This is a genomic window from Calidithermus timidus DSM 17022 (genome assembly GCF_000373205.1).
GTDB classification, from domain to species: Bacteria; Deinococcota; Deinococci; order Deinococcales; family Thermaceae; genus Calidithermus; species Calidithermus timidus.
Map to the genome: position 1 here is coordinate 54444 of NZ_KB890697.1, position 56858 is coordinate 111301.

51 protein-coding genes, 2 tRNA genes and 1 riboswitch (2 of these 54 cut by a window edge) are annotated in these 56858 nt (G+C 65.1%); of the genes, 26 read left to right on the forward strand and 27 right to left on the reverse strand.

Annotated features, from left to right (window positions below; genetic code table 11):
* The 6 genes from B047_RS0109375 to B047_RS0109400 all read right to left on the reverse strand — a co-directional run.
* A protein-coding gene (locus tag B047_RS0109375) for an ROK family protein (RefSeq protein WP_018466700.1) crosses the window boundary here: on the reverse strand, positions 1-576 show its 5' portion. Its footprint begins 327 nt before the window's first position; 576 of the gene's 903 nt are visible here — the first part of the coding sequence; it begins with the start codon at positions 574-576; its stop codon lies off the left edge, out of view.
* The gene (locus tag B047_RS0109380) at positions 573-848 is read right to left on the reverse strand and encodes a hypothetical protein (protein WP_018466701.1); all 276 of its coding nucleotides are present in this window, start codon (positions 846-848) and stop codon (positions 573-575) included. Before B047_RS0109380 ends, B047_RS0109375 begins: the two co-directional genes overlap by 4 nt.
* A gap of 31 nt (positions 849-879) precedes the next feature.
* Positions 880-1968, reverse strand: a complete 1089-nt coding sequence (locus B047_RS0109385; protein ID WP_018466702.1) for a M20 family metallopeptidase — start codon at positions 1966-1968, stop codon at positions 880-882.
* 103 nt (positions 1969-2071) lie between these two features.
* Positions 2072-2782 carry a 23S rRNA (guanosine(2251)-2'-O)-methyltransferase RlmB gene (rlmB, locus tag B047_RS0109390; protein ID WP_018466703.1) on the reverse strand — a complete coding sequence of 237 codons (711 nt, stop codon included), beginning with the start codon at positions 2780-2782 and terminating at the stop codon, positions 2072-2074.
* A gap of 355 nt (positions 2783-3137) precedes the next feature.
* Positions 3138-3212: transfer RNA gene (locus B047_RS0109395), tRNA-Glu, on the reverse strand.
* 33 nt (positions 3213-3245) lie between these two features.
* Positions 3246-3319, reverse strand: a tRNA-Gln gene (locus tag B047_RS0109400).
* 122 nt (positions 3320-3441) lie between these two features.
* Here B047_RS0109400 and B047_RS0109405 point away from each other — a divergent pair.
* The 12 genes from B047_RS0109405 to B047_RS0109460 all read left to right on the forward strand — a co-directional run bounded on the left by B047_RS0109405 (position 3442) and on the right by B047_RS0109460 (position 22420).
* Complete coding sequence (locus tag B047_RS0109405; protein ID WP_018466704.1) at positions 3442-4092, forward strand: hypothetical protein; 651 nt, start codon at positions 3442-3444, stop codon at positions 4090-4092.
* A 17-nt stretch (positions 4093-4109) separates the two neighbouring features.
* A complete protein-coding gene (locus B047_RS0109410) occupies positions 4110-5903 on the forward strand; it encodes a hypothetical protein (protein WP_026234769.1) in 1794 nt (597 codons plus the stop codon).
* 72 nt (positions 5904-5975) lie between these two features.
* Entirely contained in the window at positions 5976-8630 is a 2655-nt protein-coding gene (locus tag B047_RS0109415; RefSeq protein WP_018466706.1) for a coiled-coil domain-containing protein, read from the forward strand.
* Positions 8631-8713: 83 nt separating this feature from the next.
* Positions 8714-10936: a RelA/SpoT family protein gene (locus B047_RS0109420; RefSeq protein WP_018466707.1), complete on the forward strand. Its 2223-nt coding sequence runs from the start codon at positions 8714-8716 to the stop codon at positions 10934-10936.
* Between the two features lie 448 nt (positions 10937-11384).
* A complete protein-coding gene (pheS, locus tag B047_RS0109425) occupies positions 11385-12449 on the forward strand; it encodes a phenylalanine--tRNA ligase subunit alpha (RefSeq protein WP_084784986.1) in 1065 nt (354 codons plus the stop codon).
* A gap of 74 nt (positions 12450-12523) precedes the next feature.
* Positions 12524-14872, forward strand: a complete 2349-nt coding sequence (gene pheT, locus B047_RS0109430; RefSeq protein WP_026234771.1) for a phenylalanine--tRNA ligase subunit beta — start codon at positions 12524-12526, stop codon at positions 14870-14872.
* A 207-nt stretch (positions 14873-15079) separates the two neighbouring features.
* Positions 15080-15775 carry an SDR family oxidoreductase gene (locus B047_RS0109435; protein WP_018466710.1) on the forward strand — a complete coding sequence of 232 codons (696 nt, stop codon included), beginning with the start codon at positions 15080-15082 and terminating at the stop codon, positions 15773-15775.
* 197 nt (positions 15776-15972) lie between these two features.
* Entirely contained in the window at positions 15973-17166 is a 1194-nt protein-coding gene (locus B047_RS0109440) for a sugar ABC transporter substrate-binding protein (RefSeq protein WP_026234772.1), read from the forward strand.
* A 105-nt stretch (positions 17167-17271) separates the two neighbouring features.
* Complete coding sequence (locus B047_RS0109445) at positions 17272-18627, forward strand: ABC transporter permease subunit (protein WP_018466712.1); 1356 nt, start codon at positions 17272-17274, stop codon at positions 18625-18627.
* On the forward strand, positions 18627-20000 hold the full coding sequence (locus B047_RS0109450) for a sugar ABC transporter permease (RefSeq protein WP_018466713.1): 1374 nt from the start codon (positions 18627-18629) through the stop codon (positions 19998-20000). Before B047_RS0109445 ends, B047_RS0109450 begins: the two co-directional genes overlap by 1 nt.
* Before the next feature lie 29 nt (positions 20001-20029).
* Positions 20030-21763: a glycoside hydrolase family 13 protein gene (locus B047_RS0109455; protein WP_018466714.1), complete on the forward strand. Its 1734-nt coding sequence runs from the start codon at positions 20030-20032 to the stop codon at positions 21761-21763.
* Between the two features lie 66 nt (positions 21764-21829).
* Positions 21830-22420, forward strand: a complete 591-nt coding sequence (locus B047_RS0109460) for a UbiX family flavin prenyltransferase (protein WP_018466715.1) — start codon at positions 21830-21832, stop codon at positions 22418-22420.
* A gap of 46 nt (positions 22421-22466) precedes the next feature.
* Here the strand turns inward: B047_RS0109460 and B047_RS0109465 are convergent, their stop codons facing one another.
* Complete coding sequence (locus B047_RS0109465) at positions 22467-23246, reverse strand: undecaprenyl-diphosphate phosphatase (protein WP_018466716.1); 780 nt, start codon at positions 23244-23246, stop codon at positions 22467-22469.
* A 64-nt stretch (positions 23247-23310) separates the two neighbouring features.
* Between B047_RS0109465 and ispD the strand changes: the two genes are divergently transcribed.
* The 4 genes from ispD (at position 23311) to B047_RS0109485 (ending at position 27558) form a co-directional block, all read left to right on the forward strand.
* On the forward strand, positions 23311-23952 hold the full coding sequence (ispD, locus tag B047_RS0109470; RefSeq protein ID WP_018466717.1) for a 2-C-methyl-D-erythritol 4-phosphate cytidylyltransferase: 642 nt from the start codon (positions 23311-23313) through the stop codon (positions 23950-23952).
* On the forward strand, positions 23940-24776 hold the full coding sequence (ispE, locus tag B047_RS0109475) for a 4-(cytidine 5'-diphospho)-2-C-methyl-D-erythritol kinase (protein ID WP_018466718.1): 837 nt from the start codon (positions 23940-23942) through the stop codon (positions 24774-24776). The genes ispD and ispE overlap by 13 nt, the downstream gene beginning before the upstream one ends.
* Before the next feature lie 40 nt (positions 24777-24816).
* Positions 24817-24915: riboswitch (TPP riboswitch) on the forward strand.
* A 47-nt stretch (positions 24916-24962) separates the two neighbouring features.
* On the forward strand, positions 24963-26006 hold the full coding sequence (locus B047_RS0109480) for a thiamine ABC transporter substrate-binding protein (protein ID WP_018466719.1): 1044 nt from the start codon (positions 24963-24965) through the stop codon (positions 26004-26006).
* A 4-nt stretch (positions 26007-26010) separates the two neighbouring features.
* Positions 26011-27558 (forward strand): ABC transporter permease, encoded by a 1548-nt coding sequence (locus B047_RS0109485; protein WP_018466720.1) that lies wholly within the window; start codon positions 26011-26013, stop codon positions 27556-27558.
* A 20-nt stretch (positions 27559-27578) separates the two neighbouring features.
* Here B047_RS0109485 and fba read toward each other — a convergent pair whose 3' ends face one another.
* The 3 genes from fba to B047_RS17235 form a co-directional block, all read right to left on the reverse strand.
* Entirely contained in the window at positions 27579-28496 is a 918-nt protein-coding gene (gene fba / locus B047_RS0109490; RefSeq protein WP_026234774.1) for a class II fructose-1,6-bisphosphate aldolase, read from the reverse strand.
* 276 nt (positions 28497-28772) lie between these two features.
* Entirely contained in the window at positions 28773-29885 is a 1113-nt protein-coding gene (locus B047_RS0109495) for a type IV pilus twitching motility protein PilT (RefSeq protein ID WP_018466722.1), read from the reverse strand.
* Positions 29886-29974: 89 nt separating this feature from the next.
* Positions 29975-30922 (reverse strand): GGDEF domain-containing protein, encoded by a 948-nt coding sequence (locus B047_RS17235; protein WP_157205875.1) that lies wholly within the window; start codon positions 30920-30922, stop codon positions 29975-29977.
* A 159-nt stretch (positions 30923-31081) separates the two neighbouring features.
* Here B047_RS17235 and B047_RS0109505 point away from each other — a divergent pair, with 159 nt between their 5' ends.
* From B047_RS0109505 to B047_RS0109515, 3 genes are all read left to right on the forward strand, one after another.
* Complete coding sequence (locus tag B047_RS0109505) at positions 31082-31360, forward strand: hypothetical protein (RefSeq protein ID WP_018466724.1); 279 nt, start codon at positions 31082-31084, stop codon at positions 31358-31360.
* Between the two features lie 77 nt (positions 31361-31437).
* Complete coding sequence (locus tag B047_RS0109510; RefSeq protein ID WP_018466725.1) at positions 31438-32646, forward strand: aminotransferase-like domain-containing protein; 1209 nt, start codon at positions 31438-31440, stop codon at positions 32644-32646.
* 126 nt (positions 32647-32772) lie between these two features.
* On the forward strand, positions 32773-33531 hold the full coding sequence (locus B047_RS0109515) for a DUF4388 domain-containing protein (RefSeq protein ID WP_018466726.1): 759 nt from the start codon (positions 32773-32775) through the stop codon (positions 33529-33531).
* Positions 33532-33537: 6 nt separating this feature from the next.
* On the opposite strand, the gene B047_RS0109520 is transcribed toward B047_RS0109515, so the two are convergent.
* From B047_RS0109520 to glyA, 5 genes are all read right to left on the reverse strand, one after another.
* Entirely contained in the window at positions 33538-34242 is a 705-nt protein-coding gene (locus B047_RS0109520; protein WP_018466727.1) for a tetratricopeptide repeat protein, read from the reverse strand.
* Positions 34243-34384: 142 nt separating this feature from the next.
* Positions 34385-35719, reverse strand: a complete 1335-nt coding sequence (locus B047_RS0109525; RefSeq protein ID WP_018466728.1) for a glycogen synthase — start codon at positions 35717-35719, stop codon at positions 34385-34387.
* 56 nt (positions 35720-35775) lie between these two features.
* A complete protein-coding gene (locus B047_RS0109530) occupies positions 35776-36195 on the reverse strand; it encodes a gamma-glutamylcyclotransferase family protein (RefSeq protein WP_018466729.1) in 420 nt (139 codons plus the stop codon).
* Positions 36196-36261: 66 nt separating this feature from the next.
* Positions 36262-37149, reverse strand: a complete 888-nt coding sequence (locus B047_RS0109535; RefSeq protein WP_018466730.1) for a carboxypeptidase-like regulatory domain-containing protein — start codon at positions 37147-37149, stop codon at positions 36262-36264.
* 109 nt (positions 37150-37258) lie between these two features.
* Positions 37259-38491, reverse strand: coding sequence for a serine hydroxymethyltransferase (gene glyA, locus B047_RS0109540; protein WP_018466731.1), 1233 nt, complete (start codon positions 38489-38491; stop codon positions 37259-37261).
* 83 nt (positions 38492-38574) lie between these two features.
* Here glyA and B047_RS0109545 point away from each other — a divergent pair, with 83 nt between their 5' ends.
* The gene (locus B047_RS0109545; RefSeq protein ID WP_018466732.1) at positions 38575-39135 is read left to right on the forward strand and encodes a 5-formyltetrahydrofolate cyclo-ligase; all 561 of its coding nucleotides are present in this window, start codon (positions 38575-38577) and stop codon (positions 39133-39135) included.
* 37 nt (positions 39136-39172) lie between these two features.
* Here the strand turns inward: B047_RS0109545 and B047_RS0109550 are convergent, their stop codons facing one another.
* Entirely contained in the window at positions 39173-39487 is a 315-nt protein-coding gene (locus tag B047_RS0109550; protein WP_018466733.1) for an FUN14 domain-containing protein, read from the reverse strand.
* Positions 39488-39567: 80 nt separating this feature from the next.
* Between B047_RS0109550 and B047_RS0109555 the strand changes: the two genes are divergently transcribed.
* Positions 39568-42906: a diguanylate cyclase gene (locus B047_RS0109555; RefSeq protein ID WP_018466734.1), complete on the forward strand. Its 3339-nt coding sequence runs from the start codon at positions 39568-39570 to the stop codon at positions 42904-42906.
* A 20-nt stretch (positions 42907-42926) separates the two neighbouring features.
* Here B047_RS0109555 and B047_RS0109560 read toward each other — a convergent pair whose 3' ends face one another.
* Positions 42927-43493 carry an HD domain-containing protein gene (locus B047_RS0109560; protein WP_018466735.1) on the reverse strand — a complete coding sequence of 189 codons (567 nt, stop codon included), beginning with the start codon at positions 43491-43493 and terminating at the stop codon, positions 42927-42929.
* Between the two features lie 91 nt (positions 43494-43584).
* On the opposite strand from B047_RS0109560, the gene ispF reads away from it, so the two are divergent.
* Together ispF and B047_RS0109570 are read left to right on the forward strand one after the other, a co-directional pair.
* Positions 43585-44046 (forward strand): 2-C-methyl-D-erythritol 2,4-cyclodiphosphate synthase, encoded by a 462-nt coding sequence (ispF, locus tag B047_RS0109565; protein ID WP_018466736.1) that lies wholly within the window; start codon positions 43585-43587, stop codon positions 44044-44046.
* Positions 44043-44672 carry a trimeric intracellular cation channel family protein gene (locus B047_RS0109570; protein WP_018466737.1) on the forward strand — a complete coding sequence of 210 codons (630 nt, stop codon included), beginning with the start codon at positions 44043-44045 and terminating at the stop codon, positions 44670-44672. The genes ispF and B047_RS0109570 overlap by 4 nt, the downstream gene beginning before the upstream one ends.
* Positions 44673-44702: 30 nt before the next feature.
* Here the strand turns inward: B047_RS0109570 and B047_RS0109575 are convergent, their stop codons facing one another.
* Positions 44703-45395: a tetratricopeptide repeat protein gene (locus B047_RS0109575; protein WP_157205877.1), complete on the reverse strand. Its 693-nt coding sequence runs from the start codon at positions 45393-45395 to the stop codon at positions 44703-44705.
* A 166-nt stretch (positions 45396-45561) separates the two neighbouring features.
* On the opposite strand from B047_RS0109575, the gene B047_RS0109580 reads away from it, so the two are divergent.
* Positions 45562-47055: a tetratricopeptide repeat protein gene (locus tag B047_RS0109580; protein WP_018466739.1), complete on the forward strand. Its 1494-nt coding sequence runs from the start codon at positions 45562-45564 to the stop codon at positions 47053-47055.
* Between the two features lie 3 nt (positions 47056-47058).
* Here B047_RS0109580 and surE read toward each other — a convergent pair whose 3' ends face one another.
* The 9 genes from surE to B047_RS0109625 all read right to left on the reverse strand — a co-directional run bounded on the left by surE (position 47059) and on the right by B047_RS0109625 (position 55346).
* The gene (gene surE, locus B047_RS0109585) at positions 47059-47805 is read right to left on the reverse strand and encodes a 5'/3'-nucleotidase SurE (RefSeq protein WP_018466740.1); all 747 of its coding nucleotides are present in this window, start codon (positions 47803-47805) and stop codon (positions 47059-47061) included.
* A gap of 184 nt (positions 47806-47989) precedes the next feature.
* The gene (locus B047_RS0109590; protein ID WP_018466741.1) at positions 47990-49087 is read right to left on the reverse strand and encodes a fatty acid desaturase family protein; all 1098 of its coding nucleotides are present in this window, start codon (positions 49085-49087) and stop codon (positions 47990-47992) included.
* A 130-nt stretch (positions 49088-49217) separates the two neighbouring features.
* On the reverse strand, positions 49218-49367 hold the full coding sequence (locus B047_RS17920) for a hypothetical protein (protein ID WP_018466742.1): 150 nt from the start codon (positions 49365-49367) through the stop codon (positions 49218-49220).
* A 260-nt stretch (positions 49368-49627) separates the two neighbouring features.
* Positions 49628-50170 (reverse strand): septum site-determining protein MinC, encoded by a 543-nt coding sequence (gene minC, locus B047_RS0109600; protein ID WP_018466743.1) that lies wholly within the window; start codon positions 50168-50170, stop codon positions 49628-49630.
* Between the two features lie 80 nt (positions 50171-50250).
* Complete coding sequence (locus B047_RS0109605) at positions 50251-52158, reverse strand: penicillin-binding transpeptidase domain-containing protein (protein WP_018466744.1); 1908 nt, start codon at positions 52156-52158, stop codon at positions 50251-50253.
* Complete coding sequence (gene mreD / locus B047_RS0109610) at positions 52151-52630, reverse strand: rod shape-determining protein MreD (RefSeq protein WP_018466745.1); 480 nt, start codon at positions 52628-52630, stop codon at positions 52151-52153. Before mreD ends, B047_RS0109605 begins: the two co-directional genes overlap by 8 nt.
* A gap of 44 nt (positions 52631-52674) precedes the next feature.
* Entirely contained in the window at positions 52675-53469 is a 795-nt protein-coding gene (gene mreC / locus B047_RS0109615) for a rod shape-determining protein MreC (protein ID WP_018466746.1), read from the reverse strand.
* Positions 53466-54071, reverse strand: coding sequence for a Maf family protein (locus B047_RS0109620; RefSeq protein WP_018466747.1), 606 nt, complete (start codon positions 54069-54071; stop codon positions 53466-53468). Before B047_RS0109620 ends, mreC begins: the two co-directional genes overlap by 4 nt.
* A 171-nt stretch (positions 54072-54242) precedes the next feature.
* Complete coding sequence (locus tag B047_RS0109625) at positions 54243-55346, reverse strand: phospholipase D-like domain-containing protein (RefSeq protein ID WP_018466748.1); 1104 nt, start codon at positions 55344-55346, stop codon at positions 54243-54245.
* A gap of 389 nt (positions 55347-55735) precedes the next feature.
* On the opposite strand from B047_RS0109625, the gene deoC reads away from it, so the two are divergent.
* Together deoC and B047_RS0109635 are read left to right on the forward strand one after the other, a co-directional pair.
* Positions 55736-56716 (forward strand): deoxyribose-phosphate aldolase, encoded by a 981-nt coding sequence (gene deoC / locus B047_RS0109630; RefSeq protein WP_018466749.1) that lies wholly within the window; start codon positions 55736-55738, stop codon positions 56714-56716.
* A gap of 59 nt (positions 56717-56775) precedes the next feature.
* Positions 56776-56858, forward strand: the beginning of a protein-coding gene (locus B047_RS0109635; protein ID WP_018466750.1) for an aldehyde dehydrogenase family protein. Its footprint extends 2302 nt past the window's final position; only the first 83 of its 2385 coding nucleotides appear in the window; it begins with the start codon at positions 56776-56778; the stop codon falls past the right edge of the window.

The window sequence follows — 56858 nt, forward strand, 5'->3', positions numbered from 1 at the left end:
CGCCTGGGCCATGCGCTCCATCGCCGGGCCGGTGGCCAGGGCCTCGAGGCAACCCTCCAAACCGCAGCCACAGGCAGGGCCGCCGGGCAGCACGGTGATGTGCCCCACCTCGCCTCCCTGCCCGTGAGCTCCCCGCAACACCCGGTTGCCCCACACGAAGCCCCCGCCCACCCCGGTAGAAACCGTGACGAACAGTGAACTCTCCGCTCCCCGCGCGGCCCCCAGGAAGTGCTCGGCCAGCGCGGCGGCGTTGGCGTCGTTCTCCACGTACACCGGCAGGCCCGAAGCTTCCTCGAGCAGCTTCTGAATGGGAAAGTCGGTAAAACCGGCGATGTTGGGGGCGAATTTGATGATGCCCCGTTTGAAGTCCAGGGGCCCCGGCGTGCCCAGCCCGATGGCCCTGGCCCTGACCCCCGCGGCTTCCATGGTGCTGCGGGCCGCGGAAGCCATGGCCTCGATCACCGCCTGGCCACCGGCTTCGGGAGTAGGCACGGTGGTCTTGGACTGGATGGCTCCGTCTGCAAACACTCCGGCTGCGATCTTGGTTCCGCCCAGGTCGATTCCGATAACGCTCATTGCTCCTCCTGATGGGGGGATTGCTCGTCGCGCTCGAGCAGGCGGTAGGCCTGTTGCAACAGCTCCGCCGGAACCCACAGCGACACGTCCCCCATGTAAGTTCCCATGTATATTTCGATCACGCCCGCGTCGGTAAAGGGGGTTTCGATGTGGACAGGAATACGGCTGGCCTCGAGCTGGGCCCTCAGGCCCTCGGCATAAAGGCGGGGAAAGCTACCGAGGAAGGCATAGCGGTGGCCTCCGAGCATCCGGGTTTCGGGCTGGTGGTCCATCGGGTCCAGTCTATCGCCCTGCGCGCGGGCCTCAGGCTTGCAGCAGGGCCTGCACCAGGCCCGCGTAGGCCTGGGCGGCGGCCTCGAGTTCGTCGATGCCGATGTGCTCGAAGGTAGTATGGGCCAAAGCGGGGTCACCGGGGCCATAGCCGATCACCGGAGCCCCGCTCCAGGCCAGGTAGGGGGCGTCGGTGGTGAAGCCCCAGAACCCCGCCGAATCCTGCTTCAGGGTTCGCAGCGCCACCTCCAGCAGCGGATGGTCGCTCTCCAGCGAGTAAGCCGGGAGCAAAGCCGAGATGCCCAGGCGCACCGGGCCGGAGACCAGTTCCTCCTCGGGGATGTAGACGCTGGCCTCGCCCGCTATGTCGCGCAACCCGTCGAGCAGGTCGTGGATATCGGCCCCGGGCTCGTAGCGCAGGTCCAGCACCGCCCTGGCCACGCCGGGCACCACGTTGGTGGCCTCGGGGTAGGTCTCGAGCCGGGTGGGGGTGAGCCGGATGTCGAAGGACTCGGCGTGCTGCTCGAGCTGGGTGAGGAAGAGGGCCAGGGGGTAGATGGGGTTGGTGCCACTCGCCAGCGCCGCGTGAGCCTGCTCGCCGGGGAAGTCGGCCCAGATCTCGCCCCGGCCCCGGTGCCCGCGCATGACCTGCCGGGCGGAGGGCTCACCCAGCAGGATGGCCTTGGGCGGCTGGAGTTTGAGGCGGCTCGAGGCGTAACGGCTGCCCAGCCCCCCCACCTCCTCCTGCACGGTAGCCAAGAAGCGCACCCGCCCTCCCAGCTCTTGCCCTTTGAGCTGCTGGATGGCCCCCAGCATTGCCACCAGCGGCCCTTTCATGTCCACCGCCCCGCGCCCCCACACTTTTCCGCCCTCTATAACCCCGGCGAAGGGCGGGTGAGGCCAGGCCCCTGGGTCTCCGGCGGGCACCACGTCGATATGACCGGTGAGCAGGATCTCCGGTTCCTGCGAGCCCAGCACAGCCTCAACGTTCCCCGCCTCATCTACCTCGGCCCTCAACCCCAGCTCTTCCAGAAGGCTCACCAGCACCCGCACCGCGCGCTCCTCGCGTCCCGAATAGCTCTCGGCCTGGATCAGCCGCGAAAGGGAGTGTGCTAGATCCATGGGGCATACCTTACTGCATGAGGCGCGCCTGAAGCAGTCGAAGGGCAGGGCGCAGCAGCGAGCGCCCCTTTTCTCTCACCCTCAACCCGTCCCCACCCTGGCGCTACACCCGCCCCAGCCGCACCCGGTACAAGAGGATGCCCAGCGCGACTGAGGCGTTGAGCGACTCGGCTTCGGGGTGCATGGGAATGCGCAGCAACTCGTCGCAGCGCTCGGCTACCAGCCTCCGCAAGCCCTCGCCTTCCGAACCGATGACAATGGCCAGGGGCCGCCTATAATCGAGGGCCTCGAGGTCCTTAGCCGCTTCCCCAGCCGCCCCGTACACCCAGACTCCGCGCTTCTTGAGTTCCTCGAGGTAGCGGGCCATGTTTTTTACCTGCACCAGCGGCAACTTGAGCGCCGTCCCCGCCGAAGCCTTGAGCACCAGCGCCGAAAGCGGGGCGCTGCGCCTCTCCTCGCTCACTACCCCATGCGCCCCCAGCGCCAGCGCACTGCGGATGATGGCCCCGTAGTTGCGCGGGTCGGTGATGCCGTCCAGCAACACCAGAAGCGGGGTTTCCCCCCGCTTCCTCGCCAGCTCGAAGGGGGCCTCGGGATCGGAAAACCTCAGCTCGGCCACCTCGGCGGCGATGCCCTGGTGGTGCGTGGTGCGCAGGCGCTGGTCGAGCTCGATGCGTGGCACCTGTTCGTAGTCCACGTTCAGCTTCTCCAGCTCCCGCAGCAGCCAGGCTTCGACCCCTCTGGCCACCCAAACCCGACTCACCCGACCTTCCCTGATGGCTTCCAAAACCGGGTTGCGCCCGTAGATCAGCATAGGCTCCAGTTTAATCGTTGGACATTGGGCGTTCGCGGACTACGGATTTGGGCGATCTGCCCCCCGGGGAGCCCTTTCTCCAAGATCACGCTCTTGAAGCCGCCCCGCCCGGTGTAGATGCCCGCCTTGACACTCCCACGCCCCGCCACGGCGTGGCGGGAAGCACGTGGAATTCTCACTTCACCGAGGGTTGCCCACTTATAGCAGGTTTACACCCTCTCCACAAGCGCTTAACGTCTCCGTGTGCCCCACGGCGACGCAGAAAGCCCCTACACCTGGCCTGGGCGTCGCGCGCTTTGCGCTTCGTGTACGACCTTTAAGAAAAGCTAAACCCCCGGAATTTCCGGAGGTTTTCTGGTGACCCCAAGGGGATTCGAACCCCTGCCGCCGCCTTGAAAGGGCGGTGACCTAACCGCTAGTCGATGGGGCCGGGCAGCCGTTTTCCCGTCAGGTGCGAGAATTTTGGCTGGGGCGCGTGGATTCGAACCACGATTGACGGAGCCAGAATCCGTAGTCCTGCCGTTAGACGACGCCCCAGCGAGGCCCTGGTCTGACGTTCTCAGGAGAACGTACCCGCAAACGGGCATCAGAGATGGTACACAATCGTCACGCGCTTGGCAAGCCCTCCCGCCTATAATCACCTGGGAAGGTGTCCATAGGTGGATGTCGAAGCCAAAATTATCGAAGCGCTGATGGGGTATGTCTCGCGGGGAGCCGCCGAGAGCCTGCTGCGCCGGGTGCTGCACAGGGCGCGCAAAAACCCCCTGGCGATGGGACCGCAGGAGTGGATCGAGCTGATCGAGGGCCCGCTGCTGGCAGAGCTGCGGCAAGTGTTGCCCATCACCGGCCAAATCCCCCCGCTCAAGGGGCTGGTCAAGGGCCTGCGCCAGGTGCGTGGGTCGGCCCCCGCACCGGTGGCGCAGGCCGAAGCGCCCCTCGAGCCCACCCTCGAGCTGCCCCTCGACTGGCTCGACCTCAGCGAAGCGGAGGTGCGACAAAGCCTTTTGCAGGAGCTCGCCCGCATCGAAGGGGTTCTAGGGGTGGCAATCCAGACCCCCTGGGGACAGGAAATTCGCCTGCCCGAGGACACGGGGGAGTTGCCACTGCTGGTAAGCATGGCCCACCGGTTACTTTCTTTACGGCAACCTTACGCCATGTTTTACACTGTCCTGGGAAATGCCCAGCTCATGGTGCGTGGGATGGGTCAGAGTTGGGTGGCAGTCCTCGCTGATCACGACGCTAACCCCGGTCATCTGCTCTACCGGCTGCGCCAGCTACAGGCAGCACCCCAAGAGGCCAAACCACGCTAGGAGGCTTGATCTCGATGATGAAACGATGGATTGCAGTGATCGTTCTCGGGGCCTGGGCCTGGGCCGCCCCGCTGACCACCGTCTACGACAGGGTTGCCTCGCTGATGAACCAGGTCCAAAGCGTACAGAGCAGCAACCCCAAACAAGCCAGCGACCTCCTGCGGCAGGCCGACGAGTACCTGAGCAAGGAGGGTGGCGAGCTTTCGATGAAGCTGCGCGAGGGCATATCCACCGCCCTGCGCGACGCCCAGACCGCCCTAGCCCGCAAGAGCAAGGCCGACCTCGAAGCCCGCTTGCAGATGGTGAAGAGTCTGCTGGGCAAGGCCCTCTACGACAGCTATTTCGACGCTTTGGGGAAAGCCCAAGCCGACGCTGCCAGCGCCCTGCTGCCCCGCCTAATCGCCGCCAGCGCCCTGCCCAAGACCCTCAGCGCGCAGATCGAGGGCTTGGGCAGCGATATCGACAAGATACGCCAGACCCTCGAGCGCACCTACGCCCAGGGGATCGTCAACGCCCTCTCGCGCGCCCGCAGTCAAAGCAACGCTACCCAGGCCTTCCTCGAAGCCACCCGGGCCTACACCCTCTACCTGGTGGTGCAGGAATCCCCACGGGCTGCCGGCCTGAGCGCCAGGGCCTTCGTCAACGCTCTGAGCAAACTCTCCAACAACGACCTGGCGGGCTTCCGCAAAGATATTGAAACGCTACGCCAGCAGGCCGAGGGCTTTTTAGGGCGGGTGAGCTCGAGTTCGCCAGGTGCGGTCCGGAGCTCTGCCCCCGCCCGCACCGTCGCCGCCCCCCCCGCCCAAGGGGGGGCGGGTTCCCAAGCGACACCCGCTGCTAAACCCGCTTCCAAGCCAGCTCAGGCCCCCCAGCAGGTGGCGGCTCAGGCTGCAGCGGCGAAGAGCGGGGATCATGAGGAGCGCTACGAGGGCAAGCTGAGCGCCCCCACCCAGGCCCGCGTGGACGCGGTGCTGACCCGGCTGGGCTTCGCCGACTTGGGCGAGTGGGTCAGGGGCATGAACCTTGAGCTGCGCGCCCGCTTGGGTGAGGCCACCGCCCACGTCAAGAGCGGGAACTTCGAGGGGGTGCGCGAATACCTCGAGCTCTCCCACGACGCCTACACGCAACGCTACTACCCCGTGGTGTATCTGCTCGATCCAGCCCTCGCCGACCGCTTCGACCGTCTGCTGGGGCGTATGCAAGAAGCAGTCGGCCTACGGGCTACCGACTTGGCCGTGGCTCTGGCCGAGGTGCAGGAAATCGAGGAGCGACTGGAAGGAAGCAGCCTGGGCCTAGACCACGCCCTTCAAGTCCAGCTCGAGTTGCTCCTGCTGGGTATCCCGCGGGCCTTTATGTTCATCCTGGCGGCCCTGCTGGCGGTCTTCCCGCTCTACCTGGTGAAGCTGACCTTCGGCGGGCGCAACACCTACTGGCGGCTGCTGGGCTTGGCCTTCTTCTTCCTCTTCCTGCCGGCCATGATCGAGGGGCTCTCCTACGTGGCCTCCATCTTGGCCGACCCTCGCTTTGGCAACCTGGGTTTCTTAGCCCCGCTGTCCACCTTTTCGATCCAGAGCAGCCTGATGGCCCAGCTTCTGTGGGGCCTGACGCTGTTTCTGGTCATCGGCCTCTCGGCAGCCGGCCTGCGGGGGATTGCCGTGCAATTCGGTCTCATCCAGGACCGCCGCGCCCGCACCAACACCACCACCGTCGCGCAGACCAACCCCGGCCTCGCCGCGGCCGCACCCATGCGCGCTGCTGCCGATCCCAAGCTCACCAGCGAGACCATCGTCGAGTGGGACGAGGAGTTTTGAGGGTCCGGACCTGGATGGCTGGACTCTGGAGGAATGGCGGGCTGAGGTAACTTAGAGGTGGAGGCGTCGCAAGTGTCTTTGTACCAGAACCTGTTTGACTCGCTCGAGCCCTTCCTGGGCGCCAAAACCCAGTCCATCCTGGAAGAGGGCGTACGACGCTTGGGGGTAGACCCCGAGCGCCTGGACGTCGCCCAGGCCGAGAGCATCCTCAAGCGCCTGGTGTACCGCGAACTGCAGTCCAACCGCACCCCCGCCGAGGCCCGCAGCCTGGTGGACGGCCTGCTCAAGGAATTGCGGGAGCACTCGGGAGGAGGGGGGGGTGGCGGGCTGGCAGCGCTGGAGGCTGGTTTCAAACGCTTCAGCCTGTACCTCGACTGGCCCGAGGTGGCCCGACTGCGCGGCATCCTGAGCGTGCTGCGCAAGGAGCCCGAGGGCTCGGAAGCCAGCCGCATGCTCAAGGAGGGCCAGGAGCTGTTGCGGCAGCTCGAGGAGCGCCTGCAGAGCGCGTTGCTGCGCCAGACCCGCGACATCGCCGATTTGCAAGCGGTGTTCGAGCGGGTCAAGATGATCGGTGGTCCCAAGATTCGTCGCCTCGAGTCGCTGATCCGCCAGATCCAGGAGGCCCACTCCAGCGAGACCTTGGCCCAGGCTGAGGTCGAGCGGGCCCGTACCCTGGCCGCCGAACTGCGCAAGCTGGTGGAGTCGAGCGCCATCAGCACCCCGCGCAACGCTACCGAGCCCGCTTTGGTGGTCGAAGACGAGGAGGAAGCGGTGGTGGCCGTCGAACCGGTGGTGGAGACCGACGCCCCCGAGGCCGCCGGGGAGGCGGGGGGAGCCTGGGACATCGTCATCGACCTCGACAGCCTCTCCCAGGAGCAGCAAAGCCGCATCCGCGAGATCGACCTGGCCGAGGAGCGCCGGCGACTCGAGACCCTCAAGGAGCGCTACGCGGCGGTGCTATCGCGCGCTGGGGTGGCCGAGGAGCTGGCCCGGTTGGAGGCGGAGCTGGCCCAGGGCAATCTGCTGGGTGAGGCCCTGAGCGCCCTCGAGCAGCGGCTCAAATCGGCCCAGGCCGAGGCCATCTCCGAGGCCCGCGCCCGCTACGAATGGCTCACCGACCGCATGCGCCAGCTCTCCTCCCCCGTCCACCGCGACGACGTGGACACCGCCAAGCTGGCCGCGCTGGCCGCGCGGCTGACGGTAGCCTGGGAGACCCTGCAAGGGGGAGCGGTGCCGCAGGACTTGCTCGAGCTCGCCGAGGACGTGCAGGCCCTCGAGGCTGAGACCCGCAGCCGCCGCGAGAATCGCGAGCGCCTGGCCCGGCTGTCTCAGGTCCTCGAAGCCCTGCGCGCCGAGGCCGAGTCGGCGCTGGCCACCTACCGCAACCATCCGCAGGTGCAGGCCTACCTGGCGCGACTGACCCAAGCCAAGCCCGACGAAGCCAGCTTGCAGGCCCTGCGCCAGGACTTCTCGGCGCTGATGGTGGCCCTCACCAAGGAGCAAAAAGAGCGCGACGAAAGCCTCAAGCGCTCCAGCCTCAAGGCCGCGGCCCAAGCCCTGCCGGTGATGCCGGGCCTGGAAATCCATCACGCCCAGTTGCTCCAGCAGATCGAAACCCCCGGCAGCGACCTGGTGGCCCTGGAAAACTACCTCCAGCAGCTCACCCAGCGCACCCGCAACCTGGTGGCCCAGCGGCTGGAAGCCCTGGCCCAGAAGGCACGGCAGTTGGGGATCGAGCTCGAGGGCCTGGCCGAAGCCCGGGCCGCCCTGGCCGAGGAGCGAATCCCCGATCCCGCCGCGCTCGAGCGGCTCTTAGAGGAGCGGGCGAACGAGCTAGCCAACCAGCGCCGCCGCCAGCTGGCCGGCGAGCTCAGCCGCTACGAGGCCGCCGCCCAGGGCCTGCGCGGCCTGGGTGAGGAAAAGCTGCTGAACCTGATCACCGAGGCCCGTAACCGCCTGGCGCTGGGCGAGATCCCCGACACTGCCCCCATCAAGGCCGAACTGGCCCGGCTGGTGCAGCTACAGGACAACCTGCGCGCCGAAGTGGCGGTGAGCCTGGCGGATCTACTCGAGCGCTTCAACGCCCACCGGGCGATGGGGGGAGAGACGGTGATCCGGCTCAAGCCGATGATCGAATTCCTCACCTCGGCGGTCGAACGCCTGGCCCGGGTGGGGCCTTCGGGCATCCTCGAGGTGCGCCAGGCCATCGCCGAAGCCATGCCCCTGGTCAAGCAGCTTGAAGAAGAGCACAAGGCCGCCATGGCGCTGATGCAAGACCTCAAGGGCGGCGAGCTCGATGCCCTGCTGGGGATCTTCGACGCCCAGCCACAGGCTGCCCCCAGCCCTCCCGCCAGCACCCCGGCCTCCAACCCGGTCCCCGAGGTCGAGCCTGCCGAGGAGGCCGGGGCCGAAGAGCCGGGCGATGCCCTGGCCCCGTTCAGGCTCAGGGGAGTCGAAGCCGTGGCCTTGGTGGGTGAGAATGGCCTGCTGATGGGCAAGCTCCCCACGACCCTCCAGAGCGTGCGAACGACCTTCAGCGACCTGAGCTCGCTGGCAGGAGAGCTGGCCGGAGCTACCACCCGCCTGGCGGTGATCTCGCTGTCCCAGAGCGTCGTGATCATGGTCCCCTTGGGCGAGAAAGGCCTGTTCATCCTGGCTGAGAAGCCGCTGCTCTCGCGCCTGCTCACGCAGGTCGAACGCCACCGGGCGGAATTGGCACGGCTGTAAGAGCGGTTCAGCAAAACCCACGAATTGCCGGGGCTGTCACGTACTGAACCATCTTTTCAGGGCCTAATGCTACACTGGAGAAAGTGTCGCAGGCGGTAGAAGTCAGTCCAGTCCAACTTTGGGGCCAGCTCGAGCCCAAAATCCGCTACCTACCCGAGGTCTCCAAGGCCAAAGTGCGGGAGGCGCTGGATTTTGCCTTTGAAGCACACAAGGAGCAGCGGCGCAGGAGCGGCGAGCCTTTCATCATCCATCCGGTGGCGGTGGCAGAAATCCTAGCCGAGCTCAAGCTCGATGCCGACACCCTGATGGCCGGGTTGCTGCACGATACGGTCGAGGACACCGAAGCCCGCCCCGAGCAGATCGAAGCGCGCTTTGGCCCGGCGGTGCGCAGGATCGTGGAGGGGGAGACCAAAGTCTCCAAGCTCTACAAGCTAGCCCACGCCGCCAGCGAAGATAAGCACGCCGAGGAAAAGCACGCCGAGGACCTGCGCCAGATGTTCATCGCCATGGCCGAGGACGTGCGCATCATCATCGTCAAGCTGGCCGACCGGCTGCACAACATGCGCACCCTCGAGTTCATGCCCCCCGACAAGCAGGCCCGCATCGCCCGCGAGACCCTGGAGATCTACGCGCCGCTGGCCCATCGCTTGGGCATCGGGCAGCTCAAATGGGAACTCGAGGACCTCTCCTTTCGCTACCTCAACCCCGAGGCCTATACCCAGCTCACCGAGAGGCTCAAGAGCCACCGCGACGAGCGCGAGAGCGCGGTAGAGAAGGCCAGGGAGAGCCTACAGGCGGTCTTGCAGCGCGATTCCATTTTGCGCAGCCTGATCAAAGGCTACGAGGTCACCGGGCGCACCAAGCACCTCTACAGCATCTGGAAGAAGATGGAGCGTGAGGGCAAGGAGCTGGCCCAAATCTACGACCTCCTGGCCTTGCGGGTCATCCTCGAGCCTCGCCCCACCGAAGACCCTGAAGAAAAGGCCATGCGCGAGAAACAGGTCTGCTACCACGTGCTAGGCCTGGTGCACGCGCTGTGGCAGCCCATTCCGGGCCGGGTCAAGGACTACATCGCCGTGCCCAAGCCCAACGGCTACCAGTCGCTGCACACCACGGTGATCGCGGTCAACGGCCTGCCGCTGGAGGTGCAGATCCGCACCCGCGAGATGCACCGCGTGGCCGAGTTCGGCATCGCCGCCCACTGGCTTTACAAAGAGGGCCTCACCGATCCCGAGGAGGTCAGGCGCCGGGTGAGCTGGCCGCACTCCATTCAGGAGTGGCAGCAGGAGTTCTCCAGTTCGCGCGAGTTCGTGGAGGTGGTCACCCGCGACTTGCTGGGCGGGCGGGTCTTCGTGTTTACGCCTAAGGGCAAGGTCATCAACCTGCCCTCGGGCTCGGGGCCGGTGGACTTCGCCTACCACATCCACACCGAGGTGGGCCACCACATGGTGGGGGCCAAGGTCAACGGGCGGATCGTGCCGCTGAGCCATGAGCTGCAAAACGGCGACATCGTCGAGATCCTCACCGCCAAGACCGCCCACCCCTCCAAGGACTGGATCGAATACGCCAAGACCCGCAGCGCCAAGAGCAAGCTCCGGGCTTACTTCCGCGCCTCGGAGCGCCAGGAGTTGCTGGAGAAGGGGGCGAGGATGCTGGAGAAGTACTTCAAGCGCCGGGGCATCCCCAGGCCGCTGGAGAGCCAGCTCGAGGAGGCCGCCCGCAAGCTCGTGCGCTCCTCCTCTCCCGATGACCTCTACCTGGCGCTGGCCACAAACCGCATCACGGTGCCACAGGTGGCCCGCATCCTGTTGCCCAAGCCCCAGATGGTGGAAATCACCAGGCCCAAGCCAACCCCCAACCAGCTCGGGATCCGGCTGGAAAACGGCCTGGTAGCGCCCTTGAAGCTAGCGAGTTGCTGCATGCCCAATAAGGGCGACCCCATCCTGGGCTACGTGACCAGGGGCCGGGGTGTGAGCATCCATAAGGCCGACTGCCCCAACCTGCGCCGCCTGATGGAAGGCGAGGCGGGCCGCATCGTTCCGGCATATTGGGAGGGATTGGGCCGGGTGATGCAGCTCGAGGTGCTCGCCGACGACCGGGCCGGGCTACTGCGCGACATCATGGACGCCATCGCCTCGATGGGCAAGAGCGCCATGGGGGTCAATTCCAACCCGGTGAGCCCTTTGAGCAAGGTCTTCAGCATCAAGACCCGCATCGAGGTCAACGCGGGCGAGCAAGCCACCCTCGACGAGCGCTTGCGCCAGGTAAGCAACGTGCGCGAGGTCAACTGGTCGCCGGTGCGTTGAGCGGAACGTAGCCCTGGACTTACGCGGCCGCCTACAGCGGCCTCTTGCTGTCGGCGGTATTCGTAGAACCGCTCTAGAGCAGCCTTTATGGTAAAAGAGGGCGAGGGCGAAGTGGTTCGCTCCACTTCACCCTCATAGGCTCGAGATCGGTCAGCACGAGTATCCGCAAGACGCAAAGGCGACGACGCAAGAGCGCACAGCTCGTAAAGTTTTAGCCCCCGTCCCGGTGCACCCAGAACAAGCTAAGCCTACCCACTGCTCAGCCCATGCCCTGTGACATCTGACCACCTCTTGAGAAAGCGGGCGGCTCGGGTTAAGCTCATAGGCAACATGTGGGCCTGGAGGTGGTTTTTTAGGTAGCCCGCGGGAGTGGTGCTTTCACTCTCGCGGGCGGCCTCGTGCCGCCCGTCGTCGTTAAGGTGCCCACGGAGTTTTGGATGGAGGAATGATGGACGTAGACTCGGCCCTCAGACAGATCGAAGCCGCCGGTAGCCTCGAGGCCCTGCAAAGCCTCAAGGTGCAGTACCTGGGCAAGAACGGCCTGCTGACCCAGCAGATGAAGACGCTGGGTAGCCTCGCACCCGAAGAGCGCAGGGAGCGGGGGCGGCAACTCAACGAGGCCAAGGGGAGGCTGGAGGCTGCCATAGAGGCCCGTGAAGCCATGTTGCGCGAGAAAGCCTTGCAGGAGCAGCTCGACAAAGAAGCCCTCGACGTCTCCCTGCCCGGCTATGCTTTCCCCACCGGCGGGCTGCACCTTACCAGCCAGATCCTGCAGGAACTCCTCGGCATCTTCCGCCGGATGGGCCACAGCGTGGTCGAGGGCCCCGAAGTCGAGAGTGAGTTCTTCAACTTCGACGGGGTCAACATGCCCGAGTGGCACCCTGCGCGCGACATGCAGGACACCTTCTGGCTGCACAAGCCCGAGCACTTCACCATCCGCGGGCCCTTCGGCGAGGACGTGGGCAACCTCGGCGGCGCTCTGCTGCGCACCCACACCTCGCCCATGCAGGTGCGCTACATGATCCAGCACACCCCGCCCTTCAAGATCGTGGTGCCGGGCCGGGTGTTCCGCTACGAGCAAACCGACGCCTCGCACGAGGCCATGTTCTTCCAGCTCGAGGGCCTGGTGGTGGGGCCCACCATCACCATGGCCGACCTCAAGGGAGCCATCACCGAGTTGGCCAAAGGGCTCTTCGGCCCCGAGGCCAAAGTTCGCTTCCAGCCCACCTTTTTCCCCTTCGTCGAACCGGGGGCCCAGTTCGCCATGTGGTGGGCCGAGCGTGAGAAGTGGCTCGAGCTCGGCGGGGCCGGTATGGTGCATCCCAACGTCTTCAAGGCCGTGGACGACTACCGCCAGAAGATGGGGCTGCCCCGCGCCTACGAGGGCATGAGGGGCTGGGCCTTCGGCTTCGGCATCGAGCGGCTGGCCCTGCTGCGCTACGGCATCCCAGATATCCGCTACTTCTATCAGCAAAACCGGCTCTCCTTCCTGCGGCAGTTCAAGAATGGCTGATAGCCAAATAGCCCGGTAGCCGGTAGCGCTCTTCCACCATCAGCTATCAGCCGCCGGCCATCCGCGAGGTGTTCATGCGAATCGTCTATAGCTGGCTCAAAGAGTTCTTGCCCGACGCACCCAGACCCGAGCGGCTCGAGGAATTGCTCGCCGGGCTGGGGCACGAAACCGAAGCCATCGAGCGCCTAAGCGCTCCTCACCGCATGGTGGTGTTCGCCAGGGTACTCTCGGTCGAGGAGATTCCCGGCGCGGAGGTGAAGAAGCTCATCCTCGACGTGGGACGGGAAGTGCAGGTGATCTCGGGTGCGCCCAACGTCAGGGCGGGAATGGGGGTGGCGCTGGCCCTGCCGGGAGCGGTCCTGCCAGGGGGCCTCGAGATTGCGGTGAGGAAGATCCAGGGCCTGGAGTCTTACGGCATGGCCCTCTCGGCCAAGGAGTTGGCGGTGGGCGAGTACGCCGGCGGGCTGATGGAGTTCCCCGCCGACGCGCTGCCGCCCGGCACCCCGCTGGCCGAGGCCTGGCCCGACGACCAGGTGATCGAGATCGAGATCACCCCCAATCGCGCCGACGTACTCTCGGTCTATGGCACTGCTCGCGACCTGGCCGCGCTGGGTATGACTCTCCTCCACCCTGACCCCAAGCCCCGCACCAGCAAGATCCCCCTCCCCTTCCAGGTCTGGATCGAGGACCCCCAGGGCTGCGAGCGCTTCACGCTCTCCTACGCCAGGGGGATCAGGAACACCCCCTCACCCCTCGTCGCCCAGCGCCGCCTGTATGCCGCCGGGATGCGCCCCATCAGCCTGGTGGTGGACGCGACCAACTACACCATGCTCGAGCTGGGCAACCCCATCCACGCCTACGACGCCCGCTTCATCGGCGAAGGCATCCGGGTGCGGCGGGCCAAGAGGGGCGAAAAGCTGGTCACGCTCGACGGGATAGAACGTGAACTCGACGAGCGCGACCTGCTCATCACCGTCGAGCAGGGGGGGCAGAACATCCCCGAGGGCATCGCGGGCGTGATGGGTGGCTCCCACGCTGAGGTGCGCGAGGACACCACCGAGGTAGCGCTCGAGGTAGCCCGCTTCGACCCCATCTCCATCCGGCGCACTTCCAAGCGCCAGGGGCTCAAGACCGAGGCCAGTTACCGCTTCGAGCGCGGGGTGGACAAGGATGGTCAGGTGCGGGCCGCCCTGCGCTTCATGGAGCTGCTGCAGCAGTGGCAGGGCGAGGGGGTTGAGGTCGCCGAGGAGCGCATCGACCTCAACCACACCCAGCCCCCTAGGCCCATCGCATTCCGTCCCAGCCAGGCCAACCGGCTGATCGGCTCGAGCTTCGCAGAGGACGAGCAGCTCGATGCCCTCGAGCGCCTGGGCTTCCAGGTAGCAGGCGACGCGGAACCCTACCAGGTCACACCTCCCAGCTACCGCATGGACATCGACATCGAGGAGGATTTGGTCGAGGAGGTGGCCCGGATCATCGGCTACGACAAGATTCCCCTCACCCTCCCCTCCTTCTTCCCGGCTCCCGACAACCTGGGCGTGGACGAGCCTTATGAGGCCAAGGAACAGCTCAAGCGCGTGCTGGTGGGCCTGGGTTTCCAGGAAGTGGTGAACTACTCCTGGAGCAGCCCCGAAGAGCTGGCGAAGTACCAAGCTCCCGCGCCCACCGTGGCCCTGGCCAACCCCCAGGCTTCAGACCGCACCCACCTGCGCACCGCCATCTATCCGGGCCTGCTGCACAACCTCAAGCTCAACCTCGCTCAGGGCGAGGAAGGCCCCTTCCTGCTCTTCGAGATCGGCAACGTGTTCAACCAGACCGAGACCACCCGGCTAGGGATGCTGCTCTCGGGCGAGGCGGTACCGGGCTTGTGGCAGCCAGGGCTCGCGGGCGGCTTCTACGCACTCAAGGGGCTCCTGGAAAGCGCCGCCGCGCACCTGGGGGCCACGCTGCGCGTCGAGAAGGAGGGCTTCGCCCACCTGCACCCGGGCGTCTCGGGCGCGGTGTACTGGAACGGGCGGAAGGTGGGTTCCATCGGGCAGTTGCACCCTGCCATCGCCGCGCAGGCCGAGCTGCCTACGGCGTACGTGGTCGAGCTCGAACTGCCCCTCCCCAAGGCCAAGACGGCCTTCAAGGACGTCGCCAAGTACCCGGCTTCCCTGCGCGACCTGGCGGTGGTGGTGCCCGAGGCCGTGCCCTACAGCGAGCTCGAGCGCATCATCCGGGCCAATGCAGGCGAAAGGCTCGAGAGCCTGCAGATCTTCGACGTCTACCGGGGAAGCCCACTCGAGCCCGGCCACAAGAGCATGGCCTTCCACCTCAGCTTCCGTCACCCGGAACGCACCCTCACCGACGCCGAAACCGACGCCTACATGCAGCGCGTGATCGCGGCCATCGAGGGGGCAGGATACGCAATCCGCAAGTAGTCATACCAGATTCGGTCAGTTCGTTCCCGAATGGGAACGAACTGACCCGACCGAAGGGAGTGCTCTAGGATTCAAAAAGATAGCCTCTGAAGGTCTTTGGTTTGGGTGATTATCTTTTTGAATCCGGTATCAACTACCCCATAGCTAAAGCTAGGGGCTTGCGCGGGCTGACCCGATAGGCCGGGCCCACAAGCTTAAAATTGGCGTATGAACGAAAAAGTCGCGCTCGTCACCGGGGCTTCCAAAGGCATTGGCAGGGAAATCGCCCGACAGCTCGTGAGCGAAGGGGTGAGGGTAGGGCTGCTGGCGCGCAACCGGGCCCAGCTCGAGGCTCTGGCCGTCGAGCTGGGCGAGGGGGCCTTAGCTTTGCCGGGAGACGTGACCCAGTTCGCCGACCTCGAGCGGGCCGTAGCCCGGCTCGAGGAACGCTTCGGCGGGCTGGACTACCTGATCAACAACGCCGGGATCGGGGTCTTCAAGCCCGTGCAGGAAATGAATATCGAGGATTGGCGGGTGGTACTCGAAACCAATCTCACCGGCCCCTTCCTGGCGACCAAGGCCGCCGTGCCCGCCATGCAGCGCCGCGGTGGTGGTCACATCGTCAACATCGGCTCGCTGGCCGGGAAGAACGCCTTCGCGGGTGGTAGCGCCTACAACGCGAGCAAGTTCGGCCTCATCGGCTTTTCCGAGGCCATCATGCAGGATTTGCGCTACCTGGGTATCCGCGTGAGCACCGTGCTGCCGGGCTCGGTCAACACCGCCTTCGGTGGCAACAGCGCCGATGCCGCCTGGAAAATCCAGCCCGAGGACGTGGCTCAGGCCGTTCTGTACGTGCTCAAGAGCAATCCGCGGGTGATGCCGGGGCAGCTCGAGCTGCGCCCGGCGCAGCCGCCGCGCAAATAGCAGCGGGGCCGACAATCGCCGTCGATGCCCTTTGTTTGAAGAGTGAACAAAATGGCCTACGAATCGGCTCGAGGTGGGGCTTTTGTACCCCTTTACGCCTCGTGGTAGGGCGTGTAAGATTTGCGGTGACGCGCTGAAGGAAATTTTGGAAACGCCGTGGAAGCGTTCCCATGTTCGCGTCTGAGCTAGGAGGAAGTATGAGGAAAAGCTGGCTTGTCGTGCTGGGCGTCGTCATGGGCCTGGCAATGGCTCAGGGGAAACTAACGGTGTGGACGCACTACAGCGGCCCCGAGCTAGAGTGGTTGAAGAAGACGGCTGCGAGCTTTGAAAAATCCAGCGGCACCAAGGTCGAAGTGGTCGAGGTGCCCTTCGGGGATATCCAAAACAAGTTCATCCTGGGCGCTCCTCAGGGCCAGGCTGCCGACCTGATCGTGAGCATCCCCCACGACTGGGTGGGGGCCATGGCGGCGGCGGGCGTGCTCGAGCCCATGGGCAAGTACGCCACCGCCAGCTACGTAAAGGGCCTCGATGACGTAGCGGTGGAGGCCCTGACCTACCGCAACCAGCTCTTCGCGCTGCCCATGTTCGCCGAGTCGGTGGCGCTGATCTACAACAAGAAGTTCGTCAAGAGCGCTCCCAAAACCTGGGACGAGTTCCTCAAGCTCGCCCAGGAAAACACCAAGGGCAATACCTTTGGCTTCCTCTACAACATCGGCGACCCCTACTTCAACTACGGCTTCTTCACCGCCTACGGCGCCAGCGTGTTCGCCAAGAGGGGGGGCAGCCTCAACGTGGGCGACCTGCGCCTGGGCGGCGAAGCCGGGCAGAAGGCCCTGAACTTCATCAAGGACCTGCGCTACAAGTACAAGCTGGTTCCCGAGGGTGTGGACTACGGCGTGGCCGACGGGGCCTTCAAGGATGGCTCGCTGGCGATGATCATCAACGGCCCCTGGGCCATCGGTGATTACAAGAAGGCCAAAATCGACTTCGGCATCGCCTCCTTCCCCGCTCCCCCCGGCGGCTCGGCCTGGAAGCCCTTCGTGGGCGTGCAGGGCGTGGCCATGAACGCCTACTCACGAAACAAGACCGCTGCCGCCAACTTCGCCAAGCTGTTGGTGAGCGAGAACAGCCAGATCGCCTTCAACCAAGCCGGTGGGCGCATCCCCGTCTCCAAGGCCGCGGTGGCCAAGCTGAAGAACGATCCCGTAGTGGCCGGCTTCTCGCCCGTCATCGCCAGCGGCACGCCCATGCCCAACATCCCCGAGATGGGCAAGGTGTGGGGCCCGTGGGGCAACGCCATCAGCCAGGCCATCCAGAAGCCCGATACCAACGTAACCAAGATCATAGAGGACATGGTGGCCGAAATCCGCAAGGGAATTGGCTCGAAGTAGCTTCTAGCCGGCCCCCGCCCCGCCTCGGCGGGGGCTTTTTTTCAGAAGCAGGGCCCTTCGCTGGGCAGTACGATCTGGGCGGAGGGCTGTTTTTAGGAGGGATGCATGTACCGATCTCCGCAGGGTGCGCGCGGTTTTCTCCTGTCCATCGGGCTTTTGGCAGGGGCGCTGGGGGGCTCCTTCCTTGCCGGGCTGCTGGTCTTCTGGGGCTTGCAGGCTGCTTTCCCCAGGTCCATCGAGAACCCCTATCCCGGTTATCTGGTGCTGATCTTCAGCGCCGTCGTCTTCATCCCCCTGCTCATCCTCATCGCCCGGCGCTTTCCCTTCATCACCGACTGGTATTACCTGCTGCCCGCCATCAGCTTTCTGTTGGCGTTCACTTTTTATCCCATCATCCTGACGGTTTATTTCGGTTTCACCAACTACAACGGCATTCGCAACAACGGCAAGGCCGACCGCTCGACCGAAACCCAGGTTGTCCGGATCGAAGGAAGAAGACTGGTGCTGGCCCAGCCGGCGGCGGATGCGCTTCGCTGTGACGAGCCTAGGTGTGCGGGGGTGCAGCTCGAGCTCACCAGCGACACCCAGCGGGTCCGGGTCGGCGTGCTCGAGGCCGACGGGGCCATCGTCGAGCTGGCTCGAGCCCCCGGCTTCACACCCACGCTGGCCTACCGGGTCAACAATTATTCCTTCATCGGCTTCGAAAACTACGTGCGCATCTTCAGTCAGGCTGGCACCATCTTGCTGCCGGTGTTCATCTGGAACGTGGTGTTCGCCTCGTCCACCGTGTTCATCAGCGCGCTGCTGGGTTTGGTAATCGGCCTGATGCTCAACAACAAGAACCTCAGGCTGCGAGGCTTCTACCGCACGGCGCTCATCGTCTCCTGGGCCATGCCCGTGGTGATCAGCGTGCAGGTTTTCTCGGCCATGCTCAACGTACAGTTTGGCCCCATCAACCGCCTCCTGGGCCTGCTGGGCTCGTACCCCATCCCCTGGCTCACCGACCCCGAGTGGTTCAAGGTATCGGCCCTGCTCATCAGCTTGTGGCTGGGCTTTCCCTACTGGATGACCGCCACGCTGGGCGCGCTCTCGACCATCCCCGAGGACGTGTACGAAGCGGCGAGGATCGACGGAGCCACAGGCTGGCAGACGCTCACCGGCATCACCCTGCCCCTGCTGCGCCAGCCCTTCATCCCGCTCTTGCTGGGCTCCTTCGCCTACAACTTCAACAACTTCGGCCTGATCTACCTCATGGGAGCCCAGCCGGGCGTCGAAGGCCGCCCCTCCACGGCGCAGGCCGGAGACATCCTCATCACCTGGGCCTATAAGACCGCCTTTCAGGCCGACGGCGGGCAAGCTTACGGGCTGGGCGGGGCCATCTCGGTGATCATCTTCTTCATCACCGTGGCCATCAGCTTGGTCAACTTCCGGGTCACCGGGGCGTTGCGGGAGGTGCGCTGATGATCGGCAATGTGCTGGTCTGGCTGGTCACGGCGGGTATTGCGGCGTGGGTGGTGTTCGGCTATGTCTTGGGTCTGAACTTGCCGGGGGTGCCGGGGGGATTGGGGCTTTTGGAGCGCATCCAGCCCAACACCCCCTTCGGCTTCGTGCGCGTGGAGAACGGCTGGATCTATGCGCTAGGGGGTCTGCTGGTGGCGGTGGCGCTGATCCTGCTCTACAGCCTGGCGGTCACGGCTTTCGCCAACCGGCGCTCAGGCCGTAAGAAAAGCCCCTGGCCACTCTTCGGGCAGGGGCTGGTTCACCTGTTCATGTGGCTGATGCTGCTCTTCGCCTACTACCCCATCCTCCAGATCGTAGCGGCCTCCTTCGACCCCACCAACAGCCTCTACCGCTTTAGCCCCCCGCAAAGCGACAACCTGCTCATCCGGGCCAGGGTCATCCCCGACTTCGCCAAAGCCAGCTTCGACAACTATGCCAGGCTCTTCGATGGGGTGGTGGTCTACGGCTACCAATGGGGGCTGGTGCTGCTCTCAGCGGCAGCGCTGCTGGGAGCTCTGGGGATCGCTGCCTACCGCCGCTTGGTGGGGGACACGCGGGAAGAGAGCCCGCTGGCCTCGAGGCAAAGCCGGCTGCTCGTCGCCTTCGCCCTGACCTTCTTCACCCTCGTCGTCTTCCTCTCGCCCGCACAGTTCACCAGTCCCAACACCGAGGCCAAGTTCTTGCTTTGGATCCGCAACACCCTCTTCGTCTCGGGGCTCACCGGGCTGCTGGCGGTGCTGCTCACCGCCACGGCAGGCTACGCCTTCGCCCGCTTCAACTTCCCCGGACGCTACCCCATGCTGCTGGTGTTCATCTTCGTGCAGATGTTCCCCGGCTTCCTGGGCCTCATCGCCATCTACACCCTGATGTCGAACCTGGACCTTCTGGACCCGCGCTACCCTATCCTCAACTTCGCGGGGCTGGTGCTGGCCTACTCCGGAGGCATCGTGAGCTTCGGAACCTGGGTGTACAAGGGCTTCCTCGAGTCCATCTCCAAGAGCCTCGAGGAGGCCGCCCTCATCGACGGGGCCACCAAGTGGCAGGCCTTCACCAAGGTGCTCGTGCCCCTTTCGGCACCGATGTTCGTCTTCATCTTCCTCTTGCAGTTCGTGGGCACCTACTCCGAGTTCATCCTGGCCAACCTGCTGCTCACCGGCTCGGATAGCTGGACGGTGGGCATGGGGCTGCGCAACTTCACGACGGGTCAGTTCCAGACCAAGTGGGGCCTCTTTGCCGCCGCCGCGGTGCTGGGCAGCATCCCCATCCTGCTCACCTTCTACGGATTCCAGCGCTACTTTGTGTCGGGATATACGGCGGGGAGTGTGAAGGAGTAGGGCGATACGCGACAAAACGCGAGGTACAAATGCACTATCACGACTGGGAACCCTTTTGCGTCGATCCGCTCACCCCAGAGTTGGGGGAAGCAGTGACCCTGCGGCTGCGCACCCTCGCCAAGGAGGGTTATCTGATCCTCGAGCGCTACGGCGAGATCGAGCGCAGGCCGCTGAAGGCGGTGCAGGGGGGGCTCGAGATCACCGTACCCATGTACAGCTCGCCGCTGCGCTACTGCTTCTACCTCACCCGCGAGAAGCGCTACGTCACCAGCGGCGGCTTGTACGGGGCGATGCCCCGCTACGACCGCTTCTTCCACCTGCTCTCGGCCCCCAGCGTACCGGAGTGGGCGGTGGGGGCGGTGTTTTACCAGATCTTCCCCGATCGCTTCAAAAATGGCGACCCCTCCAACGAGGCCAAGGCGGCGCAATGGGTCTACGAGGGGCGGCCCATCGTCAAGAAGGGCTGGGACGAGCCGGTTAATCCTAAGCATGGGGCCCACCAGCACTACGGGGGCGACCTCGAGGGTATCCGCCAGGAGCTGGGCTACCTACAGGATTTGGGCGTCGAAGCCCTCTACCTCACCCCCATCTTCCCCTCCCCTTCCTCGCACCGCTACGACGCGTTCGATTACCTCAACGCCGACCCGCGCTTAGGAGGTAACCAGGCTTTCGAGCGCCTGGTTGCCGAGTTGCACGCGCGGGGCATGAAAATCGTCCTGGACGGGGTGTTCAATCACATCGGCAGCGCTCACCCCGATTTTCAGAAGGCCCTCAAAGACCCCGACAGCCCTGAAGCGGGCCAGTTCACCTTCCACGCCGACGGGAGCTATGCCGCTTTCTTCGGGGTCAAGACCCTGCCCAAGCTCGACTACGCCAACCCCCTCACCGTCGGACGCTGGCTGGACGGCTATCACGCCCCAGTGCGGCACTGGATCCGCAAGGGCGCCGATGGCTGGCGGCTGGACGTGGCTCACCAGATCGGCGAGGGCGGCACCGACCGGGGCAACGCCGAGCTGCTGCGGCTGATCCACCGCAACTCCCGCGAGGAGAACCCCGAGGCCTTCGTCTTCGGCGAGCTGTTCTTCGACGCCACCGAGCGGCTGCGCCAACATACCCTCGACGGCTCCATGCACTACGCCGGTTTCGCCAACCCCGTCATGGAGTGGCTCAGCGGGCGCAACGTCTACGGTTGGCCAGTGGAGCTAAGCACCCAGGAGACGTGGGCAACTTTGTGGGAGCACTACACTGCGCTGCCGCTGCAAGTGCGCCAGTGCATGTACACCCTACTGGGCTCGCACGATATCCCCCGGCCCCTGTGGCGGCTGCGGGGAAACGTGGAGAAGTTCAAACTGGCCCTGGGGCTGTTGCTGAGCTTCCCCGGCGCTCCGGGCATCTACTACGGCGACGAGATCGGCCTCGAGCAAGCCAACGACTACGACGACTTCGTGGGCGACCCCATGTGCCGGGGCACCTTTCCCTGGGACGAGCGCAGGTGGAACCGGGAGGTGCGCAGCTGGGTCAAGCAGCTCATCGCCTTACGCAAAGCGGTCCCTGCCCTCCGGCGTGGTGGGCTGCAGCCGCTCGCGGTCAGCGACACGCTGCTCTCCTTCCGGCGCCTCTACGCGGGCGAGGAGGTGCGGGTGTACGTAGCGCTCGAGCCCACCGTGCTCGAAGTGCCCGAAGCCACCGACCTGCTCACGGGCCAGGAAGTTTCGGGGCGGCTGGAGGTGCAGGGGCTGGGTCTCTTCCGGCTGAAGCAGTAAAGAGCGTTTCGCCTTCTCCGGCATTCGGCGCTACCCCTTGCCGCGCGCTTCTGATAGAGTCGGGGCGTGAGCAAGACGCCCAGGCGGGTGGTGGTGGGGCTCTCCGGGGCCTCGGGGATGGCGTATGGCATAGACCTGCTCCAGACCCTGCGACGCATCGAGGGCCTCGAGGTTCACCTGGTCATGACCCAAGGAGCCAAGCGGGTGCTGATCGAGGAGATAGGCAAGAACCCCGAGGAGGTGGAACTGCTGGCCGACGTGGTGCACCGCTCGCAGGATATCGGGGCTTCCATCGCCTCGGGCTCCTTCCGCACCCTGGGCATGGTGGTCGTGCCCTGCAGCGCCACTTCGCTTTCCAAGATCGCCTATGGCATCGCCGATAACCTGCTCACCCGCGCCGCTTACGTCCACCTCAAGGAACGCCGTCCACTGATCTTAGTGCCGCGCGAGGCTCCGCTGCCCATACCGACGCTCGAGGCCCTGCTCAAGGCCGCCCAGGCCGGAGCCACCATCCTGCCCGCGGCCCCCGGTTTCTACACCAGGCCCCGGTCCATCGAGGACCTGCTGGCTTTCATGACCCAGCGCGTGCTGGACTTGCTGGGCCTGGAATACCCCAGGGCTGTGCGCTGGAAGGAGCCCGAAGTGGTCGAGGAATAAAAGTCCCTACATTCGGCGTTCGGCTATGGGCTATCAGCTATCGACCTCATCGCAGAAAAAACGCCGCGTAGACCAGCCCCAGCGCGATGCGGTAGATGGCAAAGGGCACGAAGGTGTTGCGGCTGACGAAGCCCAGCAGCCAGCGCACGGTAAGCAGGGCGGTGATGAAGGCCGCTAAGAAGCCGATGGCCATGACTCCAAAGCCCTCCCTGGGGAAGGTGCTGGCGCTTTGCAGCAGGTCGTAGCCGGAGGCGGCGAGCATGGTGGGCACGGCCAGGATGAAGGAGAACTCGGCGGCAGCCCGGCGCGAGAGGCCGCTGAGCATTCCACCTACGATGGTGGCTCCACTGCGCGAGGTGCCGGGGAAGAGGGCGGCGAGACCCTGGAACACGCCGATGAGGGCGGCCTGGGCCAGGGGCATCTGGTTGATGTCGTCGTACTTCTTGTGGCCCTGGAGCCAGCGGTCGACGAAGAGCAAAGCCACCCCCACCCCGATCAGGGCACACACCACGACCAGGTCGTTGCCCAGGACGCGCTCCTTGATGAAGTGATACAAGCCGAAGCCGATGACCCCCGTGGGGACGAAGGCAAAGGCGATGCGCTTCCAGACCTCGAGGTCGCGCAGGAAGCGCGGAAGGTAGAGCGCCAACACCGCCAGGATGGCCCCGAGCTGGATCACGATCAAAAAACTTTTGGCGAAGTTGTCGCTCTCGATGGGGATGCCCAGCAGGTGCGCGGCCAGGGTGAGGTGACCGGTGGAGGAGATGGGCAGGAATTCGGTGAGGCCCTCGAGCACGCCCAGCAGGATGGCTTCCCAAAACGTCACGCCCAAGAGCCTAACACAAAGCCTCTATGAGAATGTCTAGCTTTTTCTGGTAGCCTTTGGGCTGATGTCGCTCTCGGTACTCCTTCCCGCCGCCGGTTCGGGCGAACGCCTGGGGCGCGGCCCCAAGGCTTTCCTCGAGGTCGGAGGCAAGACCTTGCTCGAGCACGCGCTCTCGGCCTTCGCCTGGGCCGAGGAAATCCTGGTAGCCCTACCCCCCGGCCACCCCCAGCCCCCGCGCTCCGGCGTGCGCTTCGTGGCTGGAGGCCCAACCCGCCAACAAAGCGTGTGGAACATGCTGCGCGAAGCCACAGGCGACGTGGTGCTGGTGCACGACGTGGCCCGGCCCTTCGTGGTGCGGGAGGCCGTCGAGCGGCTGCTGAAGGCGGTGGGCCAAACGGGGGCCGCTACGTTGGCGATCCCGGTACCCGACACCTTGGTGGAGGAACGCTCCAGCTCCTACGGCGCGGTGATCCCGCGCGAGCGCTACCGGCTGGTGCAGACCCCGCAGGGCTTTCGACGCGAGTTGCTGCTCGAGGCCCACCGCGAGGCCATTCGCCTGGGGCAAGATTACAGTGACGACGCACAGGCCGTGCTGGCCCTGGGCCATCCGGTGGCGCTGGTCGAGGGCGACCGCCGGATGTTCAAGCTGACCTACCCCGAAGACCTCGAGCTCGCCGCAGGGCTGGCCCGCACGTGGAACTGCTAGCGCCTGCTAAGGTCAACCTGGGCCTTTCCGTCGTGGGGAGGCTCGAGAGTGGCTATCACGAGTTGCACACCCTCTTCGCCGCGCTGGACCTGGGAGACCGGCTCAGCGTCGAGGCACGCCCGAGAGGGATCGGGCTCGAGGTCATCGGTGCCGACCTCCCCACCGGAGCGGACAACCTGGCCTATCGGGCGGCGCAGGCCTACCTCGAGGCCGCCGGGTGGCCCGGTGGGGTGTGGGTGCGGCTGGAGAAAAAGCTCCCGCTGGCCGCCGGGCTGGGCGGGGGCTCCTCCGACGCGGCGACGGTGTTGCTGGCCCTCTCCAGGCTCTACCCTGCCCCCCTCGACCTTCCCAGCATCGCCCGGAAGCTGGGGGCCGACGTGCCCTTCTTCCTGCTGGGCGGCATGGCCGAAGGGCGGGGCGCGGGGGAGCGCCTACGGCCGGTGGAGGTCGTGGAGGCCCACTTGGTGCTGGTCAATCCGGGCATCGCGGTTTCGGCGGCGGCGGCCTACGGGGCCCTCCGGCCCGAGGAGTGGGGGAGCGAGCTCAACATCGGCGGCATCCTCGAGGCCCTCCGCTTGGGCCGCGATCCGCCCTACTGGAACAGCCTTGAGGCTCCCGTCTTCCGCCTCGAGCCCGCCATCGCCGAGCTCAAGCTCCACCTGAAGTCCGTAGGGCTGCGCGGGGTGCTGATGTCGGGCTCGGGCTCGAGCGTCTTTGGCCTGGCCCACGATGCCGACGAGGCCCTTTTCTTTGCCCGAGAGCTTCAAGAGCGCTTTCCCCGCTTCTGGGTGCGCGCGGCGCGGACGGTGGGAAGCCAATTGTAGAAGCCCCCTCGCCGGGGACCGGAGGCGGGGTGTATATTCATGGGGTCATCGGGGGTGCTTGGCTCAGAGCCAGGCTGAGAGATACCCTTGGAACCTGACCCGGTTAGGACCGGCGTAGGGAGCGTGACGGGAACAGAGCAAGGCCAACGTGCCTTCGGCCCCCTCCGGTGACAAGGGGGATTTTTTATGTTCAAAAAGCTTCTTCTGGCGACGCTGACCCTGCTGGGGTTGGCCCAGGCGCAGCAGCTCACCATCCTGAGCCACGAGAGCTTCAACCTCGACAAGAAGCTGGTGGCCGAGTTCGAGCAGAAAAACGGCATCAAGCTCCGCTTCCTCAAGGCAGGCGACGCCGGGGAGATGTTAAACAAAGCCATCCTGAGCAAGGCGGCCCCTGTGGCCGACGTGATCTACGGCTTCGACAACTCCCAGCTCTCGCTGGCCCTCGAGGCCGACATCCTCCAGCCTTACGCCTCCCCCGTCCTCCCGGCGCTGCGCCCTGAGTTTGTGCTCGACCGGAGCTACCGCGCCCTGCCGGTGGACTACGGTTACGTGGCGCTCAACTACGACAAGGCCTACTTCAAGGACAAGCCCCTACCCCAAAGCTTCGCCGAGCTGGCCAAGCCCGAGTTCGCCAAGCTGCTGGTAGTGACCAACCCGGCCACCTCCTCGCCGGGGCTGGCCTTCCTGCTGGCTACGGTCAAGACCTTCGGCGAGGACGGCTACCTCGACTTCTGGGCCAGCCTGCGCGACGGTGGGGTGCGCGTCGAGAAGGGCTGGAGCGAGGCCTACTATACCGCTTTTTCCAAGTCCGGCGGCGACCGCCCGCTGGTGGTGAGCTATGCGACCAGCCCCGCCGCCGAGCTGTTCTATTCGGAGAAAAAGCTCGACGAACCCCCCACGGGCAACCTGCTCCTGCCGGGCAGTTCCTTCCTGCAGGTGGAGTTCGTGGGCATCCTCAAGGGCACCAAGCAGCCCGCTGCCGCCCGTAAGTTCGTGGACTGGCTGCTCTCCAGGCCCGTGCAGGAGAGCATCCCCACCGAGATGTGGATCTACCCCACCCGCAAGGACGCCAAGCTGCCCGAGGTGTTCAAGTGGGCCGAGGTGCCCAAAGCCCCGGCCACCCTCGAGCCCCGGAGCATCGCCCAAAACCGCGAGCGCTGGGTGAGCGAGTGGACCAAAGTGGTGCTACAGGGACAATCGCCCGAGGCGGTGAAGAAGGGACGAAAATAGCTGCATGCGCCTGAGCCCTCTGCTGGCCCTGCCCGTGCTGCTCTTCTTGGCGCTGGCGCTGGGCTATCCGCTGGCGCGGGTGCTGCTGCTGGGTCTGGGGGAGGGTCTGGGGGAAACCCTGCGGAACCCATACTACTGGGGACGGCTGGGGTGGAGCCTGGAGTACGGGATGGCCTCGAGCCTCCTCACCACCCTGCTGGCCCTGCCCCTGGCCTACGCCTTCCGCTACCGCTTTCCAGGACGGGAGGCCCTGCTCTCGCTCTCGACGGTACCCTTCGTACTGCCCACCATCGTGGTGGCCCTGGGCTTCCTGGCCCTGGCAGGTCCCCGGGGCCTGCTGGGGCTCAACTTGCAGGGAACACCCTGGATTTTGCTGTGGGCTGCGGTGTTTTACAACCTGGGCCTGGTGCTGCGCCTGCTGGTGGTGCTGTTGCCCGGCCTCGAGACCCCCCTGGCCGCCGCCCGCACCCTGGGCGCATCGCCCTGGCGGGCCTACCTGCGGGTGGGTATTCCCCTGCTGGCTCCGGGATTGCTGGCCGGGGGTGGCCTGACCTTCCTCTACACTTTCAGCAGCTTCGGGCTGCCGCTGGTGTTGGGGGGACAGCGCTATGCGACGCTCGAGGTGGAGATTTACAACCTACTCAGCTACCGCCTGGCCTTCCCCGAGGCCACCGCGCTGGCCCTGGCCCAGCTCACCGTGAGCGCGGGGGTCACGCTGCTGTACCTGTGGGCCCAGGCCCGGCTGGCCTTGTCATTGCAACCTGAGGCAGGCCCCCGGCCCCTCCCGCGCCCCAAAGCCTGGGCGCTTGCGCTGGCCCTGTGGCTGGGGTTTGCCCTGCTCTACGCCCCCTTGCTGGCCCTGCTGCTCAAGGCGCTGCAAAGCCCCTCGGCCTTCACTACCGTCTGGAACAGCGACGATTTCACCCCGGCAGGCGAGGCTTTGTGGAACACCCTGCGCTTCGCCGGGCTGACCCTGCTGCTGGCCCTTCCCATCGGTTTTCTCTACGCCTACGCGGTCTGGCGCGGTGAAGGGCCGCACCCGCGCCGCTTGGGGCCTCGCTGGCTCGACCTGACCGGGATGCTTCCCCTGCTGGTCTCCCCGGTGTTGGTGGGGCTGGGCTATCTGCTGACTTACCCGCAATTGAGCGGCTCGCTGCTGCTGCTGATCGCGGCCTATGCGCTGCTGAGCTACCCGCTGTTGAGCCGTGCGCTGCTCCCGGCGCTGCGGGCCATGCCGAAGAGCGCACTCGAGGCCGCCCGCACCCTGGGTGCCAGCCCCTGGCGCCGTCTGTGGCGCGTGGAATGGCCCCTGCTCCAGCCCACCCTGCGCTCAGGAGCAGCCCTGACCCTGGCCGCCGTGATCGGGGAGTTCGGGGCCACGCTCATCCTGCGCCGTCCGGAGTGGACTACCCTCTCCCTCGCCATCTACGAGCGCCTGGGACGGCCCGGAGCCACCCCCTTCGCCGAGGCGCTGGCCTTGTCGGTCGTGCTGGGGCTGCTGGCAGGCGGGGTGTTCTACCTGCTCGACCGAGGACGGGGCACGGTGGGCTAGGGCGGGTACAGGGCCCGGCCCTACGCCTTCCCCGCCGAACCGAAGAGCTCCATACGGGCTTTGACGATCTTTTTCATCTCCTCGCGGGCTGGGCCCAGGATCTTGCGCGGGTCGAACTCCTTGGCGCTGCCGCCCAGCACCTCGCGCATGACCGCTACGAAGCCCAGGCGCAGGTCGGTGTCGGTGTTGATCTTGGCGATGCCGGCCTGGATGCCCTTCTGGATGTCCTCGGGGTGGATACCGGCGGCCTCGCCGATCTCGCCCCCGGCGGCGCGGAAGCGCTCGACGAGTTCCTGGGGCACACTGCTGGCCCCGTGCATCACCAACGGGTTGGGAACAGCGGCGGCGATGGCCTTGATGCGCTCATGGTCGATGAAGGGACGACCCTTGCCTTTGTAGGCCCCGTGCGAGGTGCCGATGGCCACAGCCAAATAGTCGGCACCGGTGGCGTCCATGAACATCTTGGCCTCCTCGGGGTTGGTCAGGAAGGCATCTTCGGCGCTCACCACCACGTGCTCCTCCACCCCGCCCAGGCGGCCAATCTCGGCCTCCACGCTCACGCCCAGGGCGTGGGCGGCCTCCACCACGCGCTTGGTCTCGCGGATGTTGGTCTCGGTGTCCTCGTGAGACTTGTCGATCATCACGCTGGTGAAGCCCATTTGGATGGCCTTGAGGCAGGACTCGTAGGAGGAGCCGTGGTCGAGGTGGATGCACACCGGCACCCGCGCGTCGCGGCCGAGCTCGCGGGCCATGGTCACCAGGGCCTTGCCGCCGTACTTCATGGCCCCTTCGGAAAGGGCCAGCAGCACCGGGCTCCTGGCCTCCTCGGCGGCCTCGAGCACTGCCTGCACGAACTCCATGTTGTTGACGTTGAAAGCCCCCACCCCATAGCCCTCTTTGCGGGCCTTGCTGAGAATTTCCATTCCGGTTACGAGCATCGTATCCTCCGGGGGACAGTCTAATACCAGATTCGGTTAGTTTGTCACCGAATGGTGACGAACTAACCCGACCGAAGGGAGTGCTCTGGGATTCAAAAAGATAGCCTCTGGGTTTTGGTTTTGAAGAGTATCTTTTTGAATCCGGTATAACGTACACCCGCCGGGCGCGGGTCGTACACCTTACGCAAAACGCCCATACCCCCGGCGCCGGGGGAAGGGCTCCCCACGCTACGAACCCTCAGCCTTTGGCTGAGCATCGAGGGCCAATGGCCCTCTTCAGTACGCTCTTCCCGTTGCCTTGGTGAGCAACAGCTTGAGCTCGTGAGGGCTGGTGGCGGTGAGCTCGGCGTCCTCGAGGCTGATCAGACCCTCCTGGTAGAGCCTGGAGAGGTGTTGCTCGAAGGTCTGCATGCCGCGCAGGTTGTCCTGCGACATGAACTCGCGGATTTGCGGGGTCTTGTGCTCGTCCTTGATCAGCTCTCGGATCAACGGGGTCGCCAGGAGCACCTCCAACGCCAGCACCCGCCCCCCTCCATCGGCGCGGGGCACCAGGCGCTGGGAGAGGATACCCAGCAGCGACTCGGCCAGCAGGATGCGGATCTGGGTGTGGTCTTGCGGGGGGAAGAAGTCGATGATGCGGTTGATGGTGCGGGTGGCGTCGAGGGTGTGCAGGGTGGAAAAGACCAGGTGCCCGGTCTGGGCAGCCATGATCGCGGCCTCCACCGTCTCGCGGTCGCGCATCTCTCCGATGAGGATGACGTCGGGGTCCTGGCGCATGGCGTACTTCAAGCCGGTGAGGAAGGAGTCGGTATCCACGCCAACCTCGCGCTGCACGACCAGGCTCTTCTTGTGCTTGTGCAGGTACTCGATGGGGTCTTCAATGGTGATGATGTTCTTGGCCGAGTGGAGGTTGATGTAGTCGACCATCGCGGCCAGGGTGGTGGTCTTGCCCGAGCCGGTGGGGCCGGTCACCAGCACCAGGCCGCGCTCCTGGTTGGCCAGGCTCTCCATCACCTCTTTGGGCAGGCCCAGCGCCTCGAAGCCGGGAATGGCCTCGGAGACCACCCGGATCACCATGCCCATGCTGCCGCGCTGGTGCAGCAGGTTGCAGCGAAAGCGGGCCAGTCCCGGAAGGGTGAAGGCGAAGTCGAGTTCCTTGCGGTACTCCAGCTCTTCCTGCTGCTCGGGGGTCATCAGGGCCTTGGCGAAGGTCTCGATGTCCCCCTGACTCATCACTTTGTTGTTAAAAGGCTTGAGTTTGCCGTAGACCCGCATGGTGGGCGGAGCTCCGACCTGCAGGTGGATGTCCGAGGCCTGAGCTTGCACCATGGCCTTGAGCATCTCGAGGATTGAAGTGGATTTCGAGCTCATCGGGGCTACCTCGGCCATAAGCTAATGCTAGTTCAAGCTAGCTTGCGCCTTTTGCCTTCCTTACCAAGGGCGCACCAGAGCTTAACTCTGCATTAAGGGTCGGGGCTTCAGTTGACGTTCTCACCGCGCATGTCCAGCTTTCCAGTGTATTTCATGCGGTACATCGCGGCGTCGGCTTTGACCAATAGAGCCTCGAGGCTCTCTCCCCGCCGCGGTTGCACACAGCCCACGTCCCCCTGGACCTCGACCAACCCCACCGAGGTTTGGAAGGGGTGGTCGAAGGTTTCCATCAGCCGCTCGGGCAAGTCCGGCGAGGCGCTGGCCACCACGAACTCGTCCCCTCCGTAACGCAGCACCAGATCCTCGCGGCGTACGGCAGCCTTGAGGCGATCGGCCACACCCTTGAGCACCTCGTCCCCCACGGTATGGCCGTAGGTGTCGTTGATGGTTTTGAAGTTCTTGAGGTCTACGAAAGCCAGCACAAAGGGCTTATTGCCCCTGATCCAGTCATCCAGCCGGCTCAGCCCCGACCTGCGGTTGAGCACCCCGGTCAGGGGATCGCGCTCGCCGATGTAGCGCTCGGCATGGATCCCACGCGTGTTGAGGGCGAACATCGTCAGGCCGACGGCGTGGGCCAGCAGGTAGGAAAAATAGCCCGGGTGGCCATAGCCCACCACCCCCAGCACCGCCACGGCCCCCAGGTAAGGCACCGCCTCCCAGCGCCGCACTCCGCGGTCGTTGCCCGCCACAATGGCGCTGTACAGCCAGATATAGACGATGAAGACCAGCGGGCTCTCGCTTCCCCCGGCCAGGCGCAGCACCCAGGCCAGCAACACCAGGTCCACGAAGAAGACAAAGTCATCGAGGAAAACCCCTTTGCGCCGGTAATACAAGTAGTTAATCCACTGCTGGGCGAAGGCGATCAGCAGTGCTACCAACAGCTCCCCCAGGCTGATGGAAGTGCCCCCGATGGCCGCCAAGGACAGCAGCCCCACCGCGAGCACCGCCCGTGCCCATACCCCGTTCAACCAGCCTTGGAATAATTGGGATCGCACTCCGCACCATTCTAGAGGGTCTGGGGGACTTCACCGTGTTCATGGCGCAGACCATTGACCAGGTTCAGCGCGCGGTCTCGAGCCTGCTCCACGTCGTTCCAGAGTTCACACACCCCACCAGTTTACGCAGCGGCCAGCGGGGTGGAGTAAACTGCCGCCATGGGCAAAAAGCGCCGTGAAGAAAAGCTACGCCGCAAGGCCACTCAGCGCCCTCCCCTCACCCTCAGGGAAGCCGTTAGGTTTTTCCCCGGCCTGTTCTTGCGCACCTTCCTGGTGCTGACCCCGGTCACCTTGCTCATGCTCATACTGGCCGGCATGGGGCTGAGTTTCTTCAACAACTTCTTCGTGCAGCTCGCGGTCTACCTGGCAACCTACTTCGCCTTCCAGAAGTTCATCATGGGACCGCTATACCGCCCCCCGACCCCCAGATCGAAGTGAGATTGCGTTTCGCGTTGGGCACTTAACGTGTAACGCAATTACATCACCCGCCCATAAAAACGCAGTAGACTGAGGGTATGGGTTCTCAAATCTCATGGGAAGGCCGCTTTGCGCGGCGTGCCGCACGCATCACCAGCTCGACCATCCGCGAACTCCTCAAAATGGCTCAGCAACCGGGGATGATCACCTTCTCGGGCGGTCTCCCGGCCCCTGAGCTCTTCCCCGCCGAGGCCATGGCCGAAGCCAGCGCCAGGCTGCTGCGGGAGAAGGCCCACCAGGCCCTCCAGTACAGCACCACCGAGGGCTATCCGGCCCTGCGCGAGTGGGTGGCGGCCCAGCTTCCGAACACCCAGCCCGATCAGGTGCTCATGGTTTCGGGTTCGCAACAAGCCCTCGACCTGCTGGGCAAGATCTTCATCGACCCCGCTTCGCCGGTGGCGGTGGAATCGCCCACTTACATGGGCGCGCTCTCGGCCTTCAACCCCTACGAGCCCGAGTACCTGAGCATAGCCATGGACGAGGAGGGGATGGTCCCCGAAGCGCTCGAGGCGGTGTTGAAGCGGGGACCGCGCTTTATCTACGCCCTGCCCACCTTTCAGAACCCTTCGGGCCGCCTAATGAGCCTCGAGCGGCGCAGGAAACTCGTCGAGCTGGCCGATAAATACGGCGTACCCATCGTGGAGGACGACGCTTACGCCGAGCTGTACTACGGCGGGCAGAAGCTCCCCACCCTCTATACCCTCGACCAGCAGATGCGCGGGGATGGCGAGGGCAACGTGATCTACCTGAGCACCTTCTCCAAGACCCTGGCCCCCGGCCTGCGCGTGGCCTATGCCGTAGGCCCGCGTCCGGTAATCCACAAGCTCGTGCAGGCCAAGCAAGGAGCCGACCTACACAGCGGCTCGCTCAACCAGATGCTGGTCTACGAGATGGTCAAGTACGGCCTCGAGGAGCAGCTTTCCAAGATCCGCCAAACCTACGCTGCCCGCCGCGACGTGATGCTCGAGGCCCTGGCCCAGCACCTGCCCAAGGGCATCGTGTGGAACCAACCCAAAGGCGGCATGTTCATCTGGATGCAGTTGCCCCAGCGCCTGGATGCGGTGAGCCTGTTCAAGAAGGCGATAGAGCAAAAAGTGACCTTCGTGCCTGGCCAGCCCTTCCACGCCGATGGCAGCGGCCACAACACCCTGCGCCTGTCCTTCTCCAACGCCGAACCCGAGCTCATTCGCGAGGGAATCCGGCGGCTAGGCCGGGCGGCTGAGGAGGAGATGGAGCTGGTCAAGTAGATCAGTGGGCATGGCCTGTGGGCCAGGGCTATTTGCTCCTGCTTGAGCTTGGCTTTAGGTAACTGCTGTAATTGTTCGGATTCGGGTTTCTCCTCACCGGGCCTGAGTTACCCTGAAGGCTCGGGTATGGACGGAGATTTCAGCCTCTTAGGGCCCATCGACCTGCTGCAAATGCTCTCGCAGGCCCGGCAGACTGGAGTGTTCCAGGTGCCAGGAGGTAAGGTCTTCATCGAAGAGGGCAATCCCATACACGCCGAGTACCGTGGGCGCAGCGGGCCGGATGGGCTGTACCAGATCCTGGCGCTCAAGGAAGGGCAATTCCGTTTTCTGAGGGGAGAAGTGGCCACCAAGGAAAGCTTAGAGGGCACTCTGGACAACTATCTCCTGCAAGCCCTGCGCTACCTCGACAGCCGGGTAGAGATCGGCCCTTTCGACCAGTTGGTGCTAGCCGATAGCCAGCGCACCCACAGCCTCACCCTCTCCCCCGACGAGCACAAGCTCGTCATGATGCTGAGCAAGCCCATCTCGGTAATCGATCTCATGGGTCAGACCGGGATGACCTTCGAAGCCATCGTCACGCTGGTAGGGCACATAGCACGGCTGGGCCTGGTGCGGGTGATTCACCGCACCCCCCACACCGTCCGGATGCGGGTAGAGATGCTGCTGCAAGAGGGCATCAGCCGCATAGACGCCATACTGCACAAGGCCTGGAAGCGCCAGTTCGGCTCCTTCGACGCCGTTGAAATTAACGTCGATGGGCGCAACCTACGAATCCCGGTAGAGCCGGCCAGCGGCCTGGGCGCTCGGCTTCTGGTCTCTCCCGAAGGCTTGATGTTCTACAACCTGCACGTAGGCTCAGAAGTGCTGGTGTGGCCTGCAATCTAAAGAGCCTCACCTCCTGAGCAGCCAGTAGATCACCACGATGACCACCACCCACAGCAGCCAGCGGCTGGAGAGGTGGCCCAGCACGGTGGGGCTGGGCCGGGGGAGCCCGCTGTCGGTGAGCTTGCGGGCGGGGTTGCGGTAGAGGATGCGCTGTTCGCGCTTGAGGTGATGGACCGACTTGTCGATGCGGCCAAGCCTGCGGTAAGCAACGGCCAGGTTGTGGTGAGCGTGGGGGTAATCGGGGTTGGACTGCAGGGCCTTCTCGTACATCGACACGGCTTCGGCGACGCGACCAGCCTCGAGCTCGAGGTTGCCCAGATTGGTGATCGAGCGGTAATGGCCGGGATCGAGCCGCAGGGAGTGATTGAAAGCCAATCGGGCCCCCTCCGTGTCCCCCTCGCGTACCCGGATCACCCCCAGCACGCAGTAGGCCTCGGCTCCGAGGTGTGGGTCGTCCAGGTAGGGCTCGAGGGCCACCGGATCCTCGGCTTCGAAAGCTTTGAGGGCCTCGCGGGCCTCAGCCAGGTTGAGGTAAGGGGCGAGAAATCTGGCGTCCTTCTCGAGGCTCTTGCGGGCCATCTCGTAGCGCTTGTCACGCAACCAGGAGCGCAGCTCCAGCAGCGCTGCCAACCCAGCCTCGTCGCCTTTGGGCCCTAGCAAGCTCTGCCGCTTGGCTTCGTCGTAGCGGCCCTGTCTGAGCAGTTCCTCCATCACGTCGCATATCGTACGCTATCAGCCAGCCCTATCCCCTCGCGTTTGGCATGTCCGCCACACGCGGTAGAGCCCAACAGCACATTCATGGAGCGCGAATCCGGGTACCCGTACAGGCACCTATGCGACGGTGTGCTAGCGACTACATCGAGCTGTACAACTCGATGTAGTCCTGCGCCGGACCATCCCAGGAGAAGTCGCGCAGCATTCCGTTTCGCGCCACTGCCAGGCGGTCGGGGTGTTTGAGGAACTCGCTCACCCCATACAGCACCCCTCCGGCATCGGCGTGGGCGAAGAGGAAGCCGGTTTCCCAGTGCTGCACGGTGTCCTTGAGGCCACCCACCGCCCGCACGATGGGCGGGGTGCCGTAGCGCATGGCGATCATCTGGGCCAGGCCACACGGTTCGAAGCGCGAGGGCATCAAGAAGCCGTCGCAGCCAGCGTAGATGCGGTGGGCTAATGGCTCGTTGAAGCCCTGGACGTAGACCACCCGGCCCCTATGGTGCTGGGCAGCCCAGGTGAAGCTGCGCTCGAGGTAGGGGTCGCCGCTGCCCAGGACCATCAGGTTGACCCCCATATCCATCAGGCCGGGCAGGGCATCGAGGATCGCATCAATGCCCTTCTGGTGGACAAAGCGTGACACCACGCCCAGGGTGGGGCGGTCCTCGAGGCCATGCTCTGCCAGCAGCTCGGCCCGGACCTTCCACTTGCCGCTCAGGTCGCTGCTGTCGTAGTGGTGCGGCAGGTAGCGGTCGTCGCGGGGGTTCCAGTAGGCGGTGTCCAGGCCGTTGAGGATACCCCTGAGCTTCCATTCCTGCGCGCGCAGCACCCCGTCGAGGCCCTCCCCGAACTCGGGCGAACGGATCTCCTGGGCGTAGCTGGGCGAGACGGTGGTTACCCGGTCGGCGTTGACGATGCCGCATTTCATCAGGTTGACCGCGTTGTTGTGCTCGAGGCCCGCCCCGTAATAGGTCTCGCCGGGAAGCCCGCTCCAGGCGTAGAAGTCCTGCGAACCCCAAACGCCCTGATAGGCCAGGTTGTGGATGGTGTAGACCGTGCGCCCGCCGAAGTAGCCCAGCTTGCGCAACAGCGGCAGCAGCGCAGCCTGCCAGTCGTGGGCGTGCACGACGTCGAAGTCTCGCAGCATCTCGGCCACTGCCATCTGGAACTTGAGGAAGCGACGAAAGTCGTCGTCGTAGCCGTAGGGCCTTTCGCGGGCGAACTCGGGCAGGCCCACCAGCACGTAGCGCACCCCCTCGTGCTCGGCGTGCCCGATGCCTGCCTTCTCGCGCCCCCCGGCGAAGTTGAACCAGGCCTCGCCCACATAGTAGCCGTCGATGCCCCAATACCACGGTAGAAAAATGGTGGGCTCGAGGCCCCGCCGCTTGAGCGCTTGCGGCAAGCTGCCCACCACGTCGGCCAAACCACCCACCTTGGCAAAGGGGAAGGCCTCGGATGCCACGAAGGCTACACGCATGCGACCGTTTTACACCCGCTGGGTTGCCGAAGGCTACTCCAGGCCAGGCGCTGACCTCAAGCCGGCTCGGCCCAATCGCCCTGAGGCAACCAGACCCCACCCACCCGCCGGACGGCCTCGAGGCTGGGGTACACATAAGTCCACACCCGCACTGCCCCGCCGTTCGGGCGTCGGGCTTCCACCTGGACGCGCTCGTATTCCCGCCCGGCATCCTCGAGCGCATCCAGGGTGATCAGGGCGGCCTCGAGGTCGGCGAAATACTGCACCTCACCCCACACCCGGCCCTCCCCCGCCACGATGGCCGGGTAGCTGTAGGGGCGCTCGGAAGCCTTGGGCAGGTGATAAAGCGCAAAGCCCTCGAGCCAGGCCGGTTCCGAACGCACCCACCCGGCCTGCCGGGAAACCCCAAAGTTGCGCTGCCCCTGCTTGAGGGTGCCGTAGACGAAAACTGCGACGGGAGAAGGCGGCTGTGACATCGCCCTACACGCTAGTGGGTGGAGCGGAAAGGGGCAAGGGCCAAGGCGCCCTGGGCACTCCTGCGGTCACGGCGATGCCTCGAGCCACACCGAGAGCACGCGGTTGTCCGGGATCTTAGCGGTGCCCTCGTAGCTCTGGAAGCCGGGGGCTTCGACGGTGTAGCGGTAGCTGCCCGCAGGCAGGTTGGTGAAGGCCGCGTAGGGGGACGAGCGGCTCGAGACCACTTCCCCGCTTTCCCGTCGCAAGGTGAAGGTGGCCTCGGGGGCATTGGTGGACAGGCGTAGGGTGCACGGACATCCCGCACGCTCGGCGCTGGCTTCGGGCACCGTGACCCGCACGATACTGCTCTCGCTGAGGATGTTCTGCTGCAGGTCGATGGCCCTCGCTCGCACGTTGTACTCCCCGGCCTGGCGGAAATCGTAGGCGAAGGTCCAGCGCCCGTTAGCCCGCACGGGAACCCGACCCACCACCCTCTCCTCCACCAATACCGCCACCGTCATGCCCACCGGCCCGCTGCCGCTGAACACCCCGATGCCACTGTCCAGGGTGCTGCCATCGGCGGGGGCGGTGATGGTGGTTCCGGTACTCGAGAGCGGCGCTCCTCTTACGCCCAGGCTCAACTCCTCGCCCTCGGCCAGCACCTTGCGATCGGCATCAACCGCCTTGAGCTGAAGGAGGTGATCGCCGGGACCGCCCAAGTTGACCTCGCTGCTCCAGCGCCCGGCGTCGTCACTGGCGATCAGGCTGGCTTTGAGCCCATCGATCCAGATCTCGACCAGGCTGTTGGGCTGGGCGCTTCCGACCAGCGTGACGCTGGGGGAGTCCAGCAGGCTTCCGGCAGAGGGCTCGAACAGGGCCGGAACGACCGCGGGTTGGGGTTGGGGTCGGGTCAGCACGAAGACCAGCAGGAGCCCCACTCCACCCAACAGCACGAAGACGCTTCGCCGTGACATCAGCCACCACCTTCTGAGGCTGTCGGGGGAATTCGGCAGCAGCCCTCCACTCCAGCAGCATACAAGCCTGGGTCGCGGATGGGGGCTCGGGGGTGGTCCGCTTTGCCGGCTAGGGCATCGGGTGGGCCGAGGCGAAAGCCCGCACCCGCTCGCGCAGTTCCTCGCTGGGGCCTTGGGTGAGGGCCTCATCGATGAAGGCGGCGATGAGGGGCATCTCCTCAGCGGTGAAGTTGCGGGTGGTGATGGCCGGGGTGCCGATACGGATACCCGAGGTCACCCAGGGCTTCTCGGGGTCGTAGGGCACAGTGCTCTTGGAGACGGTGATGTTGACCTTGTCGAGGATGCTGGAGGCCTTGTTGCCCTTGATGCCCTGCGGGCGCAGGTCGAGCACGAAGAGGTGGTTATCGGTGCCCCCCGAGACCACCCGGTAACCACGCTCGATGAAGCTCTTGGCCAGGGCCTGGGCGTTGTCGATGATGCGGCGGGCATAGTCCTTGAAGGAGGGTTGCAGCGCCTCCCAGAAGGCCACCGCCTTGGCCGCGATCACGTGCTCGAGCGGCCCCCCCTGGAGGCCGGGAAAGATCATCTTGTCGATCTTGGCCCCGATCTCCGCGTCGTTGGAGAGGATTAGCCCCGAGCGCGGCCCGCGCAGGGTCTTGTGGGTGGTGGAGGTCACCACGTGGGCGTAAGGGATGGGCGAGGGGTGCAGCCCCGCAGCCACCAGCCCGGCGATGTGGGCGATGTCGGCCATCAGGTAGGCTCCCACCTCGTCGGCGATGGCGCGGAACTTCTCGAAGTCGATGATGCGGCTGTAGGCGCTAGCTCCGGCGATGATCAGCCTGGGCCTGTGCTCGAGGGCGAGCTTGCGCACGACGTCGTAGTCGATGTACTCGGTCTGGGGGTCCACGGGGTAGCCGATGACGCGGTAGTTGAGCCCGGAGAAGTTGACGGGCGAACCGTGGGTGAGGTGCCCCCCCTGGTCGAGGGCCATGCCCATGACGGTATCGCCCTTCTCCAGCAGGGCGTAGTACACGGCGAGGTTAGCCGAAGAGCCTGAGTGCGGTTGCACGTTGGCCCAGGCTGCGCCGAAAAGCTGCTTGGCCCGCTCGATGGCCAAAGCCTCGATCTCATCGATCACCTCGCAGCCGCCGTAGTAGCGCTTGCCGGGGTAGCCCTCGGCGTATTTGTTGGTCAGCACGCTCCCGGTGGCTTCGCGCACGGCGCGGGAGGTGAAGTTCTCGCTGGCGATGAGCTCGAGGCCCTCGCGCTGGCGGGCTTCCTCTTTGGCGATCAAATCGAAGAGCACGTCGTCACGGGCGGGGGTTTCGGGCGACTGAATCACTCCAACAGTATAAGCGGGGAAGGGGGGTCGTGCGTTGGACGTTCAGAACCTACTTAGCTACCGACCCCTTCTATACTTATCTCGTGACCGCAGGCCAGCTACGCGAGCAAGTCTGGAACAGCCTTTCCCAGCGCAGGGCTGCCGTCTATCCCACCCCGCCGCACGGGCATCACCCCAACTTCGTAGGCGCGAACAGGGCAGCCGAGCGGCTCATGGGCCTCGAGGTCTTCCTCGAAGCCGAAGTGTTCCTGGCCGGGCCCGACCAGGTACTCAAGCCCCTGCGCGAGGCCATCCTCAAATCGGGCAGGCGGCTGGTGATGCCCCACCCCGACAAGGTCGGGCACTATCTGCTGCTGGAAGGGGTGCAGCCTGCACTGCTCAAGCGCGTGCGGGACATCACCCGCTACGGCAAGCCGGTTCAGCTCGAGCAGACCCCAATAGACCTGGTGCTCGTAGGCTGCGTAGCGGTAGACCGTAAGTTCGGCTGGATCGGCAAAGGCTACGGTTTCCCTCCCAAGCACCTGCCGATCGCCGCTCCCTGGGCCACCCTGGCCCACCCCATGATGCTGATGGAGGAGCTCTACGCCGAGCCCGAGCGGCACGTGGATCTCATCGCCACGCCGCTCGAGGTGCTGCGGCGGTGAGGCCTGGTCACTCTCTCACGAACGTAGCCCAGCCCCTTTACCCCCTGCGCAACCCGAGGATCAGCCCGGCCACGAAAGCCCCCCCGAAGGGCAGGTTGGTGGTCAGAACGGCCACTAGACGTTCCCAGGCTCCCCTGAGTTGCTCCTGCTGAAACAGTGGCTCCACATCGCGCTGTATGCGGGTCCAGTCTACGCTGATGTAGCCCATCGAAGCCAGCACCTGCACCACGACGAAAATGATCCCAAAGGCCACCGCCACAAATTTGCCCACCTTGTTGAGGGCGTAGCCGGTGGCAAAGCCCGCAATGCCGCCAAAACTGATCTGGCCGATGTAGGGTTGTATCCAATCCACGGGCTTATGATGCCACAAACCCGACAGGCCTTCGGTTCTTTTGCCCGTAAAATGGCGCTAGCCATGTTTGGGGTTTGCCCATGATCTCGCCACAGCTCGACCCTCTGACGGGAGCGCTGAGCCGGGCTGAGCTGTTCCCCGCCCTCGAGGCCACCCTCAGCGAAGCGGAGCTCACCGGCGACGAGACCGCCCTGTTGATCCTGGACCTCGACCACTTCAAGAGCATCAACGACACCTTCGGCCACGCCCGCGGCGACGCCATCCTGCGGGAGCTGGTCGAGCGCATCCAGGGCGCGATCCGCGCAGGCGACCGACTGTTTCGCTACGGCGGCGATGAGTTCGTGTTGCTGCTGCCGGGCACCGACCACGCCCAGGCTGCCCTGCTGGCCGAGCGGCTCTTAAATGTGGTCCAGTCGCGGCCCTTCGCAGGCGACCCCCCCTTGTCACTGACCCTGAGCATCGGGCTGGCGACCAGCCGGGCCGGCGCCGATACCCCCGAAGCACTCTTCGAGCGGGCCGACCAGTACCTGCTCGCGGCCAAACGGCAGGGGCGTGCCCGGTTGGCCGAGGCCGAGGGCGAAGGTGAAATCCAGCAGACCCGCTGGCTCGAGCGCGAAGCCGCCCAGCTTGGCCTGCAGCACTTCCTGCGCACCCTGCCCCAGCATCGGCGGGGCTTGCTGCGCGTGCTGGGTCCCAGTGGGGCAGGGCACACCCGCTTCCTCGAGGAGGCCCAACGCCACGCCCGGCTGCTGGGCTACCGGACCTTCTGGCTCACGGGCCGCCGGGCCTACGCCACCCATCCCTATGGGGCACTGCTCGACGGCGTGGGCCTCGAGCTGACCGAAGCGGTAATCCAGCGGGGCAGCCCCGCCCTGAGGGCGCTGGAGGGTCCCCTGCTGTGGCTGGTGGACCGGCCGGGTGAGCTGGACGTGGCCAGCCGTAAGGTGATCGCCGAGTTGCTGAGCGAGCCTCAGGGGCCGGTGATGGGCCTGGCCGTCGGGGGGGATGGCATCGAGTGGCCCGTGCCCGCGCTGGTCGAGGAGGTGGAGCTGAGAGCCCTCTCGCTCGAGTCGGCCCGCGTCCTGCTGCGCAGCCGATTGCGCTGGGAAGCCCCGGAGGACTTGGTGCGGTGGCTGTGGCAGGAAACGGGGGGCTGGCCCCGACCCCTGCTGGAGCGGCTGGAGCAAGCCGAGCACAGCGGGGTTCTGCGAGTGCACAGCAAAGGCTACAGCCTCAGCCCCGACTACGCCCAAAAGCTCAGAGAGGCCCCGGCCCCGCCCCTGCCCGCGCCGGGCCTCCCCATCCCCAGGCATAGCCTCATCGGGCGCGACCGCGAGTTGCTGGAGCTCAAGCAGCTCTTGCGCGATCGCCGCCTGGTGACGCTGGTGGCCCAAGGGGGCATGGGCAAGACCCACCTCGCCATGCAGGCCGCGCTCGAGGTAGCCCATCTCTACCGCGACGGGGCCCACTTCATCTCCTTGACCGGCCTGGATGAAGCCGAGGGGTTGCCAAGCCGTCTCATCCAGGAATTCGGGCTCAAAAGCTCCGGCAATCCCCAGGAAAGCTTGGTGCAGCACTTCGCAGGTCGCCAGGTGCTGTGGGTGCTGGACAACTTCGAGCAGCTGCTCGAGGCCGGCGAGTTCCTGCGCGCCCTGCTGCAGGCCCTGCCCGAACTCACGCTGCTGGTGACCTCGCGCGAGCGGCTGGGGCTACCCGAGGAGTGGGTGCTGCCGCTGGAGGGGCTGGCGCTGCCCGAGGGTGAGGGGGACTCGGCGGCCATGCGGCTGCTGCTGCAGGCCATCCGGCGGGTCAACCCCAACCTGCGCCTGAGCCCCGCCGAGCTCGAGGCTGCCCGCCGCATCTGTCGGGCGGTGGAGGGCCTGCCGCTGGGGCTGGAGCTAGCCGCGGCCTGGGTCAAGGTGCTCAGTCTGGGCGAGATCGCCGAGGGGGTCGAGAAAAGCCTGGGCTTCCTGAGTTCGCCCCAGGGCGACGAAAGCCGCCCCGAACGCCACCGCTCGCTGCGGGCGGTGTTCGAGTCGTCGTGGCAACTGCTGCACCCTGAGGAGCAGCAGGTCCTGGCAAGCTTGACGCTCTTCCGGGGTGGCTTCGACCGTGAGGGCGCCGCCCAGGTAGCCGGAGCCTCGGTCTCGGGCCTGCTAGGGCTGGTCAACCTCTCGCTCGTGCAACGCGACCCCCACCACAGTGGGCGCTACCAGATGCACGAGTTGCTGCGGCAGTTTGCCCACGAAAAGCTCTCCCCCGAAGCCCTCGAGCGCAGCCTGGCCGCTCACGCCGAGTACTTCTGGAGCTTGGCGCAGCGGGCCGAGGCCGCCTTACAAGGCCCCGAGCAAAGCCGCTGGGTGCGGCGCATTGAACTCGAGTTCGACAACTTGCGGCTGGCTTTCTCCACCATGCAGCGCCTGGGCTGGGCCACCCAGGGCCAACAGATGGCCACCTGGCTCAGCCATTGCTACGCCTGGCACGGCTTCTACCGCGAAATCGCCCACTGGCACCGGGTCTTCCTGGAGATGCCTCATCAGGTACCCACGGCGGTGCGGGCCAGAACCCAACAGTCGCTGGCCCTTCAGCTCAAGAACCTGGGGCAGTGGGAGCAGAGCATGGCCACGCTGGAGCAAAGCCTCCAGGCCAGCCGTGCCCTGCAAGACCCCTGGTTGCTGGCCGAGGCTCTGCACATGCAGGGGCTGCTGCTGCGCGAATCGGGCGAGTTCGCACGGGCGTTGGCAGCGTTTGAGGAGTCGCTAGCCCTCAAGCAAGCAATTGGCGATCGCTACGGCGAGGCCACCACCCTCAACGACATCGGCATCGTCTACGGGTTGCAAGGACAGGACCGGACGGCCAGCACCTACTTCTTGCGCAGCCTCGAGATCAAGCGGGAAATCGGCGATGAGAAGGGCGTAGCCTACGCTCTGGGAAACTTGGCACTGGTCAGCGAAGACCACGAGGAGGCCCTGCGCTGGCTGTACGAGAGCCTGGAGATCAAACGACGCCTCAAGGATCAGCAAGGCATCGCCAATGCCCTCGTCAACATCGCTGGCCATCTGCTCAAAACCACAGGCCCCCTCGAGGCCTGGCCGCTGCTGGTGGAGAGCCTGCGCCTGTTCCACCAGATGGGACAGGTGGCCTCGCTGGCCCTGGTGCTCGTAAGCTGCGTACAAGCCTTGCTGGCCCTGCACCTACCGGCTCAGGCCCTGCAAATCGCGGCTGCGGTGGGACGGTGGGATCAGGAGCACTCGGCCAAACTACCCCCGGGAACCCGCCGGGCCCTCGAGGAGCACCTGCAAAAGGCCAGGGAAGCTCTAGGAGCAGACGCCGAGGCGATCTACCAGCAGGCTAAAGCCAACAGCCTCGAGCAAGGCTACCAGAGCGTGCTCGAGGTGCAGCTTCCCTTTGGCCAATAGCGCCGAGCTTTAAAGCGGGCTTAGTTGCCTGCTAAGCCCAACCGCTGGGCATCGGCCTTCATGGCCTCGAGGACAAAGCGCATGTGGGTGTCGAGGTCCACGCCCAGTTCCTCGGCTGCGCGCACGATGCCCTCGCGGTCTACGCGGGCGGCGAAGGCTTTGTCCTTGAACTTCTTCTTGAGGCTGCCGAGCTCGAGGCCCAGGATGCTCCTGTCGGGGCGCACGTAGACGGCAGCGGTGATCAGGCCGGTGAGCTCATCCACGGCGAACAGCGCTTTGGCCATGAGGGTGGTGCGGGGGTGCTCGGGCACGTCGGCGTGGCCCAAAATGGCCTCGCAGATCTCGGGGGAATAGCCCATCTTGCGCAGCAGTTCGACCCCCTTGTAGGGATGGGTCTCGGGCTCCTTCTCGTAGTCGAAGTCGTGCAGGATACCGGTGATGGCCCACTTCTCCTCGTCCTCGCCGAAGTACCGGGCATAAGCCCGCATGGCCGCCTCCACCGCCATCATGTGACGGCGCAGGCTCTCGGAGGATGTCCACTGCTGCATCAGCCTCAGCGCGTCGTCGTAGACCATGTAGATCGCCATAAAAAGAGTCTTCAGGCTCGAGGGGCCAGCGTCAAGGGTCACGTGGGGATGACGCTGGACCTCGAGCCGCCAAGTCCGGACAATGAAGACTATGCGAATTGGCTTTGGCGAAGACGCTCACCGCCTCGAGCCCGGTCGCGCCCTCTGGCTGGGCGGCGTGCACATCCCCTCCGAACGTGGCGCGCTGGCCCACTCCGACGGCGACGTGATCCTGCATGCCCTGTGCGACGCGCTGCTCTCGGCCTGTGCCCTGGGCGACATCGGCGTCCTCTTCCCCGACACCGACGCGCAGTGGAAGAACCTGCAAAGCCGGGTGATCCTGGAAGCGGTGCTGGAGCGGGTGGCTCGAGCGGGCTACCGCGTGAGCCAAGTCAGCGGGGTGGTCACCCTCGATCGGCCCAAGCTCGGTCCCCACCGCGCTGCCATCCAGGCCCACCTGGCCGAGCTGCTGTCGCTGCCCGAAGAACGGGTGGGGCTGACCTTCAAGACCTCCGAGGGCTTGGCCCCCGATCACGTCCAGGCCCGCTGCGTGGCCTTGCTCGAGGCGCTGTGAACCCCTGGCAGGTACTGGAATGGCTGGGCTGGCTGGGCACGCTGGCCTTCGCGGCCTCGGGCGCGCTGATGGGCGTGCAAAAGCGCTTCGATCTGGTGGGCGTGCTGGTGCTGGCCGGGGTTACAGCGGTGGGTGGAGGCTCGATCCGTGACATCGTGGTAGGCTCGCTACCCCCCCAGGCTTTCCGCCACGAGGCAGTGCTGTGGGTGGTGTTCGCGGTCTCGTTGCTGGTGTGGCGCTTTTATCGCCGGGTGGAGCGGCTCGAGCGCCCCATCTACTACCTCGACACCCTGGGGCTGGGCATCTTCGCGGCGCTGGGCGCCGAGCGCGGCTTCACCTTCGGGCTGGGCTTCTGGGGCTGCGTGTTCGCCGGGACGGTTTCGGGGGTGGGCGGTGGCGTGCTGCGCGATCTGCTCACCGGGCAAATCCCTGGCATCTTCTACCGCAACCGCGACCTCTACGCCACCGCCGCCGCCGCAGGAGCCGCACTGGTCTACGCGATCTACCGCTTCCTACCCGACCTGGCCGCCTTAGCCCTGGTGCTGGGCGCCCTCACCACCATCGCCCTGCGCCTGTCGAGCCGCTGGCTGGGGCTGAGGCTGCCCATGCCCAGGATCGGAAGCTAGAGCGCCTCCTGGTCATCGGCGTACTTTAGCCTATTTTAGCTCCTCGAGCTGCTTCTTGGCCCGCTCCTGATCCTTCTGGTCGGCATAGGTCTTGGCCGGAAGGGAGAGGGCAAACTCGAGCTGCTTGACGGCCTCGGCCTTGCGGTTCATCCGGGCCAGCGCGGTGGCGTACTCCACGCGGTGGATGATGGTCTGGGGCTCGAGCTTGATGGCCTCCTCGAACAGGGGCACCACCTGCCCCATGTTGGCACCGTAGAGCCAGCCCACGCCCTTCTGGGTCAGTTCGAGGTGCCACAGGGCGAGGGCTACCTTGGCTCCGGCGTGATTGGGGTTGAGCTTGAGGGCCTTGTTGAGGTTGTCGCGCACGCTCGAGGCCAGGTTGAGGCTTTCCAGGATGCCGCGGAACTGGGCCAAGCGGCCATGGGCACGCGCCAGTTCGAAATAGGCCTCGGGGTTATCGGGGTCGGCCTGAATGGCCTTCTTGGCCGCCTCCTCGGCCTTGTCGTACCATGAACCCCTCTCCTTGTCGGCAGCCTGGTATCCGGCATAGTAACTCGCGGCCTTCGCCGCCAGTACGTAGCCCGCATTGCCCAGCTTGAGGGCTTCGCTATAGGCTGCTTGCAGCTTGCCCTCGTCGATCATCTTCTCCACGGCTGCGGGGGTCTGAGCCAGGACCACCCCCAGCATCCACATACCGATACCAAGCACGACCCATCGTTTCATCTACATTACCTCCGACTGCGGTGCGATTTAACTTACTCCATGCAAATGTGTTTTGCTATAGAAGTTGACCCAGTTCAATGACTTCCCCGTTTCACGTAGGGTTACAACCCTCCAGTGTGGTTCGTCACGGCCTGGAACGCCTATCGTTACATGGTAGACTTACCGCATGGTTTTGGCCCCCCGTATACTCGCCAGAATCGGGCTCTGGGTGCTGTTTTTGGGCAGCCTCGCCCTAGCCCAGCTGGGAGCCAATGATTATTTTTTCCAGTGTCGAAGCCTATATACACGTGGTGACCTGAGCAGCGCCAAGGCCACCTGCGAGCTGGCCCTCACCGCCAATCCCCAGCACGTGCCCAGCCTCGAGCTTCTAACCCGCATCAACCTCGACGAAAAGCGCGTCGCCGAGGCCGAACAAGGCCTCGAGCAGCTCGAGGGAATAGTCGGCCCGGACAACGCCACCTTGCGGCTGTTGCGGGCGAGGTTGCTGCTGCTGCGGGGGCGGGCTGCCGAAGCCCTGAGGACTCTGCCCAATAACCGTGACCCCGAATCCTACCTCTACCAAGGGGTTGCCCTCGAGGCCCTAGGACGCTATGAGGAAGCCTACAACGCTTATCGCCGGGCCGACCGACTGCTGGAGGGGCGCCTAGGGGCCGGGCGCATGGCCCAGCGGCTGGGCCAGCCTACCGAGGGCATCTTCTTGCTGCGGGATAGTCCACGCGAGGAGCTGCTCAAGGGTGAGTTGCTGTGGAGCGCGGGGCGTCTGCAGGAAGCCGCAGCGGTGCTCGAACCAACCCTCTCCCGCTTCAGCCGCCTGGACGACGAGTATACCCAAGCCCTCAAGTTGCTCAGCGCCATCTATTACGGCAGGGGTGACCTCGAGCGCGGTGGGGCTTACCTGAGCCTGCTCAGCCAGCAGATGAGCCTGCCTATGCAGCTGCTGGTGCACATCTGGCCCTGGCTGGCAGTCTTCGTCCTTTACCTGGCGCTGATCCTCATCGGGGAGAGCCGCATCGAGCCCATGCGCACCGTCGAGCTCGACAGCCGGTTCCGCCTTGGGCCCGGCACGGTACACGCTTGGCTGACCTTAGCCCCCCTGATCGCCGGAGCCCTGACCGCGGGCATCGGATATTTCCTCTACGGCAACTGGCTGGCGGCCTTTACCCCGGTCCAGGCCGAGACCGTGCGCCCGATGTTCTACCTCCTGCTGGGCGCAGTAGCTTTCCTCATCGCTTACACCCGCATCGGCCTGGCCAACTTGCACCTGGGCGCGCGCCAAAACTGGATCGAGGGGGTATGGGCTGGCGTCGTGCTTTTGGCGATCATAGCCATCTATGGCCTCATCCGCAAGGCTCTGGGGTTGGGGGAATTCCCCAGCATCTACATCAGCTTCCTCGGCCTGGCGATGATGGAGCCGGTGTTGCGGGGAGCAGCTAATTTTTCCCTGCACGAGCGCTACCGTGAGCTCTCGACCTACATGCTGCCCCTGCTCTCAGGGCTGGCGATTTTCGGTCCCACGCTGCTGGGGGCAGGGGCAGCGGTGTTCCTGGGCTGGTTGCGCAAGCGCACGGGAGGAACCCTGGCAGGGATGGTAGCCTGGGTGGTCGTGGGCCTGATCCTGACCCTGGTGGCCGAGTCGCCTTTGATGCGTACGCTGCTATAGCCCTCATCCCTCCGCCATACTGCCTAGCTGCTCGAGGAAGCCATAGGCAGTGTAGTCCAGGCTCACCGGCGTGACCGAGACAAAGCCGTGCTGTACTGCCCAGAAGTCGGTGCCTTCCTGGAGTTCAGCCGTGGGCTTGCCCGCTACCCAGTAGTAGGGCCGCCCATCGGGGTCGTGGCGCTCGACCACGGAGTCTTCATAGCGGTGGGTAGAGAGTCTCGTAACCCGGATGCCCCGTGGAGGGCGGTTAGGGAAGTTGACGTTGAGCAGGGTTTTGGGGGGGAGGCCGTTTTTCAGCACCCAACGGGCGATCCTCAGCGCGTGCTTTGCCGCCTCCTCGAAGCGCAACTCCTCACCTGAGGCATCGAGGCTGAAGGCGATGGAGGGAACGCCCAGGGAAGCCCCCTCGAGGGCCGCTGCCACCGTACCGGAATGGGTCAGGTCGAGCCCCATGTTGACCCCGATGTTGATCCCCGAGACCACCAGGTCGGGACGGCCCAGCAGGTTGCTGCCCAGCACCACGCAGTCGGCAGGGGTACCGTCCACACGGTATGCGGGGATCTCACCAAAACCCGCTGAGGCCGTGTGTTTGAAGCGCAGGGGTCGCCGGAAGGTGATGCTGTGACCTACCCCAGACTGCTCAACGTCGGGGGCTACCACGCTGACTTCACCCAACTCACGCAGGGCGAAGGCCAGGGCTTTGATGCCGGGGGAGAAAATGCCGTCGTCGTTGGCAACTAGAATCCGCATAGAAGACAGCCTAACGCGAAAGGCGGGAAGCGGAAAGCGGGAGGCTTTCGACGCATGGTTCGTGGTTTGTCGGGGATCAAAGGCAGAAGACCCGTAGGACAAGAGGCGGGGCGGGCACAAGGACCCGCCCCCCGATCTGACTCTGGCATTCGGCGTTCGGCAACTCGCGTACGGCGTAAGACCCTCAGCGTTCAGCCTTCGTCGTGCGTCTACCGGGCTTTCTGCGGGCTTTGGTAACCCCAGCCCTGCTTGGGAAAACCTTGGCGTCGTTGAGGCCAAAGCCCAAGGTGCCGAAGAGCTTGCCGGTGGTGGGTTCGATCAGGTTGCGGTGGTCGCGGTAGAGGCGAGGGGTCTTCCAAAGGTAGAGCAGGGCTTTCCAGTGGGGCAGCTCGTTGTAACGCTCGGGCCAGAGTTCTTTGAGTTTGGCCGCGACGACGTGGGCGTATTTGGGCGAGAGCACCGGGAAGACGTGGTGCTCGATGTGGTAACCAAAGCCCAGGGTGAGCCACTCGAGCCAGCGCGGGTTGCGCACGGTGAGGCTGTTGAGCAGGGGGTCGTTGGTCTCGGTGATGGGGTTGAGGAGGTGGTTGGTGGCGATGAAGCTCATCGCGATGAAGTTGGCGATGACCCAGGGGATCGCGAAGACGAACAGGAAGTTGAGCGGCCCCACCAGCAGCAGCACCCCCAGCCACACCAAAGGCGGCAGGATGGCCTGGAAGATTACCGCCGGGCGCTCGTTGGGCTTGAAGTCGGGGAAAAAGCGCCGCAGCATCATGTGGGCGTGGAAGGTGAACCAGAAAGTCCAGGCGAAGAAGAGGAAGAAGCTGCGCAGCGCCGGGACCTGGCGGAAGGCCCACTGCACGATGGGGCGCTTGGTGGCCGACTCGAGGGTACCCATGGCGTCGGGGTCGTCCTCGGGGTGTTGGGTGGAGCCGTGGTGCTCGACGTTGTGCCACTTGCGCCACAGCCGCGCACCTACCATCAGCGGCAGGAAGGCGATGGTGCCGGTGATCGAACGCAGAAGGGGGTTCTTGGTGATCGCCCCGTGCAGGATTTCATGGGCCAGGAAGCCCATCCCGATGAAGGCATAGCCAATCCCGAAGGATAAGAGCAGTTTGAGCAGGATATAGGGAGTGGCCAGGATGCCCCAGGTGCACAGGCCGAACAGCGCCAGGAAGACTGGCAGGAAGGCCAACCGGGCCGGGACGGGTTCAAAAAAGTGGCGGGGTAGGTGCGCTTTTAGGGCTTTGGTGTACTCACGCAGGTGTTGTTCTTCAGTCATTCGCTCTCCTCGGTGCTTTCGGGATTAAGGCAGTATACCCGAGGAAACTTAGAAGCGTGGGAGAAAATACCCAACGCCATACACGCAAAGCCGAGCGGGCCCGCGAAGACCCGCCCGCCCACCGACCCGGCTACTCGGCGTTCTCCAGGTCGTAGAGCTCGAGCACCTCCTCCCACAGGCGGCTTTGCTCGTGAGGGGTAGGGCTGGGCTGCTCCCGCAACAGGTGCTGGGGCACACAGGTCACGGAGTTGGATGGAAGCTCGAGGCTAAGGCTTTCCATGGGTTGGTCCTCCTCTACTCTTAGCCTAGACGTGGTATAAATCTCCAGCACATTCACAAAGCCCGCACGGCTACACCCCTAACGCAGGTGTAGCCAGGGCTACTACACCGCCACAGGGGGAGGAGTTGTGTACTCGAGCCCCCTCAATCCAAACCCTACTCCCCCCACGTACGGCCACGTAGAGGAAACCACGAAGCAAAAATGGGCGTTTTTGGTATAGCTGACAGCGGGTAGCTAAACCGGCCAGCAGCGTCCAGAGCCTAGCGCTTTCCCCACGGCTCGAGCACGATCCGCCCCTCGGCTACCCTGGCCCGCTCCGGACTCCTGGTGGTGTGGGAGTCGTCAGGAGCCTGGGCCACGTGATGGGCGATGCGAATCTGCTTGGCCTCGAAGGCCGTGGCCCATATGGTGGCCTCCTCGTTGCCGCCAGCCCCCGCGTGGGCCAAGCCGCGCAACTTCCCCACCACGATCACGTCGCCACCGGCGATGATCTCGGCACCCGGGTTGACGTCGCCCAGCACCACCACCGTTCCGGGCGACTCGACGCGCTGCCCGGCCCGCAAAGTCTGGCTCACCACCTCGGTGTACGGGATGAAGCGCTCCCCCCGCGGAGGGCGCAGGTTAAGGCCCCGCTCACGCCCCAACTCGCACAGCACCTCCAGCACCTCCACCCCGATTTGTCCGGAGACCTCGACCTCGAGGGGCAACTCAGGCACCTCGGCCAGAGCTTTGCGCAAGGCCTCTGGCGTCTCGTTGCCATCGAGGCGAAGTGAAAGGCCGTTGAGGGTGGCTCGGATGCGCATCCGGGAAAGTTATACCCTTGCCGGGGGCAAAAGGCAAAGCATCCAGCGTCTTGCGTTTAGCGCAGCTTGGCTATCGGCGTTCACCGGGCAGCGTTCGAAGGAGCGGGCGTTGACGGCGTCTGGAGTTTAGGCGGACGATCCCCTATCGGGACAGCCTGCGGCTGTGCACCGGGCGGACGATCCCCTGCCGGGACAGCCTGCAGCTGTGCCTCAGGCGGCTTGGGCTTGAACTCGCCGATCTTCCAATAGGCCTCCATGACCCGCTTAACCGCGGGCAGGGCTACGTTGAAGCCCTCTCCGCCGTTCTCAAAGAAAGCCACCACCACCAGTGGTGGCCTGGGGTCGCCGGGTACGGCGGGCCCGTAACCCATGTACCAGGCGTGGGTGTAGCCGTAGCCCTTGCGGTAGCTCATGCCGTTCTCGGCGGTGCCGGTCTTACCCGCGGTGGGCACCTCGAGCGACTCCATCAGCGGACGGGCGGTGCCCCAGGTCACGGTCTTGCGCATGCCCTCCTGAAGCACCGACCAGTACTTGCCCTCGATCTGGGTGAAGCGCGGCTGCACGGCCTGGGTGCCGATTCTGCGCACCAGGTGCAGCTCGGGCTGGCGGCCTGAGTTGACGATGGTGGTGAGCATCCGGGCGATCTGCACCGGGCTAGCTTCCACCGCGTCCTGGCCGATGGCCACCGAGAGCGACTGGCCAGGGTACCACGGTTCTTTGAAAGTCTCTTCCTTCCACCGGCGCGTGGGGAGAAAGCCCTTATCCTCGGCAATCTCGAGGCCCGTAGGGCGGCCTATCCCCAACTTGCTGGCCCACTCGGCAATGCCGTCTACGGTCTTGTAAGGATCGGCAGCGATGGCGGCTTGATAATACCAGGTGTTGCAGCTTTGGGCGATGGCCTCCCGCACGGTCATGGGGCCCATGTTGCCGGCGTACCAGTTCTTGCGGATGCCGCCGTACTTGATGTAGGGGCTGCAGGTAAACACGGTGTTGGGGGTGATGTTGGTCTTCTCGATAAAGTAGCTGCTGCTGACGAGCTTGAAGGTCGAACCCGGCGCATAGGCCGTCACCGCGCGGTTGAGGGTGGGGAGGGACTTGTCGGAGTTGAGGGCTGCGATCTTCTTGTTGTCCTCGGGAGTGCGGGGATAGCGGGCAAAGAGGGCGGGATCGAAGCTGGGAACGCTGGCCATGGCCAACACCTCGCCGGTGCGCGGGTCCACGGCCACGATGGCTCCCTTGACCACGCTCTCCAGCGGCAGGTGATACTTGCTGCGCCCCTTGTTGATGTTGTCCAGGCTCTCCTGCAGCACCCGCTCGGCCACCTGCTGGAGCTCGATGTCAATGGTGAGGTAGACGTCCTGGCCGGGCACGGGCTCCTTGGTGATCTGCTCGCTGACCCGCTCGCCGCGCACGTTCTTCTCCACCACCCGCTGGCCTTTCCGACCCCTCAGGTACTTCTCCAGCGCCGCCTCCAGGCCAGTGCGCCCCACCAGCTCACGCGGGTCGTAACCCTCGTCTTCGACTTCCTGCTTGTTGGCAAAGAGCACGTAGCCCAGCACCGGACCGGAGATGGGGCGGGGATAGGTGCGCTCGAGGCGCTCTACCAGCTGCAGGTTATCCTGCCCGGCGGTGAGCTCGGCCAGCGTCAGCACCAGGTTCTCGGGCAGGTTGGCCTTGAGCGTGACCGGCTCCCGGCTCACCTCCGGAAGTTGCTTGAGCCCCAACAGCCGCAGGATGCGCTCCTTGAAGAGGATTTCGCCTCCGGAATAGACCAAGTCGGTGGTCAGGCGATTGCCCGCGATCAGCTTGCCGTTGCGGTCGAAGATGCGGCCCCGCGGAGCGAGTAGCGTCTCGGTGCGCAGGTAGTTGCCCTGGCTGCGGGTGGCGTACTTCTCGTAGTGCACAACCTGGAGCTGGAACAGCCGTACCGCGTAGAGGCCCAGCACAGCATAGACGACCAGCAGCAAGAGCCAGATGCGGTTATTCACGGTGCCTGCCCCCCAACAGGCCTCGAGCCCAGCCCAGCAAGAGGGGCGCCAGGCCCAGGGTGAAGATGATCTCCGATGCGAAGACCCCGGTAAGGGCCGCAAAGCCGAACGGCCCCCCACGCAACCAGTATCCGATCAAGGCATACCCCAGCCACTTGGCGAGAAAACTCCCTCCCAGAATGGTGATCTGCCCCAGAAGTTCGTCGGGGTGAAAGCTGCGGGAGAGTCGGTAGTAGACATAGACCCCGCAAAGCAACCCCACCGTGTGCAATCCAGGATACCCGGCGGAGAGCAAATCCTGAAGCATTCCGATGACAAAGGCCAGCGGCAAGCCTGTGTGGATGGGATAGAAGCCGGCCAAAGCCAGCGCTGCCAGGAAAGGCAGGTCGGGCGGAGCAAGCTCGGCGGGCATCAGGCCAGAGACCAGGCCCTGCAGCAAGAAGGTGAGGAGGATCAGAAGGACCGCGCGCATATGCCAAACTCACAACGATATTTGGATTTGCCCTTTGTAGCACTTTAGAGGGAGCGCAACACCATCACTTCCTCCAGCAGCGAGAACTGCACCAGGGGTCTGACCATGACCACCCGCTTCAACGCTCCCGGCTTGAGAGGCAGCACCTCGACCACCTCGCCAACCGGCAGACGGGGATAAAGCCCCTGGAAGGCTCCGGATTCCACCCGGTCTCCCACCTTGACTTCAGCGTCGGGAGAAAGCTCGACCCTGAGCAATCGGGGAGGCTGCCCAAACGCAACCCCTCGACCTCGCCTTCCCGGCAGCAAGATCGCCACCCGCGACTCCGGGTCCACCAGGGTGCGCACCACGGCCTCTTTGGGGGTGACGCTCACGATCACCCCCACCAGGCCCGCCGAGCCCGTGGCCACCACCGGGTCGCCCACTTTGAGCCCATCCTTCTCGCCCAGTCCAATGATCAGGCGGCGGTACAGGCCCGAGAGGTCCTCGTCGATCACCGGGGCGATGGCTTTGGCCCCCAGAGCCTTCTGTTCACGCACCTGCAAAGCTGCATTCAGGCGGCGGTTCTCTTCGCGCAACTGGGCGTTTTCCAGCCGCAGGGTGGCGATCTCCTGCCGCATGGCCCGGTTCTCCGCGCGCAGGTCGCGGCGGTCGTAGAGCGCGGCGATGGCGGCGTGGAGGTTGGAGCCCAGCCGGTAGCCCAGGCCGAAGATCGGCGCAGTCCGGGCAGAGAGTTCAGCCGGCAGGGTGGGGGCTAGCTGGCGGGTGAGGCTCGAGGCCAGTAGCGCCAGCCCCAGCAACCCCACGAACAGCAGCCGGCGGAGGATGGTCTCCCTCAAGCTGCTCCGCCTTTCTCACCGGAGAAATAGCCCTCTTCGGCCAAGAGCTGCCACAGCCGCCGAACCGGCAGCCCCATCACTGTATAGAAATCACCCTCGATTCCTTCCACCAACACCATGCCCCGCTCCTGCACACCGTAGCCTCCCGCCTTGTCCAAGCCCTCCCCGCTCGAGGCGTACCACTCAACCTCCCAGTCCTCTAGCTGCCGGAAGTGCACCTGGGCGGCATCTACCAAAGCCACAGCCCTGCCCGAGGGCAGGATAAGGGCCAGCCCTGTGAAAACCGTGTGCGTCTGGCCCGAGAGCCGCTTCAGGAAAGCCCTGTTCTCAGCCACGCTGGCCGGTTTGCCCAGCAGCACCCCGTTTAGGGCCACCACGGTATCGGCAGCAACCACCCACTCCCCCCTTCGCCAGACCGCCTGGGCCTTGTGCAGGGCCAGCGTGTGAGCCAGTTCTTCGGGAGCGAGGTGGTTGGAAGCCTCCTCGTCGAGGTGAGCCGGACGGATCTGGAAAGGCAGCCCCAGCCGCTCGAGCAGTTGCGCCCGGCGCGGGCTCTGGGAAGCGAGGATCAGGGTTGGCCAGCGGGCAGGGTCCAACAGCATCTCCGTAAGAGTGTATAGCGATGAGGGGCAAGGTGTAAGTACAGCATCATAAAGATAGCTGTACCCCGTCCCCACCCTACCCTTCCCGCTGGCGGGGAGGGGGTATCCCCCCAGCCCCCTTGCTAGAACAAGGCGTTTTGTGTACGACCCGCAAGCGTTCGGCGTCCAGCCTCACAACGGCTCCCCCGCTCGCCAGATGGCCTCGAGTTCTTTCCGGTAGCGCGCAGCCAGCTCGGGGCTTTTGAGGATGAGCAGGTTCTCGTTGTTGGAGCGGTAGGCCGAAGCCGAGAAGTTGTAGCTACCGGTGACCACCCAGGTATCGTCGAGCACGATCACCTTGTTGTGCTGGGTGTAGGGATTACCATCCTTGCGCACTGCGATGCCCGCACGCTTCATCTCCTCATCGAGGGAGTTGACCAGGTTGCGCGCATCGATGACTACCCGCACCCGCACGCCCCTGCGCCGCAGGGCTTCGAGTTCCTCGAGCACGCCCCGGTCGGTGAGCACGTAGGCTGCGATCAGCACCTCCTTGCGGGCTTGGCGCAAGGTCTTGAGCAAGGCCGCGCGCCCGGCGGTCCCCCCGGCAGGGCTGAAGAAGACCTGCCCCTCGAGCGTGCCGATGCGAAAGCTCGCGGGCAGCCCCCGCCCCTCAGCCCTGCCGCTCCAGAGGGCCTCGAACTCGCCCCTGTAAGCCTGCACCAGCCCCGGTAGGGGGAAGAACAGGCTGTTCTCGTTGTTGCGGGCAAAGGCGTTCCAGGTGAGGTTGGTGCTGCCGCTCCAGACCCCCACGTCGTCGATGAGCACAAACTTGTGGTGCATCAGCGCTTCGCGGTCGTCGTAGCAGACGGCAACCCGCCGCACTTCCTCGCAGCGCTCACGGCCCCCTCGCCCGCTGGCCTGTAGGCTTTCCCTGGCCTCACGCCGGTAGTCGCGGTCGGTGTAGAGTCGCACCCGCACCCCTCGAGCCGCCGCCTCGAGCAAAGCCCGGCCAATCTCGCGGTCGTCGAGCTCGAAGGCCGCCACCTCCACCTGGCGTCTGGCCGAGCCGATGAGTCCAATCAGACGCGCCTTGGCTTTCGCCCCGTCGCCGGGCATGAGGTAGAGCTCGAGCTGCGCTCCACCTGGAACCGGTGCCACGGTCGCGGGAGGTTGGTTCTTCTGCCACCACTGGTACAGCCAGGCCCCAGCCAAAAGCAAAAGCAGCAACAGCAACCGCCACTCGCTCGAGCGGCCCTTGCTGCGGAAAAGGGAATTGACCTTGCGACGACGCGCCATATTCTCTCCTCAAGCCCCCAAAGAGCATCATAAGAGCTCATTAAGATAGCCCCTCACCCTATCCTGGGCTCAATTGGCCAACTCGCCCATGCCGGTTTGCGCGTAACTTTCCAAAGAATGGCGCTCGCTCACTCCTGCGTTTATCGAAAAGCGACTGCATCGCAAGCAGGATGCCTGTCGCACCTGGTACACGGCGCTACACCGTCCCCATTGGAGTATGGGGTAAAGGTGTGCAGCTTGCTGTAAGCCCCTCCCCCAGGCTTCGGCCCTGGGGAGGATAGCACTCGTGAACGAAGCCCCGGAGCCCATCTCTCCATCGTAAGCAGCCGCGCTCTGCGGCCTGGGGAGCGGGGGTATAATCCCAACACTCGTTTGTTTGCGAGGTGACAATGGTCACGCTCTCCAAAACCCCTTCCCATCCCCACGAACGCAACCCCGGCACCTCCTTCGACCTCTCGGCGGTCGAGGGGGCGCTGGTCAACCGCAGCGCCGTCGAACGGCGGGCGGCGACCCTTCCCACCCGGCGCACGGTCAAGAAGGAGTGGCAGGCGGCCTGGCTGCTGCACGCCATCACCACCATCGACCTCACCACCCTCTCGGGGGACGACACGCCTGGCACCGTGCGGCGCCTGTGCGCCAAGGCCCGCCAGCCCCTGCGGCCCGAGTTGATGCAAGCGCTCGGGATCGCGCATAGACCCCTCACCACGGGAGCGGTGTGCGTGTACCACGAGATGGTTCCCACCGCCGTCGAGGCGCTAAAAGGTACGGGCATCCCCGTCGCCGCCGTCTCTACCGGCTTCCCGGCCGGACTCAACCCCCACGCCCTCAAGCTGAAGGAGATCGAGGCCTCGGTGGCGGCGGGGGCGGCGGAGATCGACATCGTGATCTCGCGCCGTCACGTGCTCACCGGCAACTGGAAGGCACTCTACGACGAGGTGCGCGACTTCCGCGAGGCTTGTGGTCCGGCCCACATGAAGGCCATCCTGGCCGTAGGCGAGCTAGGAACGCTGAAGAACGTGATGCGGGCGAGCATGGTGTGCATGCAGGCCGGCTCGGACTTCATCAAGACCTCGACCGGCAAGGAGGCCATCAACGCCACGCTGCACAACAGCCTGGTAATGGTGAGGGCCATCCGCGAGTTCTACGAGCAGACCGGCTACAAGGTGGGCTTCAAGCCCGCCGGGGGCATCCGCACGGCCAAGCAGGCCTTGGACTGGCTGATCCTGATGAAGGAGGAGCTGGGTGAGGAGTGGATGCAGCCCCACCTCTTCCGCATCGGCGCGAGCGCCTTACTCAACGACATCGAGCGGCAGCTCGAGCACTTCGCCTACGGGCGCTACGCCTCGATGCAGTACCAGCCTCTGGGATAAAGCCGCCTACGGCGGTGCACTACCAAAAAGCCTTCGCCATAGACTTGCGAAAGGAGCTTATGACCCTCACCGAACTCCTCGAGACCCTCCCCTACGGCCCCGCGCCCGAAGCCGCTAAGCCCGCCCTCGAGTGGATCGAGGC

Excerpts from the sequence above, each read along its gene's own strand:
- B047_RS0109380 (WP_018466701.1), bottom strand. The coding sequence starts at position 848 with ATGGACCACCAGCCCGAAACCCGGATGCTCGGAGGCCACCGCTATGCC.
- B047_RS0109385 (WP_018466702.1), bottom strand. The coding sequence starts at position 1,968 with ATGGATCTAGCACACTCCCTTTCGCGGCTGATCCAGGCCGAGAGCTAT.
- rlmB (WP_018466703.1), bottom strand. The coding sequence starts at position 2,782 with ATGCTGATCTACGGGCGCAACCCGGTTTTGGAAGCCATCAGGGAAGGT.
- B047_RS0109410 (WP_026234769.1), top strand. The coding sequence starts at position 4,110 with ATGAAACGATGGATTGCAGTGATCGTTCTCGGGGCCTGGGCCTGGGCC.
- pheS (WP_084784986.1), top strand. The coding sequence starts at position 11,385 with ATGGACGTAGACTCGGCCCTCAGACAGATCGAAGCCGCCGGTAGCCTC.
- pheT (WP_026234771.1), top strand. The coding sequence starts at position 12,524 with ATGCGAATCGTCTATAGCTGGCTCAAAGAGTTCTTGCCCGACGCACCC.
- B047_RS0109435 (WP_018466710.1), top strand. The coding sequence starts at position 15,080 with ATGAACGAAAAAGTCGCGCTCGTCACCGGGGCTTCCAAAGGCATTGGC.
- B047_RS0109440 (WP_026234772.1), top strand. The coding sequence starts at position 15,973 with ATGAGGAAAAGCTGGCTTGTCGTGCTGGGCGTCGTCATGGGCCTGGCA.
- B047_RS0109445 (WP_018466712.1), top strand. The coding sequence starts at position 17,272 with ATGTACCGATCTCCGCAGGGTGCGCGCGGTTTTCTCCTGTCCATCGGG.
- B047_RS0109450 (WP_018466713.1), top strand. The coding sequence starts at position 18,627 with ATGATCGGCAATGTGCTGGTCTGGCTGGTCACGGCGGGTATTGCGGCG.
- B047_RS0109455 (WP_018466714.1), top strand. The coding sequence starts at position 20,030 with ATGCACTATCACGACTGGGAACCCTTTTGCGTCGATCCGCTCACCCCA.
- ispD (WP_018466717.1), top strand. The coding sequence starts at position 23,311 with ATGTCGCTCTCGGTACTCCTTCCCGCCGCCGGTTCGGGCGAACGCCTG.
- B047_RS0109480 (WP_018466719.1), top strand. The coding sequence starts at position 24,963 with ATGTTCAAAAAGCTTCTTCTGGCGACGCTGACCCTGCTGGGGTTGGCC.
- B047_RS0109485 (WP_018466720.1), top strand. The coding sequence starts at position 26,011 with ATGCGCCTGAGCCCTCTGCTGGCCCTGCCCGTGCTGCTCTTCTTGGCG.
- fba (WP_026234774.1), bottom strand. The coding sequence starts at position 28,496 with ATGCTCGTAACCGGAATGGAAATTCTCAGCAAGGCCCGCAAAGAGGGC.
- B047_RS0109495 (WP_018466722.1), bottom strand. The coding sequence starts at position 29,885 with ATGGCCGAGGTAGCCCCGATGAGCTCGAAATCCACTTCAATCCTCGAG.
- B047_RS0109505 (WP_018466724.1), top strand. The coding sequence starts at position 31,082 with ATGGGCAAAAAGCGCCGTGAAGAAAAGCTACGCCGCAAGGCCACTCAG.
- B047_RS0109510 (WP_018466725.1), top strand. The coding sequence starts at position 31,438 with ATGGGTTCTCAAATCTCATGGGAAGGCCGCTTTGCGCGGCGTGCCGCA.
- B047_RS0109515 (WP_018466726.1), top strand. The coding sequence starts at position 32,773 with ATGGACGGAGATTTCAGCCTCTTAGGGCCCATCGACCTGCTGCAAATG.
- B047_RS0109520 (WP_018466727.1), bottom strand. The coding sequence starts at position 34,242 with ATGGAGGAACTGCTCAGACAGGGCCGCTACGACGAAGCCAAGCGGCAG.
- B047_RS0109525 (WP_018466728.1), bottom strand. The coding sequence starts at position 35,719 with ATGCGTGTAGCCTTCGTGGCATCCGAGGCCTTCCCCTTTGCCAAGGTG.
- B047_RS0109530 (WP_018466729.1), bottom strand. The coding sequence starts at position 36,195 with ATGTCACAGCCGCCTTCTCCCGTCGCAGTTTTCGTCTACGGCACCCTC.
- B047_RS0109535 (WP_018466730.1), bottom strand. The coding sequence starts at position 37,149 with ATGTCACGGCGAAGCGTCTTCGTGCTGTTGGGTGGAGTGGGGCTCCTG.
- B047_RS0109555 (WP_018466734.1), top strand. The coding sequence starts at position 39,568 with ATGATCTCGCCACAGCTCGACCCTCTGACGGGAGCGCTGAGCCGGGCT.
- B047_RS0109560 (WP_018466735.1), bottom strand. The coding sequence starts at position 43,493 with ATGGCGATCTACATGGTCTACGACGACGCGCTGAGGCTGATGCAGCAG.
- ispF (WP_018466736.1), top strand. The coding sequence starts at position 43,585 with ATGCGAATTGGCTTTGGCGAAGACGCTCACCGCCTCGAGCCCGGTCGC.
- B047_RS0109575 (WP_157205877.1), bottom strand. The coding sequence starts at position 45,395 with ATGAAACGATGGGTCGTGCTTGGTATCGGTATGTGGATGCTGGGGGTG.
- B047_RS0109580 (WP_018466739.1), top strand. The coding sequence starts at position 45,562 with ATGGTTTTGGCCCCCCGTATACTCGCCAGAATCGGGCTCTGGGTGCTG.
- surE (WP_018466740.1), bottom strand. The coding sequence starts at position 47,805 with ATGCGGATTCTAGTTGCCAACGACGACGGCATTTTCTCCCCCGGCATC.
- B047_RS0109590 (WP_018466741.1), bottom strand. The coding sequence starts at position 49,087 with ATGACTGAAGAACAACACCTGCGTGAGTACACCAAAGCCCTAAAAGCG.
- B047_RS17920 (WP_018466742.1), bottom strand. The coding sequence starts at position 49,367 with ATGGAAAGCCTTAGCCTCGAGCTTCCATCCAACTCCGTGACCTGTGTG.
- minC (WP_018466743.1), bottom strand. The coding sequence starts at position 50,170 with ATGCGCATCCGAGCCACCCTCAACGGCCTTTCACTTCGCCTCGATGGC.
- mreD (WP_018466745.1), bottom strand. The coding sequence starts at position 52,630 with ATGCGCGCGGTCCTTCTGATCCTCCTCACCTTCTTGCTGCAGGGCCTG.
- B047_RS0109620 (WP_018466747.1), bottom strand. The coding sequence starts at position 54,071 with ATGCTGTTGGACCCTGCCCGCTGGCCAACCCTGATCCTCGCTTCCCAG.
- B047_RS0109625 (WP_018466748.1), bottom strand. The coding sequence starts at position 55,346 with ATGGCGCGTCGTCGCAAGGTCAATTCCCTTTTCCGCAGCAAGGGCCGC.
- deoC (WP_018466749.1), top strand. The coding sequence starts at position 55,736 with ATGGTCACGCTCTCCAAAACCCCTTCCCATCCCCACGAACGCAACCCC.